At 37.4% G+C, this 47,296-nt stretch carries 41 protein-coding genes; 22 read left to right on the plus strand and 19 right to left on the minus strand.

The features are described from left to right. The 4 genes from DNK85_RS11740 to DNK85_RS01575 all read right to left on the minus strand — a co-directional run. Positions 1–387: hypothetical protein (locus tag DNK85_RS11740; RefSeq protein WP_208123120.1), on the minus strand; the 387-nt coding region annotated here is incomplete at its 3' end. Between the two features lie 148 nt (positions 388–535). After that, positions 536–1,237, minus strand: a complete 702-nt coding sequence (locus DNK85_RS01565) for a LysR substrate-binding domain-containing protein (protein ID WP_119327827.1) — start codon at positions 1,235–1,237, stop codon at positions 536–538. 73 nt (positions 1,238–1,310) lie between these two features. Beyond that, complete coding sequence (locus DNK85_RS01570) at positions 1,311–1,949, minus strand: phosphatase PAP2 family protein (protein WP_162896465.1); 639 nt, start codon at positions 1,947–1,949, stop codon at positions 1,311–1,313. A 115-nt stretch (positions 1,950–2,064) separates the two neighbouring features. Then, entirely contained in the window at positions 2,065–2,910 is an 846-nt protein-coding gene (locus tag DNK85_RS01575) for a 2OG-Fe(II) oxygenase family protein (protein WP_119327829.1), read from the minus strand. A gap of 271 nt (positions 2,911–3,181) precedes the next feature. Between DNK85_RS01575 and DNK85_RS01580 the strand changes: the two genes are divergently transcribed. Further along, positions 3,182–4,135: a DNA-directed RNA polymerase subunit alpha gene (locus tag DNK85_RS01580; protein ID WP_119327830.1), complete on the plus strand. Its 954-nt coding sequence runs from the start codon at positions 3,182–3,184 to the stop codon at positions 4,133–4,135. Positions 4,136–4,293: 158 nt separating this feature from the next. On the opposite strand, the gene DNK85_RS01585 is transcribed toward DNK85_RS01580, so the two are convergent. After that, positions 4,294–5,544 (minus strand): MFS transporter, encoded by a 1,251-nt coding sequence (locus DNK85_RS01585; RefSeq protein WP_119327831.1) that lies wholly within the window; start codon positions 5,542–5,544, stop codon positions 4,294–4,296. Positions 5,545–5,631: 87 nt separating this feature from the next. Further along, positions 5,632–6,744, minus strand: coding sequence for a hypothetical protein (locus DNK85_RS01590; protein WP_119327832.1), 1,113 nt, complete (start codon positions 6,742–6,744; stop codon positions 5,632–5,634). Between the two features lie 393 nt (positions 6,745–7,137). Between DNK85_RS01590 and DNK85_RS01595 the strand changes: the two genes are divergently transcribed. Beyond that, positions 7,138–8,196 (plus strand): hypothetical protein, encoded by a 1,059-nt coding sequence (locus tag DNK85_RS01595; RefSeq protein WP_119327833.1) that lies wholly within the window; start codon positions 7,138–7,140, stop codon positions 8,194–8,196. 19 nt (positions 8,197–8,215) lie between these two features. Continuing rightward, entirely contained in the window at positions 8,216–8,923 is a 708-nt protein-coding gene (purC, locus tag DNK85_RS01600; protein ID WP_119327834.1) for a phosphoribosylaminoimidazolesuccinocarboxamide synthase, read from the plus strand. Between the two features lie 17 nt (positions 8,924–8,940). Here purC and DNK85_RS01605 read toward each other — a convergent pair whose 3' ends face one another. Together DNK85_RS01605 and DNK85_RS01610 are read right to left on the minus strand one after the other, a co-directional pair. Further along, positions 8,941–9,276, minus strand: coding sequence for a DUF2845 domain-containing protein (locus DNK85_RS01605; protein WP_162896466.1), 336 nt, complete (start codon positions 9,274–9,276; stop codon positions 8,941–8,943). Positions 9,277–9,328: 52 nt separating this feature from the next. Next, entirely contained in the window at positions 9,329–10,474 is a 1,146-nt protein-coding gene (locus DNK85_RS01610) for a ribonuclease D (protein WP_119327836.1), read from the minus strand. Between the two features lie 245 nt (positions 10,475–10,719). Between DNK85_RS01610 and DNK85_RS12360 the strand changes: the two genes are divergently transcribed. The 3 genes from DNK85_RS12360 to uvrC are packed head-to-tail and all read left to right on the plus strand — an operon-like array spanning position 10,720 to position 13,240. Further along, positions 10,720–11,043, plus strand: a complete 324-nt coding sequence (locus DNK85_RS12360; RefSeq protein ID WP_268876819.1) for a response regulator — start codon at positions 10,720–10,722, stop codon at positions 11,041–11,043. Then, positions 11,027–11,374, plus strand: coding sequence for a LuxR C-terminal-related transcriptional regulator (locus tag DNK85_RS12365; protein WP_268876820.1), 348 nt, complete (start codon positions 11,027–11,029; stop codon positions 11,372–11,374). The genes DNK85_RS12360 and DNK85_RS12365 overlap by 17 nt, the downstream gene beginning before the upstream one ends. A 24-nt stretch (positions 11,375–11,398) precedes the next feature. Continuing rightward, the gene (uvrC, locus tag DNK85_RS01620) at positions 11,399–13,240 is read left to right on the plus strand and encodes an excinuclease ABC subunit UvrC (RefSeq protein WP_119327837.1); all 1,842 of its coding nucleotides are present in this window, start codon (positions 11,399–11,401) and stop codon (positions 13,238–13,240) included. Here uvrC and recG read toward each other — a convergent pair whose 3' ends face one another. Both recG and DNK85_RS01630 read right to left on the minus strand, forming a co-directional pair. Then, complete coding sequence (recG, locus tag DNK85_RS01625) at positions 13,241–15,295, minus strand: ATP-dependent DNA helicase RecG (RefSeq protein WP_119327838.1); 2,055 nt, start codon at positions 15,293–15,295, stop codon at positions 13,241–13,243. Positions 15,296–15,299: 4 nt separating this feature from the next. Continuing rightward, positions 15,300–16,592 (minus strand): AsmA family protein, encoded by a 1,293-nt coding sequence (locus DNK85_RS01630; protein WP_119327839.1) that lies wholly within the window; start codon positions 16,590–16,592, stop codon positions 15,300–15,302. Positions 16,593–16,751: 159 nt separating this feature from the next. Here DNK85_RS01630 and lptM point away from each other — a divergent pair, with 159 nt between their 5' ends. Next, positions 16,752–17,126: an LPS translocon maturation chaperone LptM gene (lptM, locus tag DNK85_RS01635; RefSeq protein ID WP_119327840.1), complete on the plus strand. Its 375-nt coding sequence runs from the start codon at positions 16,752–16,754 to the stop codon at positions 17,124–17,126. 16 nt (positions 17,127–17,142) lie between these two features. Further along, entirely contained in the window at positions 17,143–18,282 is a 1,140-nt protein-coding gene (locus tag DNK85_RS01640) for a DUF481 domain-containing protein (RefSeq protein ID WP_119327841.1), read from the plus strand. Between the two features lie 127 nt (positions 18,283–18,409). On the opposite strand, the gene DNK85_RS01645 is transcribed toward DNK85_RS01640, so the two are convergent. Continuing rightward, entirely contained in the window at positions 18,410–19,009 is a 600-nt protein-coding gene (locus DNK85_RS01645; protein ID WP_119327842.1) for an LPS-assembly lipoprotein LptE, read from the minus strand. A 6-nt stretch (positions 19,010–19,015) separates the two neighbouring features. Beyond that, complete coding sequence (gene leuS, locus DNK85_RS01650; RefSeq protein WP_119327843.1) at positions 19,016–21,445, minus strand: leucine--tRNA ligase; 2,430 nt, start codon at positions 21,443–21,445, stop codon at positions 19,016–19,018. Between the two features lie 275 nt (positions 21,446–21,720). On the opposite strand from leuS, the gene DNK85_RS01655 reads away from it, so the two are divergent. The 7 genes from DNK85_RS01655 to lpdA all read left to right on the plus strand — a co-directional run bounded on the left by DNK85_RS01655 (position 21,721) and on the right by lpdA (position 31,885). Further along, on the plus strand, positions 21,721–22,464 hold the full coding sequence (locus DNK85_RS01655) for a DUF2147 domain-containing protein (protein ID WP_119327844.1): 744 nt from the start codon (positions 21,721–21,723) through the stop codon (positions 22,462–22,464). Between the two features lie 51 nt (positions 22,465–22,515). Then, positions 22,516–23,136: a penicillin-binding protein activator LpoB gene (gene lpoB, locus DNK85_RS01660; RefSeq protein ID WP_328587283.1), complete on the plus strand. Its 621-nt coding sequence runs from the start codon at positions 22,516–22,518 to the stop codon at positions 23,134–23,136. 133 nt (positions 23,137–23,269) lie between these two features. Next, positions 23,270–24,658 (plus strand): COG3014 family protein, encoded by a 1,389-nt coding sequence (locus DNK85_RS01665; RefSeq protein ID WP_119327845.1) that lies wholly within the window; start codon positions 23,270–23,272, stop codon positions 24,656–24,658. A 19-nt stretch (positions 24,659–24,677) separates the two neighbouring features. After that, entirely contained in the window at positions 24,678–25,952 is a 1,275-nt protein-coding gene (locus DNK85_RS01670) for an MFS transporter (RefSeq protein WP_119327846.1), read from the plus strand. Between the two features lie 136 nt (positions 25,953–26,088). Beyond that, the gene (aceE, locus tag DNK85_RS01675; protein ID WP_119327847.1) at positions 26,089–28,770 is read left to right on the plus strand and encodes a pyruvate dehydrogenase (acetyl-transferring), homodimeric type; all 2,682 of its coding nucleotides are present in this window, start codon (positions 26,089–26,091) and stop codon (positions 28,768–28,770) included. A 99-nt stretch (positions 28,771–28,869) separates the two neighbouring features. Then, positions 28,870–30,450, plus strand: coding sequence for a dihydrolipoyllysine-residue acetyltransferase (gene aceF, locus DNK85_RS01680; protein ID WP_119327848.1), 1,581 nt, complete (start codon positions 28,870–28,872; stop codon positions 30,448–30,450). 16 nt (positions 30,451–30,466) lie between these two features. Then, positions 30,467–31,885 carry a dihydrolipoyl dehydrogenase gene (gene lpdA, locus DNK85_RS01685; protein ID WP_119327849.1) on the plus strand — a complete coding sequence of 473 codons (1,419 nt, stop codon included), beginning with the start codon at positions 30,467–30,469 and terminating at the stop codon, positions 31,883–31,885. Positions 31,886–32,035: 150 nt separating this feature from the next. Here the strand turns inward: lpdA and DNK85_RS01690 are convergent, their stop codons facing one another. Further along, positions 32,036–32,524: a hypothetical protein gene (locus DNK85_RS01690; RefSeq protein ID WP_119327850.1), complete on the minus strand. Its 489-nt coding sequence runs from the start codon at positions 32,522–32,524 to the stop codon at positions 32,036–32,038. Positions 32,525–32,838: 314 nt separating this feature from the next. Here DNK85_RS01690 and DNK85_RS01695 point away from each other — a divergent pair, with 314 nt between their 5' ends. Then, positions 32,839–33,804: a biotin--[acetyl-CoA-carboxylase] ligase gene (locus DNK85_RS01695; RefSeq protein ID WP_119327851.1), complete on the plus strand. Its 966-nt coding sequence runs from the start codon at positions 32,839–32,841 to the stop codon at positions 33,802–33,804. Between the two features lies 1 nt (position 33,805). Here DNK85_RS01695 and ylqF read toward each other — a convergent pair whose 3' ends face one another. Beyond that, positions 33,806–34,648 carry a ribosome biogenesis GTPase YlqF gene (gene ylqF / locus DNK85_RS01700; protein WP_119327852.1) on the minus strand — a complete coding sequence of 281 codons (843 nt, stop codon included), beginning with the start codon at positions 34,646–34,648 and terminating at the stop codon, positions 33,806–33,808. 325 nt (positions 34,649–34,973) lie between these two features. Between ylqF and gcvT the strand changes: the two genes are divergently transcribed. The 5 genes from gcvT (at position 34,974) to DNK85_RS01725 (ending at position 40,289) form a co-directional block, all read left to right on the plus strand. After that, positions 34,974–36,074, plus strand: coding sequence for a glycine cleavage system aminomethyltransferase GcvT (gcvT, locus tag DNK85_RS01705; RefSeq protein WP_119327853.1), 1,101 nt, complete (start codon positions 34,974–34,976; stop codon positions 36,072–36,074). 77 nt (positions 36,075–36,151) lie between these two features. Beyond that, a complete protein-coding gene (gcvH, locus tag DNK85_RS01710) occupies positions 36,152–36,535 on the plus strand; it encodes a glycine cleavage system protein GcvH (protein ID WP_119327864.1) in 384 nt (127 codons plus the stop codon). Positions 36,536–37,041: 506 nt separating this feature from the next. Continuing rightward, positions 37,042–38,424: an aminomethyl-transferring glycine dehydrogenase subunit GcvPA gene (gene gcvPA, locus DNK85_RS01715; protein ID WP_119327854.1), complete on the plus strand. Its 1,383-nt coding sequence runs from the start codon at positions 37,042–37,044 to the stop codon at positions 38,422–38,424. Positions 38,425–38,427: 3 nt separating this feature from the next. After that, positions 38,428–39,882, plus strand: coding sequence for an aminomethyl-transferring glycine dehydrogenase subunit GcvPB (gcvPB, locus tag DNK85_RS01720; RefSeq protein WP_119327855.1), 1,455 nt, complete (start codon positions 38,428–38,430; stop codon positions 39,880–39,882). A gap of 131 nt (positions 39,883–40,013) precedes the next feature. Continuing rightward, positions 40,014–40,289, plus strand: a complete 276-nt coding sequence (locus DNK85_RS01725) for a GIY-YIG nuclease family protein (RefSeq protein ID WP_119327856.1) — start codon at positions 40,014–40,016, stop codon at positions 40,287–40,289. 108 nt (positions 40,290–40,397) lie between these two features. On the opposite strand, the gene DNK85_RS01730 is transcribed toward DNK85_RS01725, so the two are convergent. From DNK85_RS01730 to ubiD, 4 genes are all read right to left on the minus strand, one after another. Beyond that, the gene (locus DNK85_RS01730) at positions 40,398–41,414 is read right to left on the minus strand and encodes a DUF475 domain-containing protein (protein ID WP_119327857.1); all 1,017 of its coding nucleotides are present in this window, start codon (positions 41,412–41,414) and stop codon (positions 40,398–40,400) included. 11 nt (positions 41,415–41,425) lie between these two features. After that, complete coding sequence (locus DNK85_RS01735) at positions 41,426–41,992, minus strand: UbiX family flavin prenyltransferase (RefSeq protein ID WP_119327858.1); 567 nt, start codon at positions 41,990–41,992, stop codon at positions 41,426–41,428. A gap of 171 nt (positions 41,993–42,163) precedes the next feature. Next, complete coding sequence (locus DNK85_RS01740) at positions 42,164–42,919, minus strand: CDP-alcohol phosphatidyltransferase family protein (RefSeq protein ID WP_119327859.1); 756 nt, start codon at positions 42,917–42,919, stop codon at positions 42,164–42,166. A gap of 80 nt (positions 42,920–42,999) precedes the next feature. Continuing rightward, a complete protein-coding gene (gene ubiD, locus DNK85_RS01745) occupies positions 43,000–44,472 on the minus strand; it encodes a 4-hydroxy-3-polyprenylbenzoate decarboxylase (RefSeq protein WP_119327860.1) in 1,473 nt (490 codons plus the stop codon). A gap of 448 nt (positions 44,473–44,920) precedes the next feature. Between ubiD and fur the strand changes: the two genes are divergently transcribed. Then, positions 44,921–45,352 (plus strand): ferric iron uptake transcriptional regulator, encoded by a 432-nt coding sequence (gene fur, locus DNK85_RS01750; RefSeq protein WP_119327861.1) that lies wholly within the window; start codon positions 44,921–44,923, stop codon positions 45,350–45,352. A gap of 16 nt (positions 45,353–45,368) precedes the next feature. Here fur and DNK85_RS01755 read toward each other — a convergent pair whose 3' ends face one another. After that, entirely contained in the window at positions 45,369–46,436 is a 1,068-nt protein-coding gene (locus DNK85_RS01755; protein ID WP_119327862.1) for a beta/alpha barrel domain-containing protein, read from the minus strand. Positions 46,437–47,296 lie beyond the last annotated feature (860 nt).

The following is a 47,296-nucleotide window of genomic DNA, read 5'->3' on the forward strand; positions in this document are numbered from 1 at the left end:
TTTTCTTCGTGTACAGAGAAGTGAGCTTATTAAGTTAAGAAATGAATACTTTCTATATGTTAGGTTAATAAAGGTAAAGGCTGCTAGAAAGTCAATTGTTATGCCAAAGCGAGCAGATGATTCTATAGTAGATGCATAACTAAAAATCCACATCAATGAAACATGTGCAGACATCATAAATAATTCTTTTCCTCTACTCATAAAAGCAATACGAAAGTTTTCAATAAGTTGACCTCTACACATTTCAAAGAAATTAAAAAATACAATTGCTATGGTACAATTAAAAAACAGTACAAAAAAGGCGTTATAATTTTGTCCTAGTTTATAAACTAATATTTGTGATACAACAAAGCTAGCAATATAAAGGTAAACATATAAAATTCCCATGCGATGACTCCCCCTCTCACCTTTGAATATCACAAAATATTTTTGATGTAGCGATCGTACATCATCATCTAAAAATTGTAAAACTGAATTTTAGAAATGCTCTTTTTTGCTTCTGATTATAGTAACTAAAATAATGAGACAGATGCTACTATGGGGTAGATATACCCTCTACCGAGCGGTTACAGTTCTTTTGCAAACCTTTTACTAAAAAATCACTTAATAACCTTATATTTGAGGCTCTACTTACAGGCTTATAATAAATATAAAAATTTAAAGGTGGGGTAACAATATCAAGTTCTATTTCAATCAGTTCACCTACATTCAATTCATTTTGAACTAGATCTTTACTAACCCAAATAATTCCTAAGCCATCTATAGCTGGCTTAACTAAATTGTCTGTAGAATCCGTTATGTAACGAGGATTAATTCGAATTTTCTCATTTTCACTAAACTCCCAGCTTAAATCTGTAGAGTCTTTTATATTGAGTAAGCATGCATGATTAATTAGATCACTGATTTTTTTTGGACATCCATATTTTGTTATATATGATGGTGATGCAAATAAACTTTTAGAAGAGGAGAAAACAGGGAGTTTAATAATATTTTTATGCACTAAATTAATATTGCTAATAGCAATATCTGCTTCTCCACTAAAAATTCTATAAGGCGAGTTACTGCCACAAAGAGTTAATTGAATTTTAGGATACTTTATTAAAAACTCAGTAGTTATTTGATTTACCCATTTTTTATTAATACTTGTAGGTGAAACTAAAGTTAATTTACCAGATGGTTCTATATTAAAGCTATCTATAGCTTCCCGAGCGAATTTAAGTTCCTCAATGATTTTAATAGCATGATTATTTAATAGTCATGTGTGTTAAAAGTACATTTTAAATGCAATTTCACTGAATGGGTAATGCAACTTATTTTTTCATTATTACATATTGTGCCACTAGTGCCTTTGCCCATAGGTAACTAAAGGTGCCAATATAAACACCTCCTAAAACATCACTTAGATAATGTTGTGTGCTTAAGACTCGACTAATAGTAATAACAAGTGCGATGATAATACATAACACAGTGAACTTTTTGTTTGCCACTAAATGGGCTAAACCTAATAAGCCTGCAAATCCAAGAGTGGCATGTCCTGATGGGAAACTGTTGAATAGGCGTTTGTGCGACAACCAGTGAAATCCATATAAACCATCTTGTAAGAACAGCTCAGGACGATAGCGTGCAAGAGTCACTTTGATCACTGTCGCTACAGCAATCGAGATAAATAAACTTACTGTCCATACGAGTAAGTGAGGATTCAATTTAGTGCGTATTTTTTGCCAAATACAGATAAGCACAAGAATAATAAAAAGAACAAACCAATGATCCGGATCAAAAATAAATGACAGAAGATTGGAAAGTTTAATAAGAATATTATGCTGAAGTTGCTCACTAATTAATATGACTAATAAACGATCAATGTAAATATAACTCAGTGCACAAATAATAAAAGTAATAATACCATAGAGCAATGTGTTTTTGATGAGTTTTTGGAAGTTGCCGGTCATAATGAGTCTGTTCCTTTTTAAGATGGCAAAAGCGTAGCTTTTTTTAGCAGATAAATAAAGCATTGTTTAGTAATCTAGCTAACAAGCAAAAAGTATTTTAAGTTTAGGTGGGATATTATTTAACCCCAAGCTCAATCAAGCGCTCATCCAAAAATGCGTCAGCAGTTGGGTATTTATCAGATAAATATACATCAGCTTTTGCATGCATAAAACACGGTATTGACATGCGATCAACACCCTGTGCTTCACCTTCAGGTTTCACCACACGATGTTTAGTGGCAATGTATTCAAAGTTGGTCATCTCTTGTAGCATATCGCCAATATTGATGATAATGGATTGAGGCTTGCAGGGTACTTCATACCATTTATCTTCTTTGTGTGCGTAAACCTCCAAGCCCGGTGAGGAAGCAACTGGTAAAAGTGTGATTAAATTAATATCCTCATGTGCTGCAGCACGAATTGCACCTGGTTCTTCATCACCTTTGATGGCAGGGTAATGTAACACACGAAATAATGTACGATCAAATGATAAAGCTTCTACTAGTGGCATGTGGAGTTTTTGGGAGGTCTTTGGATCCATATGATCATCAATCCATTGCAGTAAGGTCTTGCCAAGCTCAAACAGTTTCTCAAACAGTTCGCGTGCTTTGTTAGAGACTTCTTTAGGATAACGCCCATTAGGAAAATACAAATGAAAATAATGTTTAAGATCACGTGTAGTTTCACCCTTGGCAGTTTCTGAGATGTCCATTGGAAAGTAACCATCTTGAGTTGTTTTATCATAATAATAATTGTGGGCAGCTTTTGAATTAATAAATTCACGCCATTCACTATACACATCTTCAATGAGTTGCCAGTTGATAGGATGTGTTTCTAATACGCCAAATCCTGTTTGTTTCAAAGAGTCGGTAAAGCGCTTTGCCGCGTTTTTGGCATAGTAATCAACACTTAAAATTTTCATTAAAAACACCTACTTTATTGGTTTAATATGACGCTGGCATGCTAAATAGCAAAGGCATACCTGTCAAGAGGGGACGTGATTATACCTGATGTGCTTCGATAACTTTTCATCAAATGTCAATTTCTTTTAGGTTTTTTAGAAAAAATTTGATAGAATGCTGCAAAATTTCGACATCTGTATTTATCAAATCTTGCTATTTGACGCTTGGCCTTGTCAAGTAATTAAATAGCATTGAGATGTAAGATATATAAACAAAAGGGTATATAAAACGATGGCATTAGAACATTTGTTGCATCCGACAACAGTGAATAACCTTGAGAAAAATGATAAAGAAGCAAAGATTATTTTGGAACCTTTAGAGCGTGGTTTTGGCTATACGCTTGGATTTTCATTAAAACAAATTTTAGCCAATGCTTTATCAGGTGCTGCGTTAACGCGTGTTAAGTTTAACGATGGTGATGATTTGTCTGTTAAGTTGCCAACGACTGAAACAGTAGAAGAGATTTTGCTTAATTTACAAGCCATTGAGTTTAAACTGTCTCCTGAACACAAGACAGCTGAGATTGCAATTAAGCTTTCAGGTAAGGCAAAAGAAATCTATGCGGCAGATTTAACGGTTTCTGAAGGTCTAGAGATTTTAAATCCTGATGTTTATATCTGTCACTATGAAGGTAAAGAGAAGCTCTCAATCGATGGTCACATTGATCTAGGCGTCGGTTATATTGCTGCCGAGCAAAACTTTGCTGATGGCTGGTTTATGCTAGATGCGTCTTATTCGCCAATCGTGAGCTGCAGCTATAATGTTGAGAATGCGCGTGTTGCACAAAAAACTGACTTGGATAAATTAATCCTTGAAATCAAAACAGATGGTAGTTTAACACCATCTGAAGCGCTAAGCTTGGCAGCACAAAAAATTCAAACGCAAATGTCAAATATTGTTGATGAAGATGAGTTGGCAGAACGTTTGTATGTTGAAGAAGAGCCGCAAATTGATCCGTTCTTACTAAAAACAGTTGAAGAATTAGATTTAACGGTACGTTCAGCAAATTGTTTAAAGTCAGAGAATATTCGTTACATCGGCGAGTTAGTGCAGCGTACTGAATCTGAGCTTATGAAAACACCAAACTTTGGTCGCAAATCTCTGAATGAAATCAAAGAAAAATTATCTTCTTATGGTTACTCACTGGGGACAATCGTGGATGATTGGCCAAAGGAGTTAATCTAAAATACCTTGATAAAAAATTATGGCTACTTTGCCCACTTTTACCGTTTAAGTGTTGGCGCCTAAGCTGAAGACATTTGTTGTCTTTATACCTCTTCCCTTTGACTTTGCTAAGTACAGTATTTTTTTTGCTATGATTTTTATGATTATTGTATTAACGATCACATAGATGTATTGCAAACGTTTGCTGACTTTGCAGGAATAAAACTCAGGATTACTGCAATAATCAATCCAATTAAGATAGGCAATAAGGCAGTTTGAAATCCGCCTAAGGTGTTGGCATTACATTGATAAGCCGATTGATACCAACTTAAAATCCAACCGATTAATGGCTGCAATATTGGTCCGCCCAGACCAATAATAATCATATTGGTAAATCCCATTGCCATACCTTGGGCATCGGGATGAGATAGCTTTTCAATAGAGGGGAATGGCAGAATATACGCACCGGAGCCAAAACCAAGTAGGAAAAGTAAAATATTGCCAAGATAAAAAGGTATCGCGATATATAACAGGATGATAAAGCTAATCAGTGTAATAAGGCTAAATAGTTGCATCACATAACTACAGCGAATTTTGTTAGCAAGCCAACCACTGCCAGCAGCGCCAACAGCAGCACCTATAAAGATAAGTGCCGTGGCATGGGCAGCGTGATTGCCTTGATCTGGATAAAGCACTTGAATAAAACCAATACTCCAAAGAGAAGCAAAGGCGCTAATAATGGTGAAAATTAATCCGCCAAATAAGCTATAACGCCACACATCAGTATCCTTTAGTAATACTATAAAATGCTTTAGCGTATGTGTTTGACAATTTGTTTGTTTGTCAATCTCACAGCACTCATGCGCATTACCTTTAACAAAAATTAAAATCAAAGCAGCAAGTGCTAAGCCGATCACTGCACATATAATCATTGCTGCACGCCAACCATAGTCGTTGACTGCATGCTCAAGAAAATAATCTCCTGCAGCTCCTCCAAGCATGCCCATCATTTCAAGCAATCCAGCAACAATGGTGAATCTCTTGGGAAACCAGCGTGCTGCAAGATACATGGCACAAGCAACACCTGGTGCACTGGCAATACCCATGATAATACGAGAGGTATTTGCGGTAGCAAAATCTTCAGAAAAAGCAAAACCCAGTGTGCTTAAACTTAAGATAAGTGCACCAATAAATAAGGTCTTTTTAGGTCCAAATTTATCGATAATAAAGCCAGATGGGATTTGCAAAAGGATGTAAGGGTAGAAAAATGCAGAAGATAAAAAGCCAATTTCAGTCAAGTTAATGCATAAATCACGCATTAACGTTGGCACCATTAAGCTGGTTGATCCTTGTAGTAGAAATTGATAGAGCACAAAAAAGCCGCCAAGAAAGCAAATCCAAGCGGCAAGTATATTTCGTCGTCTGATCATGAGTTTATCACTAGCGCATTTTTAATGTGCCTTTTATACTGAAAAAACAGCGAAATGTCGAAGGGTGTTTGTGGTTTTTTTATGTTATTACATCAGTTGCTTATTGATCATTTCCGCTAGATGGTAGGTGATAACATAATATGCTTGTTCATCACTAATATGAAATTGAGGATCTTGCATGTTGTTATTAATGCTTTGTGCAAGCATTGTTGATAAGGTAAACATTACATTGGCAAACATATTATCCTTAGCGTTTTTAATGTTATTGTAATCTGCCGCGATCGGTTGACCTTCCATTGTTGTGGTTAAAAGAAACTTTAATGCATTTGTAGTGTCATTAAAGCCAGATTTCTGTAATGCACTATGTACCATATTTTTTATTTGATTAGGTATTAATGGAATTGAAATATCTTCGCCTAGAAATTTAAACGTATAAGTAAGGTTCAAAAAGCCATCAATTGCTGCCGATATATCGTTGGCTGCTTCAGACAACTGTTGAACCTTGGCATTGGTTTGTACGTTTTGCAAAGCAGAAACAACCATATCTTGATTGATAGCATAGATTGTTTCAATAGCCATGCCACGGGCTTGATAATAGCTATTAAATGCATTAGTTGGAATGCTGTAAGCTAACGCATTGAATTTAACATATGTATTTTGCGCTTTTACAAGGTCACTATTGTTCTGTGTCATATTTATTGCATGAACTGCCATATAGTTTAGTAAATAATTAAACTCATAAGCATTTTGTGATGTGGCGTCATATGCATTAAGAAATGCCACGCGAGCATTCCATAGTTGTTGCAAGTTAGTACTTGCATTGGTCAATGACTTATCCATTTGATCAATTTTTGGAAAACTACTTATAGTATCAGATAAATCATGTAAAAATGCATCATAGTACTTTATTGTTGCTTGGAACTCTGGCGCATGATAGAACGCATTGTATTGCTTTGAAGCTAATGAAACAAAGTTAGCAGCATGTACAGTAGCTGCAATATATTTATTATGTTTAGCGCTTTTGATAGTCAACTCTAATTGCTCAATATTAGTTGGTTGTGGTTTGCCATCTTTTGGAAAGCTAATATTATTTACTTTTTCAACAGCCTCTGTGACATCCCTTTTTTCGACACCAACTGAGGCAAAAGCTGTAGTTGATAACATAAGACTACTCGCAATTATTAAACTTAATTTTTTCATTTTCTTCTCCGTGTATGTTTGTGTTGCATGAGGGAATTTACTGTTTTTTGATCAATGATGGAAATTAACATTGCTGATAGGAATATTAGTTTTTTAAATAACTGAAACTTTTACACTAAAATTCTGTGCGTATTTCATCTTTGCATGTGTATCTTACTTGTGAATCATTTATTGAAAGTTCAATGTAGTTGTTGGATTGCAGATAATAGCTGTCCTTGATAGAGTCTTTGGGTGCCGATTTGCTAAAACAATGAAATGATTCATCGTTTCTTAAGCATCCGTTATTAGCAATATCAAAGAACTTAAAAGAACGAGAAATTCAATGGCAGAAACACTATAAAATGGTTTGCGAGCGGTATATAATGCCGTTACCTTTTTTCAAGTAAAGTAGTCATGAAATTTAATAAAATCACTGCATGTACACTTGCAATTTTAAGTATCAGTACGTTGGCGGGTTGTTCGTCAACGAGTCATTTTTTCCGTAATCGTGATTTTGATTACGCACGCCAACCTGTTGAGCAAAATAAACCACTAGAAGTGCCAAAATCTGTTTCAACAGACCCTAATATTCATCCGGCATTGGTTATTCCTAAAGGGCAAACAAGCTTTACTAAAGATGAGTTGTCTCAAGCGCAAAATGCGATGTTGCCACCTAACTTTGTGTCGAATTATGATGTTAGTGCCGTTGAGCAAAAACAGCTTTATATCGTCTCAACGAAACTAAATTATGACAAAGACAATCAAGCTAAACTTGTTGTTTATGAGCCTTATGCGGTAACGTGGCTGATTGTTGAATCTGCGTTAAAAGACAAGTTGCCTAACATAACGCTTGAAAAGACAGATCAAGATAATAGTCGTTTTGTCGTTAAAGACAAAGCTTCTGGTGAGTCTTATTACATCTTTGTTGCACATGTTAAAAATGAATTCAGACGTGCTGAGTTGTCTTTGTTTAACATGGATGAAAAGCCTGCTGTTACCAAAGCGGCAAGTAGCATTGTTGAGCAAATCCAAAAATCGATAGAAGGACAAAAAGTTACTGAAGAAACATTGGTTAATGCTCAATTTGGCTTTATTAATAGCGAAAATGGTTTGAAGTTCCAGCTTTATACTAAGGATAAAGTTGTATCTATTGTGTTTGTCGGTAATACAGGTGTAATTCGTAAAACCCTGGAACGTGCATTAAAAGACGCAGGCTATAAATATGTTGCATATGATGCAAAAGAGCAAACGATTCTGTTTGAGGATGGCAAGAATCGGAGTTATTTGTTGTACTTGTATCCATACACACAAAATGGTTCGATCTTTAGTGATATGAGTAATTGGCGTAATTTCTTTAGAGAAGAGCAAAAACAATTAAGGGTTTCACTTTTTGATATCAAACAGGTACTGATTCCAGTGGATAAAGCAAAGCCAATTTTGGCTGCAATTGCATCACATATTCCACTTAAATAACAGATAAAAGGCAATAAAAATGGTTAAAGAGTTGATATACCAGGGTAAGGCTAAGTCAGTCTATCATAGTGAAGATGCCGATAAAGTCATTATTGAGTATCGTGATGATGCCACAGCATTTAATGGTGTTAAAAAGGAGGCTCTGGCCGATAAAGGGCGTGTTAATAACTTATTTAATGCCTATATTATGCAAAAACTTGAACAAGAAGGTGTGAAAACGCATTTTGTTAAAGTTTTAAGTGATAATGAAAGCCTAATGAAACGACTTGAAATGATCCCTGTTGAATGTGTAGTGCGTAATTACGCTGCGGGTGGAATTTGTAAGCGCTTGGGTCTTGAAAAAGGCATGAAGTTCAATAAGCCCGTGTTTGAATTCTTTTTAAAAGATGACGCTCTTGGGGACCCAATGATTAATACATCACATATTTTAAGCTTTAATTGGGCAACGGCATCAGAAATTCACTTTATGCGTGAAGCGACTTTTAAGGTGAATGATATTTTATCTGGAGTTTTTGCTAAAGCAGGCTTGTTGCTAGTTGATTATAAGCTTGAATTTGGACGCTTTAAAGGTGAGATACTACTAGGGGACGAGTTTAGTCCTGATGGATGTAGATTATGGGATAAAGAAACAAAAGAGGTATTTGATAAGGATCGTTTTCGCCAAGATTTAGGCGATGTGATCGGACATTATAAAACCGTCGCTAGACGTATAGGATTGAGTTTATAATATTATCAGGATATTATTTAATCATCAAACTTCTCATTTTCAAATTCATAAGAAATTTCCTTTAACTGATCATTGATAAACTTGAATTTAGTTTTACTTACAATCAAGCTATCTTTCGGATCCACCTGTTTATACGTTAGCGTTGTGCTATTGGACTTTCTATAGTTGCGTGTATAACTAGGTTCGCCACAGCTTTTGGCTATTTCAGCTTGGCTTTGACCTAAGGTAAGAGCCGTGCCATTACAGGTTAGCTGAATATTGGACACAGATGCTTTATTACCTGCTGCATAGCTATTAGTGCTAAGTAATAACAAACTCGCTGGAATAAGTAATACAAATAATGATTTTTTCATTGGTATTCTCCTTAGTTGATAAACAATGCGAGGCATTCTTAAGCGTAGAATATCATTCTGATTCGTCAAGCTTTTTATAAGGAAGTTCTAAGATTAAACATTGGGCATGTGCATAATCAAGTATCATTTGACCGAAAATTTGTAAGCGCCAGCCAGTATTGAGCTTGTTGCTGCCCATATGTTTAGGGTTGATTAGTTTTTGATAGAGAAAATGTTTAAGTTCTTGCTTTGATGATACCAATGCTACTGGTAACCGCATTTTGTTAGCCATTTCGGATAGGTGTTCAAAACATAATCGTAATAGCTCTTGATTGATCTTAATACGTGTACATTCAATAAAGCTAGTATCATACTTAACATCTGTTGATTGTAATATTTGGATGACTTGAGATCCAAAGCGTTGTGTTTTTTTGTGTGAAAGGATGTTTTTATCACTGATAGACTGTACATCTACTGGATTTGATTTGACAAGGTTTAGAAGCTCTTGATCTGAAAGTATATAACGTGTCACCCAGTTTTTGCTTTGCGCATACTTTTCACGCCAGATTGCCAGTTGGATTAAATGTGTACGTGCAGAAGCGTTCAAGCGTGCCAAATGATATTTAAATTTTAAAGGCGCATCGACAGTGTGATTAAAATGAACCTTTTGGATAAAATGCATTTCTTCTTCAAAGGCTCTTAACCATGCTGTTTTCTTAAGTTGATCTGTTAGGAGTTTTTGGCATTGAATCAGTGAGATAACATCAGACTTTGCATAGGCTATTTGTGCATTTGACAATGGACGTTGACGCCAGTCAGACATTTTTTCATCTTTGTTTAAGTCATCAAATCCTAAATAATTTAACGTGTTACTAAGCGACAATTGATGATCGTGACCTAAAAATGCCATGGCAACTTGCGTATCAAATATGCTATTAAATGTGCAGTGTAAATAGTGTTTGAGAATCTTGATGTCATTTTCTGCAGCATGCATGATTTTGAGCGTGTATTTATTAGCAAAAAGTGGATTTAATAGCTGTAAGTTAATATCAGCAGATAAAGCATCAATCAGATAGATGTGATTAGATGTTGCTATTTGGATAAGACATAACTCAGGGTAATATGTGTTGCGCCAATAGAATTCAGTGTCTAGTGCAATCATTGATTCTGCCATGAGTAGCTGCACAATGGTCTGTAAATCATTATTATTTGTAATCATTGATAGTGACTGTCATCTCACAAATGCTTCATCTTACAAATAAAAGTGAGAAATACAAGTAAAATAGCTCATATCTTTACAGCAATATTGGGAATTTTACGCTATACTATGGTCAAAATCTCACAAGCAAGTATGCGTATTAATCAATTTTGGCTTTGAGTGTTTGACCTAAACAGTCTAAGCTAATCTGCAAATAGGGTGAGCATATTTCCTTATGAGGTAGCCTAAAACATGGGAGCAAGGTAATGATAAGAGTGCTTTTGGTTGATGATCATGATTTGGTAAGGCTTGGTATCAAGAGGCTATTAAGTGACGTGAACAATATTGAAATTGTTGGTGAAGCAGCAAGTGGTGAAGAGGCGATTACGCTAACCTCTAAACTGTTACCAGATCTAATTTTGATGGATGTTAAAATGCCTGGCATGGGTGGGTTGGAAGCGACAAAGCGTATTGCTAAAACTTACCCGCAGATCAAAATTTTGATTGTGACAGTTTACGGCGAGGAACCTTACTTATCCAACACGTGTGTTGCAAGCAGGTGCTTCTGGTTATATGACCAAAGGAGTTAGTATTGATGAGATGATTCAAGCGATTAAAACGGTTTATGCTGGAAGGCGCTATCTGTCACCTGAAGTTGCACAACAGCTTGCATTAAAACATTTAAGTCATGATGATGAGTCGCCATTTGATGTGCTGTCAGAGCGTGAAATGCAAGTATTAATCATGATTACCAGTGGTCAAAAAGTCAATGAAGTAGCGGATCAGTTGTGCTTAAGTCCAAAGACTGTCAATAGTTATCGCTATCGTTTGTTTGAAAAATTAGGCATTGACAGTGATGTTGAATTAACACATATGGCAATTAGACATAAACTGATTGATCTTGAAAGTAACAAAGAATAACGTTTTTAAATTCATTTTACCTATATGTTTGATGCAGATAATGCTGAAAATGCCAAGCGCGCGTTTGATCTGGATTCTTTTTTAAAGCATTTAACAACACATCCAGGCGTTTATCGTATGTATGATAAAGCACATACGATTTTATATATTGGCAAAGCTAAAAATCTCTATAAACGTGTCAATAGTTACTTTAAAAAGGGTGCTAAAGATATCAAAACACAGACTTTAGTTGAACAAGTAATGTTTATTGATGTCACGGTGACACCAAGTGATTATGATGCTTTTTTATTAGAAAGTGCGCTCATTAAAAAGCATAAACCTAAGTATAATATTTTATTTAAAGACGATAAGAGTTATCCTTATTTGTATTTAAGTGATCATGTCTTTCCAAGGCTATCAGGCTTTCGAGGTAAACCACGTAAGGCAGGGCAGTTTTTTGGACCTTTTGTATCTTTATCATCAATGAAGGAAACTTTGATCTTACTGCAAAAACTTTTTCCAATTAGACAATGTGAAGATAGTTATTTTAATCATCGTTCACGTCCTTGTCTGCAATATCAAATTAAGCGTTGTAGTGCGCCTTGTGTCAATAAAATAAGTGCCAAAAATTATAAAATACAAGTTGATCTTTTGGCCAAATTTATGCGTGGCAAGCTCACCTCTGTGTTGGAGGAAGTCTCACAAAAAATGCAAGATGCAGCCAATGAGGAAAATTTTGAACTTGCTGCACAGTTGCGCGATCAATTAGCATTACTAACTAAACTGCAACAGCAGCAATTCTTAGATAAGCTCAATAATAAGCGTTTGCATGTACTGGGTATTTTACAAGAGGCGGATAAGGTCTGTATTACCTTGGTCAGTATTGAAGAGGGTAAAGTTACAGATGATAAGCATTGGTTTGTGACGCAAGATGGTAGTACATTAACAGATATTTTAGAGGCTTTTTTATCACATTATTATTTAGCAGAGCCACGTACAATTTGGCCTGAAGAAGTCATTTTACCGAAGGAAGTTCATGTGTCAGCATCTTTACTGGTAAGTATTGCACAAAAGGCTGAACGACAGATTAAATGGATTACAGAAGCTATTGCTGATAATGCTAAGTGGCAAAAACTTGCCTTAATCAATGCGCGCCAAAAATTACAAATGAACTTGCAATCCAAACAGCAATTTGTTCAGCGTTTTGAGGCTTTGGCAAAGTGGCTTGGTATGTCAGCGATTAAACGTATCGAATGTTTTGATATCAGTCACCACCAAGGTGAGGCTACTGTTGCTTCATGTGTTGTATTTGATCAAAGTGGTGTGTTAAAGTCTGCACATCGCCGTTACAATATTGAAGGTATTACACCAGGCGATGATTATGCTGCAATTAAACAAGTGGTTACACGACGAGTTGAATCAGGGATTGAAGCTAACAATCTACCAGATGTTATGATTATTGATGGTGGTAAAGGACAGATTAAAAAAGCTGAAGAAGTATTATTACAATACGAGCAGCAAAACAATATTAAGCTATTGAGTCTTGGCAAAGGTATTGAGCGGATCAGTGGTAAAGAAGATATTTTTCAAGGGTTTGATGATAAGGTGTATCATTTACCAGAACATGATTTAGCCTTTTTATTATTAAGGCAGATTCGTGATGCTGCACATGACTTTGCCATCAAAGCGCAGCGAAAAAAGCTTGCAAAAAAACAAACAGAATCTGTACTTGAGTCAATTGAAGGGATAGGTAGCAAACGCCGGCAAGCACTATTGCGTCACTTTGGTGGCTGGCAAGAGTTATCACGTGCCTCAGTTGATGAAATTGCTAAGGTTAAAGGCGTCAGCCGAAAGCTTGCTGATCATATATGGCATGCGTTTCGTTAATTACGCTTTGATATACTCATCTGCTTTAACTAACCAGCGTTGTATGATTGAGTCAACTATTTGAGGGTAATGACTTATAAGGTCATCGGCGATAGAGGTAACTGCATCAAATAGATTTTGATGTTGGCTTAAGTCGGCTACTTTAAATTGAATATCACCGGTTTGATTTTTACCAAAGATATCTCCGGGACCTCTTAGTTTAAGATCTTCTTCAGCAATGATGAAACCATCTTGGGTTTGACGCATAAGCTCTAAACGCTTCTTAGCCGTAAGTGATAAAGGTGATTGGTAAAGTAAAATACAGTTGCTTTCTTTGTGTCCACGTCCGACTCGTCCACGCAATTGATGAAGTTGTGATAAACCCAAACGCTCTGCATTATCGATAATCATAATATTTGCATTAGGGACATCAACACCAACTTCAATTACGGTTGTTGCAACCAATACATCCAACTCATGTGCTTTAAACTGCTGCATAATAAATGTTTTTTCTTGAGCCTTCATCTTGCCGTGGATAAGACCGATGCGTGCGTTAGGTAGCATTTTTTTGATTGTTTCAAAGAGTGATTCAGCATCCTGCAATGTTACTAAAACTTCGGATGATTCAATTAGTGGACATACCCAATAGGCTTGACCATTAGCGCTTATATGCGCCTCAAGTTTGTTGATTAAGATTTGTTTTTTATGTTGATTTAACACGCTAGTGGTAATGGGTTTGCGATTAGGTGGCAACTGATCAATGATCGATAGATCAAGATCACCATAAACAGTCATTGCCAATGTTCGTGGGATTGGAGTGGCAGTCATCACAATTTGATGTGGTTGCCAGTTGTTGTTCGTTGATTTATCAATTAATGCCAGACGTTGTTCAACACCAAAACGATGTTGTTCATCAATAATCACCAGGCCAAGTTTGGGGTAATTAATGCTTTGTTGAAAAACCGCATGTGTGCCAACGATCACGCAGTTGTGTTGTTTATCTATTGTTTCAAGTGCTTTTTTGCGTTCTTTTGCAGTAAGTTTTTGGGCGATAAATACAACAGGGATATCAAATGCTTCAAGCAAATTGCTTAGATTATGGTAATGTTGTTCGGCCAAAATCTCCGTTGGTGCCATCATCACAGATTGTAAATTATTAGCAGCAGCTTGAATCAAGCAAGCGCTGGCGACAACGGTTTTACCTGAGCCTACATCACCTTGTACAAGGCGAGAGCATGGTTTTGGTTTTATAAGATCAGCAAAAATCTCAGCAATAACGCGCTCTTGAGCTTGAGTTGGTGCAAAAGGTAGCATATTAATAAATTTATCAAGCAATGATTGATTGATCTTGATCTTTGCAAACGATGTTGTCTGATTCGTTAAGCGCGCCTTTTTAGCATTAAGATTATGTGCTAGCATTTCTTCAACGGCTAAACGATAACGCGATTGATTCACACGCCTGATAGACTGTTCAAACACATTGTTTTGTGGGAAATGAATATCTATTAATGCCTTATTGATATTCATAAAACCATGATGTTGTAGGATTTGTTTAGGAAGTAGCTCTTTAAAAGCGATAGATGGCTTAATTTGGCTAATGAGTTTATGAATAACTGCAGAGCTGATGCCTTCAATCATTGGATAAATTGCAGTAATCTCACCGCTTAATGCTTTATTCTGATCATGGATAATTTGCCACTCAGGATGGATAATTTCAATGCCTTGGTGAGTATGATTAATTTCACCAAAGCAGCGAATAACTTTACCTTTTTGTAGCAGCTTTATTTGGTTAGGATAAAATTTAAATAAGTGCATTTTACACATGCCACTATCATCAGAGAAATAGCAGTTTAGATGCTTCTTGCCAAAGTTATTGATATTCACTTGGCGAATGACACCAGCGATTTGTTGTTTTGTTCCTGAGATGGTATGCCCAATTGGTGTGATAGTACGTCTATCTTGATAATCTTTAGGCAAATGAAGTAACAAATCCCATGGTGTGTAAATGTTTGCTTTATTAAGTTTTGCTAGCGTTGATTTACCAATGCCTTTTAAGCTTGCGAGATCTTCGATCATGTATTTACCTAAAGAATGAACCTAGTTTATTATTCAAGGCATTCGTTAGCGCTTTTTCAATAATAGGTTGTAAGTTTCTTTGTAATTGCGCTTGATTAATCGCCGCTGTAAATTGCTTATTCTGATATCTTAAATGATATGGAATAATCAAACTTGGTGTGCCTTTAATATGAAGCAAAAGTGGGTAGTCTAATGCATGTGTACTTAAGTTGATTTGTCCATATCCAGTGATCATAAACTCGGGTGCTTGCCAGCTGATAGCGGTTGTTTGCAATTGATTATTATTGATACTGCTTTGAATGCTAAGCTGTTTTAATTGGGTGCTTTTATTTGGGTTGGCAATAAGTTTGTCTTTGGCCATAAGGGGTAATAGTTGTGATTTTAATGTTTGAAAGGCGCTACCAATACCATTGCCGTTGTCAACAGCGCTTAATAAATTGTGTGTAGAGGAAGCAATAGCATTTAGATCAATGCCTATCAGATTAGCGCTTTGTGCATTAATATTAATTTCAACTTTGGGTGATGCAATATTTTGTGAAAAAGAAAAATTAAATACAAATGCATTTAGATCCAATTTAAAACCGTCAAGATTAATCACTTGTGCTAATGCAAGACTTGGTGCTGTGAATTTCCCGTTAAAGGAAAGGTTTGGCTTAAGTATGATTTGGCTAATATTGCCGATTAAGAGCTGATCATTGATTTTCAGGCGAATATTATCAACCTTATTGATCATGCTGTTATTATTTAGGTAAACAGTTGGTAGTTTAAGGCAAATTGGTAAGTTATTTAAAGTGGTTTGTACACTTAAGTCTGTAATTTCAGTACTATTAGGGTGTGGGGTTAAAGTAAGTTGAATACTTAATTGTTTGGCATCATTGGTTAGGTCAGTGTTAATATTATAGCGCTGATGCTTTTCAATGATGTCAAGCAGTGGTATTTTAAATTGTTGATGCGCGGCACGAATTTCACCGTTTCGTAATGATAAAGACTCAAATGGATTGCTAGGCTGAATAAAAAAGTCCAGAGGATTAATCTTAATCGTTGCATCTTGCCAATGGCTATTAAAAGTACCATTTTGCGCATTAATAGTTACCTCTTTAGCGTTAAACTGCATTGATTTTAACGAAAAGTCTACTGATCCATTAAGCATGATATGGATATTGGGGTCATTATTTATTTTACTGTTGATCCAAGACTTATAATCATTAGGATTAAAAATAAATACCAGCCAAATAAATATTAATACAGCCGCAAGTGCGATAATGCCAACAATACTGAGTAATAATTTTTTAATCACACATATTCCTTCGTAAAGATGCCAAATTTATACTCATCACAAAGTGATTTACGATGGGTATGACGCAGAAAAACCATAATACTATTTGGCTTCGTGCGCAATGTTTCTTATTATGTTGGGAATTATTTTAACGAATATTCACATAGCGCCAAGCAGATTATGACAAAAAGATCTATAAAATTATTTACATTGCTTACTCCTGTTGCCTTGTTATTAGGGTGTGGGCAAATGGGGCCTTTGTATTTACCAAAGGAAGATACTGCTACCGTCGTAAAGTCAGTTGAGCCTACTAACGAAGCAAAGACAAACTCTGAAACAGTTAAGACAGAGAGCAATAACAATAACGCTAAGACAGTCAATAAAGCAGTTGATGTAACGGGAAACACTGATAAAGATAGAGTAAGTGGTCAAAGCAAAGTGACAGTATCATCGGCTAATGATCAGACAACAGCTGATGATACTCAAGCTGAGCAAGATATGCAAAGTATACAAAATAAACAAAATCAAGATAGTCAAAAAAATCAAAGTGAATAAACAATTGGAGTGAACAATGACAAAAAAGCTGACTGCTATAGCTGTATTGATAGGAATGGTTAATGTAACAGCAGTTTATGCAATGAGCCCTGATGGCGCAAAAGCAATGGCGCAAAAATATCGTGCTTTAGCGCAAAGCTACGAAGATTTAGCCGAGCATTATCAAGCAATTGCTGATGCTGGTAGTGCTAAAGCGCATCCACAGGTTGTATCACAAAACGCAAAAGCAGCTATTGCTCCACAAAAAGTTGATAATATGGCAACAACTTCTAAAGCACCAGCCACTAGTGAAGCAGTGCTTAGCCCTTGGAGTGACTCAATCCAAGATCAGAAAAAGCAAGCAGAGCAGTCATCAGAAGTATCAAGTGCAAGTGAAAATACAAAGCCAACATTACAAGCACAGTCTACGGCAGCACTTAATAGTTTAAATTTGCCAGAGAGCATTGCTAATGATAATGCAGTATCGCAGAAGAAGCCTAATATAGCTGTAGCAAACCCATGGAAAGGTACAAGTTTTGGTTTGGGTGGCAGTATTGTAACGGGTAACTCAGCTGCAACTAATTATAATGGCAACGCTAATATTAGTTACAATCCGATTATTCCATGGAAAAACACATTGGTAATGAGCTATTTGTATAATCGTGATGATATGCCAGATGGTAAAGGTGTTAAAACCAATAAATTCCAGGCAACAGGGACAACTTCATGGAACTTTGATAAAAATAATGGTATTTATGGGCGGATTAATTACTTGAATGATCAGCTTGATACCTACACATATATTTTATCAGAGTCTATAGGTTATCAGCGTCAGCTGTATAGCAACGACACGATGAGCCTTACGTCATCGATCGGTCCGAGTTTAACACAACAAAAAGTCAAGGATACTGGTGAATTTTCTAATGCACTTGGTGCGCAAGGTGGGCTTGATTATGTTTGGAATTTCACTGACAGCTCTAGCTTTAAGCAAAGCATTCTAGTCAACTGGACAGCAGATGATGCGACCACTTATCAAACCAATAGCACCTTATCAACTGAAATTTACAAGAATCTTATTTTACAACTTGGTTTCCAAATTAATGGTAGCAGTTGGGCAAGCTCGAATAAAAAGCGTGTCAACACCGTAACATCAACAACGATTGCATATTCATTTTAGTCATATATCCATCACAAAGCATTTGACGTCGTGCTCTGGGTGAAGTTGAAGGAGAATATAGAAGATACAAATAGCTTTGTGACTAACACTCAGTCAAAGCATGTCCATCGTAGACTTTTTGAAGTGCTTACTTTTTAGCAACTTGTATTGTGTTATTGGTCGAAGATAAGTGTTCTTCAGGTTTTTCACTCGAAGAAGCATTATACTTCTCTAAAGTGATACTCTGCATTTGCACAATAATATTACTGGCAACCTGAGATTGCAGATTGTTGTATATTTGCTGTTGCTGTGTGTTGTTGCTTAACTGTTGTGTTGCATTCGTTGTATAAGTTTGTTGTGCAGAGTTGTTTTGATCTTTCAAGATAATTTTATTTTTGTTATTCAAAATATCATAAGTAACCGCGTAGCTCATAATATAGTCATTAGAGGATGCGCCACCAGTGATGCCAACTAAGCGGCTACTTTGAGCAGCAGACTTAATATGAATAATAATATTGGCATCTTTGGCAGATGGGACTACTTCAGCGCCAGTGGATGTAATCACAGAGTTTAAAGCATTGATAAAGCTAAAATCACTACCATTGTAGTTGATATACACTTTTTGCATAAACTTAGGCATACCTTCATTCCAACCACGTAAATGAAAGCCGCAGCCATAAAGAAGGCTTACAAAAAGTGCAATAAGTAGTAACTTGAAATTGAAATTTCTAAGACGTAAGTAATGCATAACTAATTAAGCTCCAATTACCAAATTCATAAGTTTTTTAGGCACATAAATTGCCTTTTTAATCTTTTTACCTTCAAGAAACTTACTAACCACCTCATCGGCCATGACCATTGATTCGATTTCTTTGGCATTGAGTTCGCTTGCAACATCTATCTTGGCACGTAATTTACCATTGACTTGTACTACCAAGGTAAAACGGTCACTGACTAATGCTTGTTTATCTATTTGTGGAAATCCTGCTGTTAAAATATCATCACCAAAGTCAAGATCTGACCACAAGGCTTGTGTAATATGTGGGGTGAAAGGTGCTAACAAACGCAACAAAATACTAACACCTTCGGTAATGACACCACTGTTTGAAGCATTTTGCAAGCTGTTGAAGATCTTCATGCAGGCTGAAACGACGGTATTAAACTGCATTTTATCAAAGTCAAACAGTGCTTGTTTTAACACGCTGTAGACTTCAAAGCGTATTTTTTTATCATCATTGCTTAGAGTTTCAATGCTTAATATAGCTTGCGGGTTAATATTGCCATGATTGCTGTGAATATAGTTCCATATTTTCTTTAAGAATCTATGTGCACCTTCAACGCCGGAGTCAGACCATTCTAGTGATTGCTCAGGAGGGGCGGCAAACATACTAAATAAACGTACGGTATCCGCACCATATTGTTCAATCAAAGCTTGAGGGTCAACCGTATTGCCTTTAGATTTTGACATTTTAGCACCATTTTTTAACACCATACCTTGAGTTAGCAGGTTGGTAAATGGTTCGCTACTGGTAATAAGTCCTGCGTCACGCAGGAGTTTATGAAAAAAGCGTGCATATAGCAAATGCATAATTGCGTGTTCAATGCCACCAATATACTGATCCACAGGTAGCCAGTAGTTTGCTTCATCATCAAGCATTTTATCAGTAGTGGGGCAGGTATAACGTGCGTAATACCATGAGGATTCCATAAAAGTGTCGAAGGTATCTGTCTCACGAGTTGCTTTACTACCACACTGTGGACAGGTCGTTTTATAAAAGGCAGGTATGGTTTTAAGTGGAGAAGTTGCCCCTGTTAAGGTAACATCTTTGGGTAATTTAACGGGAAGATTTTCTTTTTTTTCAGCAACGATACCACAATGATCACAATGAATCATAGGAATAGGGCATCCCCAGTAACGTTGACGTGAAACTCCCCAGTCGCGAATTCTAAAATTAGTGGTAATTTCACCTTTATTATTGGTGATTAAATACTCTGCAATTTTGGTGAAAGCTGCATCAAAATTAAGTCCATTAAATTGATCTGAATTAATTAAAATACCTTTTTCAGTAATTGCACCCTTGCTAAGATCAGTATTTCCTTGTGTCGTTTCAATGACTTGTTTTAAAGGAATATTATATTTATGTGCAAATTCCCAGTCACGTTCGTCATGTGCGGGCACTGACATAACAGCTCCTGTGCCATAACTCATTAATACAAAGTTGGCAATCCAGATTTCAACTTGGTCACCAGTGATAGGATGTGTCGCATAAAAAGGCGTTTTAATACCAAGCTTTTCTTGCGTGGCAAGGTCTGCTTCCATTGTTGAAGTTTGTTGACATCTCTTAATAAAGTTAGCAATTTCCGTGTGATCTTGAGCAGCTTGTAATGCCAATGGATGTTCTGCCGCGATTGCTAAATAAGTAACGCCCATCAAGGTATCAGGACGTGTGGTAAACACATCTAATTTTGTGTCGTTTACATCAAATGTTACGGTAATTCCTTCAGATTTACCTATCCAATTGGTTTGCATGATTTTAACTGCATCGGGCCAACCACTTAGTTTATGCAAATCCTGTAAGAGTTCATCTGCATAATCGGTAATTTTAATAAACCATTGTGGTATCTCTTTTTTTTCAACAAGGGCACCTGAGCGCCAACCTCGCCCATCAACAACCTGTTCATTGGCAAGGACGGTTTGATCTACCGGATCCCAGTTTACCAAAGCATTTTTGCGATAGACTAAACCTTTATTATAAAGTTCGATAAAAAACCACTGCTCCCATTTGTAATAACTATCATCACACGTTGCAAGCTCACGATCCCAGTCATAGCCAAAACCAAGAGATTGCAACTGCTTTTTCATATAAGCAATATTACTATAAGTCCAATCAGCCGGGGCTTTTTGGTGTTTGATTGCTGCATTTTCAGCAGGCAAGCCGAAGGCATCCCAACCCATGGGCTGCAAAACATTTTTACCAAGCATACGTTGATAACGACTCACAACATCACCTAATGTATAATTGCGTACATGCCCCATGTGTAATGTACCACTTGGGTATGGCAACATGGATAGGCTATAAAACTTTTCTTTATTGACATCTTTAACGGCTTTAAAAGATTGATTATCTTGCCAAAAAGATTGAACTTGTTTTTCTAATTGTGTGAAGTCATAAGTTTGTTGCATTGTAGTATCCGATTTCTAAGTTTTAAGCAGCAGATATATAGCCATCACAAACTATTAAGCATCGCAAAATGATTTATGATGGGTATAAGTATTTACTAAATTGCCAAGTATGTTAGCGAAATTTTGAAGAAACGACTAGTGGCAATAGTGTTTATCTTGCGTTGTTGTCGTTTATGCTTTAACTTTTATGGCGCAATATTAATAACAGCGGATGAAACAATACGTAGCTATGAGCACGTCAAAGTCCTCTTTTAATAAAAAATTAAGGAAATGAGATGAAAGGAAAATATATAGCATTATTAGCTTCTATGTTAACCATTGGGAGTGTGGCATTGTCACAGGCTGCTATGGATAATGTGTCAGTGAAGTCATATAATGATCAAACAATTGCCGCAGCACATCAAAAGGAAAATCTCTACTCTCCTGTAGGCTATTGGCTGCAATATACTGATGATGGTAAGCAAGTACAGTCAATTTTGCAGGTGTATAAAGGCAAAAATGGCAAACTTGAAGGTAGGATTATTGTGCCTTTTGTTAATGTTGTTGATGATAAAAAACAAGTGCCTGATGTGTCTTGTAAGAAATGTGGTAAAGGAGATGAAAACGGCTATCAGTTCGACTATTCAGGTTACCCAAATAATCAAGTGCAGGGCTTGAAAGTGATGTGGAGCTTTAGTAAAGATGGTAAAAAGGATGGCTCTGAAGGACCATTATATAAAGATGGATCAATCTTGGATCCAGCTAATGGCAAAATTTATAGCTGTAAGATGCAGACACAAGAAAATGGCAAGAAATTATATGTACGTGGTTATGTTGGATTTTCATTATTTGGTCGCACGCAATATTGGTATCGCATTAACGAAAAAGATGCGTTGCAATGTGCTAAAGTGTGTGGTGTAACCAAAGATGGGCACTATACTTATGCTGATAAAGCGGGGAAAGTTACCAATGAAAAATTGTGGCAGCAGTGCTCAACAATCACCTTAAAGGCGAATGGATTATGTGATTTTAGCGCTTGATATATAAGCTAAATAGTCAAAAAATAAAACTATGGAGTCAATACAATGAATATGAAAAAAACGATGAAGATAAAGCCAGTTTATCTGTTACCAGCCCTGTTATCAGTTGGGTTGCTTGCAGGTTGCGCTAGTTCAGGAAATGTGAGTTATGTTGACCCGCAAGGGGTAGATACAACATCCATCAATTTCAACTCAACAGACTTACAAACCACAACGCAAAAAATGGTTGGCGGCATGTTGGCTTCTCAGGATGTTGCAGATATTACAGCAGGTGGCAAGAAACCAGTTGTATTTTTTAGCACAATTAGAAATGAAACAGCAGAGCACATTAATACAGGTATGCTAGCAAACACGGTTTCGACAGAGATTATCAATAGTGGCAAGTTCAGATTTACCGATATGGCTCAAGTTAAGCAAATGAAAAAGCAGATGGAGTATCAGTCTCAGTCGGGCATGGTTGATCAGGCAACAGCAACAAAGATGGGGCAACAAATCGGTGCGCGCTATATGATTTATGGCAGCATTGCTGATATGCAATCGATAAATAGTAATCAGCAATCATTATTCTATTTGATTACGTTAAAGATGATTGATCTAAAAACAGGGATTATCATTTGGCAAGATCAAAAACAAATTCGTAAAGTACAAAAACGTAGTTCTTTTGGTTGGTAGCTCCAACAATAACAGTTAATTAAGGCTGTGGTTGCCACAGTAAAAGTAAATCACTCTAAGAATATCTCAAGACGATATTAACTGTTAAGGGCGGTGAGCTTTATCCTATAAAGTAGTGATTTGGATTAAAAGAATGGGTGAAATATTTAAAAAAAGCACACGAAGTTTATGGTGTGCTAGCACATTAATGCTTTCAGGGTGCGCGACTTTTTCTGCTTCATATCCCAATAAGATGAAGCAGGTTAAAGCGGATGTTGCAAGTGGGAGTATATCTCAAGCACAAAAAGCATTTGTCGATGCGTTTGGTGATAAGCCAACAAAAGATAATTTATATTTACTAGAGCGGGCGCGTTTAGCACAATTAAATGGTAATGTAGCCGAGTCCAAAAAAGATTATCAAGCAGTTATTCAAACCGTTGTAACCAGTAAGATGGCAGCGAAGGTCCAAGTATCTAAAGTGCTTGAAAATATGGGTGCGGTTCTAACCAATGATCGTGAGTTGCCATTTTCAACATCCGATTATGCCATGACATTTTTATATCCATATCAGGCGTTAAATTACTTATCTGAGAATAACTTAAGTGGTGCGTTAGTTGCTATTCGTCAATTAAGTAACGCCCAATACTGGACATATCAGCAAAAATTAATGGCAGGTGACTTGCAAAATAAGTATCAAAAAGAGATGAGTAAAGCAGGTGTCGATCAAGATAATTTAGGGCTTAATAAATCAACTGAAATTAATCAGATGTTTAGTGCGGTGAAAGATGCCAGTAACGCCTATGAAAATGGCTTTGGTTATTATTTGTCAAGTATTTTATATCAAGCGTTTGATGATAATTACAATAATGCTTTTGTTTCAATCAAAGATGCTAAAAGACTTTTGCCTGATAATCCTTATATTTTACGTACTTATGCAGAGATTGAACGTGGCTTTAATGGAGGTAATGCTTATGAGATTGGTAAAGGGCGTTTGGTTGTGTTCTACGAGCAAGGTTTTGTGACACCACGAGAAGCATTTAAGCTACCATTATTTTTAGGTAAGCTTGGTTTACAAGAGATTGCGGTGGCTTATTATCCATCAAAATACACTTTGTTGCCACCAAAGGATTTATATATTACTCAAGATAAGGAAATTATTGATAAAGGGCAGACTGCGCTGTTGGTAAACACCACACAAATGGCAATGAAATCATTAACTGAAGAATATCCTGCAATTATTACCCGTGAAGTGATTCGCTTGATCGTAAAGTCACTAGCGACTTATGAGGCAAGTAACCAAGCTGGTGGCTGGGGGTTGTTAGCAGGTTCAATTTATAGTTTTATAACTGCACAAGCAGATGAACGTAGTTGGCTGTTGTTACCTAATAATATCCAGCTATTTGAACAGCAATACCAACAAGGTAAATATGCTGTTGATATTGGGTTAAAAACCACAAACGTTGAGATTAAGCCAAATAAAACAACATTACTATGGATTGTAAATATGGGTAATTTCACGAAAGTATATCATTTTATTCTTTAAAAGTTCAGAAGGAGGAAAAGTGCATTCTGATCATTCTAATGCAGTAAATAACACGTTCAAAAAGCTAACCGCACTTGGACTTTTTATTTGGAGTATTTGTGCGTTTTTTTATGGTTTTGAATATTTTGTACGTTCATCAACAAATGCTTTGGCATTGTCGCTACGTGAAGATTATGGTTTTAATTCATCGACGATTGCCATTTTAGGCTCAGCCTTTTATTTGTCTTATGTAATCTCACAGATTCCAGCAGGTTTATTGGTAGATCGATTTGGCGTTAAACGCATTATGGTTTGTAGTACTTTTTTATTTACCGTGGCAATGCTTATGTTCTCATTAAGTCATAATTCCATTGTGATGATCTTAGCTCGTGTAATCGCTGGATTTGCCGGCGGGTTTGCTTTTATTTGTGCATTAAAAGCAATTTCATTGTGGTTGCCAGATCGATTGTTTTCAATGTTTGTTGGGCTGACTCAATTTTGCTGTTATGCCGGTGGGGCAATGTCAGCTTTACCACTTGTAATGTTGTTAGGGCATTATCGTATTTCAAGTATTTTTCTTATTGTAACAACAATTAGTTTAATTCTATTTTTAGCAAGCTTGTTATTTATGCGAAAACATCCAACAATGGATAAACAGCAGCACTTTGTGCATCAGGCAAGTTTATGGTTGCAATTAGTATCGATGTTAAAAATGCTTAAAAATAAGCAATTGTTATATAACGGACTGTATTGCTTTACGATTTACGGTACAACGGTTATTTTTGCTGATTTATGGGGAATTAGCTACTTAAGTAGTGTTCATCACATTACTGAAGCACAAGCTGCATTTGCATGCAGTTTGATTTTTATTTCGGTTGCTATTTCAAGTCCAGTTTGGGGGACGTTGGCGACAATTATCAATAAGGACAAGATTTTTTTGGTATGGGCGCCAATTATTGGTTTTGTTGTTGTACTATTACTGATTTATGTTGATTTAAATGTATACCTTATTTATCTACTATGCTTTTTATTTGGTACAGTGCAAAGTGGACATGTGCTTAATTTTTCGATGATTAAAGGGCATGTGAGTGATAAGCAATTGGGTGTTGGTATTGCTTTTATTAACTTATTCATACCATTAAGTGGTGCATTATTGCAGCCATTATCTGGTTTCTTGTTGCAGCTTTTGAGAGGGTCGCACGGGCTTCATCAAGCCTATCAATATATGATGATTTTAATCCCTGTTTTAATGTTACTATCTTTTGTGATTGCACTCTTTTTCAAAGAGGTTAGAGCAAAAGATATTACTTTATGATTGCGTTTTAAACAGATCACTTAAGCTTTTTTGCTAAAGTGCTAATTCGTCTATATTTTCAGAAGTCTTATGTTTATAATTGTGGCCATTTATTAGTACTTAACTTTTTAAGTTTTAACTTTCTATGGAGGCAAATATGTCGGAAAGGTTTCATGATATTGATACAACAGAAACGCAAGAGTGGTTGGAGGCTCTAGAAGATGTTGTAGCACGTGAGGGTATTGAGCGCGCTAGTTTTTTAATGAATCGTTTATTAGATCGCAGCAGTGAAATTGGCATTGATAGCGTGTATGCGCCTGCTAAAAGTATTTCGTTTATGAATACAATTAAGGTAGCTGATCAACCAGCTTATCCAGGTGATTTAGAAATTGAGAAAAAGATTGAAAATCTTAATCGCTGGAATGCTGCAGTTATGGTTGCTAAGGCCAACAAAAAAGATGGTACATTGGGTGGTCATATTGGCTCAGGTGCATCGATTATGACACTATATGAAGTTGGCTTTAATCATTTCTTTCACGCACCAAGTGAAACAAAAGCAGGGGACTTAGTATTTTACCAAGGGCATACAACACCTGTAATTTATGCGCGTTCTTATCTTGAAGGGCGCCTAACTGAAGAGCAGTTAAAGAATTTCCGCCAACAAGCATTTAATGGTGACAAAGGCTTATCTTCTTATCCACATCCGTATTTGCAACCAACATATTGGCAGTTTCCAACCGTTTCGATGGGGTTAGGTCCCTTGCAAGCTATTTATCAAGCACGCTTTATGAAGTATTTAGAAGCACGTAAACTAGCTGAAACCAGTAATCGTCGTGTATGGGCGTTTTGTGGTGATGGCGAAATGGATGAGCCTGAATCATTAGGTGCGATTAATCGCGCAGCACGTGAGGGTTTAGATAATCTGATTTTTGTCATTAACTGTAATCTTCAGCGCTTAGATGGTCTTGTCGATGGCAATGGCAAGATTGTTGAAGAGTTTGCACAAATCTTCACAGGGGCCGGTTGGAATGTCATTAAGGTGCTATGGGGCAGTAATTGGGAGTCTTTATTTGCCAAAGATAAAAATGGCAAATTACAACAACGGCTAGCGCAAATGAATGATGGTCAGATGCAGTTTGCACGTTCTCATGGTGGGCAAGATTTGCGCCAGACTATTTTTGGTGGTGATCCTGATCTAGAAGAAATGGGCAAAGGTTACACCGATGAAGATGTACAAAATCTAATGCGTGGTGGGCATGATCCGGTTAAGGTATATGCCGCCTATCAACGTGCGGTAAATAATAAAACAGGTAAGCCAACAGTTATTTTACCGATGACCATTAAAGGTTATGGTTTAGGTGAATGGGGTGAGTCTAAGAATATTGCGCATAATGTTAAGAAGCTAGATACCGAAGCATTAAAATATATTCGTGATCGCTTTGATGTGCCAGCGACGGATGAACAAGTTGAAAAGATGGAGTTTGTGAAATTTAAAGAAGGCTCTAAAGAGCATGCTTATCTGCATGGGCAACGCAAAGCATTAGATGGTTACGCCCCTGCGCGCTTTGAAAATAATACTGCCTTGCCAATTCCAAGTTATCAGGAATTTGGTCAGTTATTCTTAGAAGCCAGTGGAGACCGTGAATTTTCAACCACAACGGCATTTGTACGTATGTTTGTTAATTTAACGCGCCATAAAGAACTAAAAGATCATTTAGTACCGGTAACAGTGGATGAATCACGTACTTTTGGTATGGAAGGTTTATTCCGTCAATTGGGGATTTATAACCATCGTGGTCAGCAATATGTGCCAGAAGATAAGGCGCAAGTAATGTATTACAAAGAATCAATTAATGGCCAAATCATTCAAGATGGTATCAATGAAGCCGGTGGCTTTTGCTCATGGTTAGCTGTGGCAACTTCCTATAGTGTCCATCGTGTGCCAATGATTCCGTTTTATATTTATTATTCAATGTTTGGTTTCCAACGGATTGGAGATCTTGCGTGGTTGGCAGGTGATTCACATGCTAAAGGCTTTTTATTAGGTGGAACTTCAGGGCGTACAACGTTAAATGGTGAAGGGCTCCAACATGAGGATGGGCATAGTCATATACAAGCGGGTATTATTCCATCATGCATCTCTTATGACCCAACTTATGCTTATGAGCTTGCAGTTATTCTATGGGATGGTATGCGTCGCATGTATGTTGAGGGCGAGCAGGTTTTCTATTATATCACTGTGATGAATGAAAACTATGTGCATGGTGCTATGCCTGAAGGTTCTGAAGAGGGTATAATCAAAGGCTTATATTTATTGAAAGGTGCCCAAAAAGCCGATACTAAGAAGCATGTGCAATTAATGGGTTCTGGTACTATTTTGCGTGAAGTGGAAGCAGCAGCTGAATTATTAGAAAAAGATTTTGGTGTGACCAGTGATGTTTGGAGTATGACTTCAGCGAATGAACTTTATCGTGACAGTCGTAAAGTAGCGCGTTGGAATATGCTGCATCCTGATCAAAAAGCACAAGAAACGCATATCGAGAAATGCTTGAAAGATCGCACGGGTCCTGTGATTGCATCAACTGATTATATTAAGCTCTACACGGAACAGTTGCGTGAATTTATGCCTACGAATTACATTACGTTGGGTACCGATGGCTTTGGTCGCTCTGATTCGCGTGAGAACTTAAGGAGCTTCTTTGAAGTGGATCGTTATCATGTGGCTGTTGCAGCCTTAACAGGCTTATTGCGCGAAGGTGCTGTAACTGCCAAAGTAGTTAAAGAGGCGATTAAGAAATACAATATTGATCCTGAGCGTCTTGACCCAGTAAGCAACTAAGAGTAGTGGCGTATTGCATACGTCCAAAAGAGTATTGAATACACCCCAAAAAGCATAAAAAGTGTTTTAAAGTTAAATTAAAAACAAGAGGAAAATTGCATGGCAATACAAAAAGTCACAGTACCAGATATCGGTGACTATAAAGATGTTGATGTAATTGAGGTGAACGTCAAAGTAGGTGATGTAATTGAGGCAGAAGACTCATTAGTTACTCTAGAAACAGACAAAGCGTCAATGGAAGTTCCTGCTCCCTTTGCAGGTGTTGTTAAAGAGATTAATGTCAAAGTAGGTGATAAAGTCTCTGAAGGTTCATTGGTGTTATCTTTAGAGAGCGATGCAGCTGCTTCATCTGAAGTAGCTCAACCAGTTAAGTCAGCAGCGCCAGAAGTTGCATCACAGCAAACACAAAGCACACAAGTTATTGATGTGACAGTTCCTGATATTGGTGATTATAAAGGTGTTGATGTTATTGAAATAAATGTTAAGCCGGGTGATGATATCAGTGCCGAGGACTCACTAGCAACACTTGAAACTGATAAAGCATCAATGGAAATTCCAGCACCCGAAGGTGGTAAAGTTGTTGATGTTAAGATTAAAGTTGGTGATAAAGTCTCGCAAGGAGATTTAGTATTAACCCTTGAGGTTGCTGGTGTTGCAGCCTCAGCAGTAGCACCAAAACAACCAGAGGTCAAAGAAGCAGATATAGTGTCTTTTTCAGAACCAACGTCGCAACAAGTGACAGCTATTGAAGCAGATAAAGTGCATAATACCAATGCACATGCATCTCCTGCTGTACGCCGCTTAGCACGTATCTTAGGTGTTGATTTAACACGTGTTATTGCGACAGGGCGTAAAGGGCGTATTACCAAAGGAGATTGCGAAAATTATATCAAAAAAGCTGTGCAAGCCGTCCAGTCAGGTAATGTATCAAGTGGTAGTGGCTTAGATTTGTTACCTGATCCACAGGTTGATTTTGCTAAGTTTGGTGAGATTGAAGTCGAAAGTCTATCACGCATTAATAAGCTCAGCGCTAAGAATTTAGCGCGTAACTGGGTTAAGATCCCACATGTAACTTTTTATGATGATGCTGATATTACCGATCTTGAGGTATTTAGAAATGCGAAAAAGCCAGCTGCCGAAAAAGCAGGTGTTAAAGTAACCCCATTGTCATTTTTGATCAAAGCAGCTGCGGTGGCACTGAAAGAATACCCACGGTTTAATAGCTCATTATCAAATGATGGTGAGAGCTTGATTGTCAAGAAATACTTTAATATTGGCTTTGCGGCAGATACACCAAAGGGTCTTGTGGTGCCTGTGATTAAAGATGCGGATCAAAAAGGGATCTTTGAGATTTCACGTGAGATTATGGAGCTGGTTAAAAAAGGGCGTGATGGTAAGTTAAAGCCTGACGATATGCAAGGTGCGACATTTACAATTTCAAGTCTAGGTGTTTTGGGTACAACAGCATTTACCCCGATTATTAATATGCCTGAAGTGGCGATTATGGGTGTGTCAAAGGCAGCAATTAAACCGGTATGGAATGGGAAAGAATTTGCGCCTAGAACAATGTTGCCATTGTCATTATCAACAGATCATCGCGTGATTGATGGCGCATTAGCAGCACAGTTTCTAACACGCTATTGCGGCATTTTGGCAGATTTAAGAGAAATACTTTTATAAACTAAAGGGTAAAAAAATGAGTGATGTAAACAATATTAAAACAGAAGTCGTTGTCTTAGGTAGTGGGCCTGGTGGTTATAGTGCGGCATTTCGTGCAGCAGATTTAGGCAAAAAAGTTACTCTTATCGAGCGTTATGACTCGATTGGAGGTGTGTGTTTAAATGTTGGATGTATTCCATCAAAAGCCCTTTTGCATGTTGCTAAAGTCATCAATGAAGCGCGCCATTTAGAAAAAGATGGCTTGATTAGTTTTGATAACTTAACTTTCAATAAAGATAAAATTTTGAGTTATAAAGATAAAATTGTCAGTCAATTAACTGGCGGTTTAAAAGGCCTAGCAAAACAACGTAAAGTTGAGATCGTGCAAGGCTATGGTAAGTTTACTAAAGCCAATGAAATCGCCGTTGAAACAAAAGATGGTATCAAAACGATTACTTTTGAAAATGCGATTATTGCAGTTGGTTCTAGCTCAATCAAATTACCATTTATTCCAGAAGATCCACGTATTATTGACTCAACAGGCGCACTAGAAATGAAGGAAGTGCCTAAGAAAATGTTAGTCATTGGTGGTGGAATCATTGGTCTTGAGATGGCGCAAGTTTACAGTGAGTTAGGTACTGAAATTACCGTTGTTGAGTTTATGGATCAATTAATGGGTGTTGCTGACAAAGATATCGTTAAGCCTTATGAGAAAATGATGTCTAAGCGTTATGATATTCGTCTTGAGACTAAAGTGACTAAAGTTGAAGCTAAAAAAGATGGTCTTTATGTCTCAATGGAAGGCAAAAAAGCTGCTGAAAATGAGCGCTTTGATCGTATTCTGTTAGCAGTAGGACGTACACCAAATGGTAAATTAATCGATGCTGAGAAAGCAGGGGTCAACGTTGATGAGCGTGGCTTTATCGCTGTTAATAATCAGTTAAAAACAAATGTGCCACATATTTATGCGATTGGTGATGTTGTTGGTCAGCCGATGCTTGCACATAAAGCAGTCCCTGAAGGGCGTATTGCTGCTGAAGTGATCTCGGGCATGAAGCACTATTTTGAACCAAAATGCATCCCAGCGGTTGCTTATACCGACCCTGAAGTAGCATGGGTTGGTGTGACTGAAAAAGAAGCTAAAGAAAAAGGTATCAAGTATGATAAAGGTGTATTTCCATGGGCAGCAAGTGGCAGATCTCTTAGTATTGGTCGCAATGAAGGGATGACTAAAGTCCTTTATGATGAAAATCATGTGATTATTGGTGCGGGTATTGTTGGCCCAAATGCCGGTGAATTAATTGCTGAAGCATCATTAGCAATTGAAATGGGCTGTGATGCAGAAGATATCTCATTGACAATTCATCCGCATCCAACCTTATCTGAAACGTTGATGATGGCAACAGAAGTCTACGAAGGTACTGCAACTGATATTTATGCACCTAAGAAGAAGTAAAACGATTGTTGAAGATGAATATGTCTTATTATTCAAATGACTTGCTCTTGGGGCATACGGCGTTAGTTACTGGTGCTGGTAAGGGAATAGATTAGCTAGAGAAAAAGGTTGATGTAAGTAGTATTGATGTCGAATATTTCTTATACCTAGTTATTCCTGACAGGAATAGTTACCAAAATTATCTTTAATGCAATGACGGCCACATATTATTTTATTGTAGTTATCAACATGGCAAGAATCTTTTCTATAAGAAGCACATTTAACTTGAAAATCATTAGATACACAACCATAACCACATGCAGCACCAGCACCAAATTTTGCTATACATTGCATATTTTTTTTAGGAGCGCATGCGCCTGTTAAACCGCCATCTGTCACACAGTGATAACCACATTTTTGCTCAGTTCCGACATTAATACATTCCCATTCACCACTATGTTTATGGTGATGGTGATGGTGATGTCTATGCCTATGGTGGTAATCATCATCAACAACATAGGCAGTATTACCTGAGTAGGCTTCTGACTCTGCTAGTTGATATTTCGCCATTGAGTCACAGGCACACAACATAGTTATCATAGCAATAATAAATATCTTTTTGCGTAAATTTTTCATGACATAAATTGAGATATTAATCATTTGGTTTTCGTATCATAACACAAAAAGATCATTTGCAAGTATTGATATCAACTTAGGCTATACTCAACGTGATATCAGGCAATTTAGTTTGACTCGTTACACGTCGAATCTTCCTGTCATTTGAGCTTACTGAAAATACCTCCTTGTGACAAGATACATGGCATCACTTTCTGATGAGCCTGTCAGCAATTACTGTTCCTAGAAGATTATAAGTAACAAACATGCTATTTAGAAACATCTGGTTTTAAAGTTGAGTTATGATGAAAAGTTGTGTATGGTCTGATAAATAATCAGACGTAACCTAGGAGGTATAATTGAATACAACAACTTTAGAGATTTTAAAGCAACTAAGTCATGAGACCTATATTGATGGCACTACCATTGGTAATGCGCTTGGGATTACGCGTGCTGCCGTATGGAAAGCAATTCAAAAGCTGCAAAATGATCATGATGTGGCGATTGAGTCGCATCGCGTTCACGGTTATAAGTTGCAATCACCACTTATTATGCTTGATCAAGCAAAGATTTTATCAAGGATTAAAACTAAAAATGTAATAGTTGATTGTTATCCAAGTATTGATTCAACAAATACTTACCTACAAAATACGGCACTTAAAAGTGATTATCATATTTGTATGGCTGAAGAGCAGCGCCAAGGTAAAGGGAGGTTTGATCGCGTTTGGCGCTCACCTTTCGCTGAGAATCTATATTACTCATTAAAAGTAAGTTTGCAAAAAGAGTTAAGTGAATTATCAGGTTTGAGTTTGGCAGTGGCTGTTAGTGTTGCCAAAACCTTTGCACACGAATACCCAATGTTGGATATTAAAATCAAGTGGCCAAATGATATTTATATTAATGCCAAAAAACTTTCAGGTATATTGATCGAAGTGAAAGCTGAGTCAAATGCACAAAGCCAGATTGTAATTGGTATCGGCGTTAATGTTAATATGCAGCAAAGGGACGATATAACACAGGATTGGACGTCATTAGCAAATGAATTGAACCAATATATTGATCGCAATGAATTAGCCATTAACCTCAGTAATGAATTAATCTCAAGCTTACAACGATTTGAAAATAATGATTTTAGTGTTTTTATTGATGAATATACTAAGTATGATTATTTAAAAGGGAAAACCATTGGTTTAAATATTTTAAATAAAGAAGTGATTACTGGTATTGCCAATGGTGTCAATGCGCTAGGTCAGCTTAAACTTAAAACTGGGGATAGTGAACGTGTATTTTCCTCAGGTGAGGCTTCTGTCATTAAAAAAAATTAAACTAGATATCTTTTTCAATATCTTCAGCTACCTGAAATTTTAAATAATTTCCAGGTGTCTCCAGTGTTATTTTCCCCATCCTGCCTTGGCGGAAGTCTTGAATAAGCTTCTCGGCAATATGGTGTATATGTTGCTGTCCTAGTGTTTGCCCAATCTCTGTAAGCATTTGCTCTAAATCCTCAGAGTCTTCAGTGATTTTATAGCGCGAGTTTAATACACCTGGGTAATCCTCTTTTAACAATTGCAGCATAAAATAGGTGGTTGTTGGGTAATCCATTGCCGTATCACGAATTGAACCAATAGTAGCAAGTTTAAAGCCACATCCTTCATCTTTAGGGCTTGGGAACATAATCCCAGGAGTGTCATTAAGATAGAAATGTTTTTCAATCTCGATTTTTTGTTGTTTTTTGGTCACAGCGGGTTCATTCCCCGTTTGTGCAATTTTACGTTTAGCAAGGCTATTAATGAGGGTTGATTTACCGACATTAGGAATACCAAAAACAACAGCACGTATTGGCTTTAGCACCGTACCTCGATTTGGCAGTTGTTTTTTGCATAGCTGAATAATTTTTTGTGCACTTTTTTTATCGCGTGCAATATCTAAAGCAATCGCTTTACCATTATAAAATTGAAGCCATTGTTTGGTGATTTTAGGGTCAGCGAGATCAGATTTAGAGAGAATCTTGATAATAGGTTTGGTTTTTGCTGCTTTATGTAATACTGGATTAGCACTTGCTTCAGGTGCGCGTGCGTCAACCACTTCAATGGCAATATCAATTTGTGGCATAAGCTTCATAAGCTCTTTAGTTGCTTTATGCATGTGTCCTGGAAACCAATGAATCATCGTCAAAGTAAAATATACTTATAATAAAATTGGCAGCTACCTTAGCGTATTTGCCCAGTGAAGTAAACAATATGGTCATAGCTGATAAAACAGCTACGATTAAATATCCTTCTTGAAGTGCTCATTGCATCTTAAGTAATAAACTGCATTAGCTAACACCTCTCCCCTTGCGGGAGAGGTCGTGCAGCTTAAGCTGCACGGGTGAGGGGGAGTTTGAATTCTGTAAATTTCTGCCAATTAGCGATTTATTCACTATTTTCTTTTGGCTATAATGAGCCCTCGATATAAGAGGATAAAGCGACAAAAAGCTATAATGAGGTCAATAATGGGATTAAGAACACCTTTATATGAAAAGCATTTACAACATAATGCAAAAATGGTTGACTTTGCTGGCTGGGATATGCCTATTCAATATCAAGGTGTGATTGAAGAGCACCATGCAGTACGTAAAAATGCAGGTATGTTTGATGTCAGTCACATGTTAACGGTTGATATCATAGGCAAAGATGCGAAAGCTTTTATTCGATTTTTATTAGCAAATGATATTAATAAAATACTGCAAGGTAAGGCGTTGTATTCTTGTATGCTCAATGAAGAAGCGGGCATTGTTGATGATCTTATTGCGTATCATTTTAGTGATGATTTTATTCGTTTAGTGATTAATGCAGGTAATCGCACAACGGACGTTGAATGGATGAATAAGCAAAAAGGCAATTTTGATGTGAAGATTCACGTGCGTGATGATTTGGCGATTATTGCTGTGCAAGGCCCTGCCGCACGTCAAAAAGCAGATGTTGCACTGGCTGGTTTAGCTACAGAAAAAGTTAAAAATTTAAAACCATTTACCATGTATAAACAGGGTGAATGGATGGTTGCACGCACTGGCTACACAGGCGAAGATGGTTATGAAATCTCTTTGCCAGAACAAGAGGTATGTGCATTTTGGGATAAGCTTGCTGAGCAGGGAGTTGTACCTTGTGGTTTAGCTGCACGCGATACATTGCGTCTAGAGGCGGGTATGAATCTTTATGCACAAGATATGGATCAAACAACAACACCGATTGAGTCAGCTTTGATGTGGACGGTATCATTAACGAATGATCGTGACTTTGTTGGCAAAAAAGCATTACTTTTTAAAAAGTCTGAGATTGATAGCAAACTTGTCGGCTTGGTGCTTTTGGATCGAGGGGTGCTGCGTCATGGTCAAAAAGTAGTGGTTGAAGGAGGTAATAAGACAGGTGTTATCACAAGTGGTACCTTCTCACCTACTTTATCTGAGAGTATTGCATTAGCGCGTATCCCTAAAGAGGCTGAAAATGTGTTTGTTGAAATTCGTAACAGACAAGTCCCAGCTAAAATAGTGCAATTTCCTTTTGTGCGTAAGGGTGAGAAAGTGTATAAAGAATGCCAAAAGGCAGTACCTTAAGAGTTAATAATTTTAAAGATGAGATGGTTTTAAATACTAAATATAATGATGACATAATAAATGGTAAGGAGAAAAAAATGGCAGAAATAAGAGAAGAGTGTCGCTACAGTAAGTCACATGAATGGGTGCGTGTTGAGGGTGATATTGCCGTTTGTGGGATTGATGATTTTGCGCAATCAAGTGCAGGTGAGCTTGTATTTGTTGAATTACCTGAGTTAGATGATGAAGTTAAAGCAGGTGATGACGTTTGTGTTGTTGAGTCGGTTAAAGCGGCATCTGATGTTTATGCACCAGTATCAGGAATAATTGTTGAGGTCAATGAAGCATTAGTTGATTCACCCTCAATGGTTAATGAAGCATGTTATGATGAAGGCTGGTTGTTCAAAATCAAAATGGATGATCCAACGGAGCTAGATGATTTATTATCTGCCGAAGAATATGCAGATGAGATTGATGCTTGACATTGGCATCTAAAAAGACGCCCGGTGAGCTGCAATGACATCGGGCGTTTTTGTTTGTAATGATAAAATACGATTATAACTTTGTAAGCGTAAGTAGGGGCGTATTGAATACGCCCTTGTAAGTAAGATGATAGAAACATATACCGCTCGTAAATCATTTTGTGGTGTTCGGTGCCGAAGAAGTTTTTGATGCTTTTGGGTGATTGGATTGCAGGTAATAGCTACCCTTGACAGAGTCTTTGGGTGCTCATTTGCTAAAACAATGAAACTATTCATTGTTTCTTAACGCATTCGCTATTGCCAAAATTAAATCACCCAAAAGGGCGTAAAATTCAATGGTAGAAATGCTGTAAAATGGTTTATGGGCGGTATGGTAACTAATGAAAAAATAAGTTGAACTTTGACTACCCCTCACCCGCGCAGCTTAACGCTGCACGACCTCTCCCACAAGGGGCGAGGTGATAAGTAGCACAACTTATTTTTTCATCATTATATAAGGAGCCTATATGCCTTTTGTGCCGCATACCGAGCGTGACATTAATGTGATGCTTTATACGATTGGAGCAAAAACAGTTGAAGACTTGTTTGATGAAATTCCTCAATCGATTAAGAGTAAAAGTCATTTAAACTTGGCAGATGGTTTAAATGAATGCCAAATGCATCGTTTGTTTAATGATAAGTGCGCTAAAAATATTCCACAAACCAACTTTATTGGTGCGGGCGCTTATCAGCATTACACGCCGGCGATTGTCACCGATGTGATTAGTCGTGGTGAGTTTTATACTTCATATACCCCATATCAGGCAGAAGCCTCACAAGGTACACTGCAAGTGATTTACGAATATCAAACGATGATCGCATCATTAACTGGCATGGATATTTCAAATGCGTCGATGTATGATGGCGCCACAGCTTTAGCTGAAAGCGTATTAATGGCAGTGCGTGCGAATAAGAAAATCAAGAGCAAGAAAGTGCTGATTACTGATGCAATTTTTCCGCAGTATGTTGATGTCATTAAGTCAATGACACATGCCCAAGGGGTTGAGCTTGAGTTTTTAACGCCAAATCCAAGTATTGGTAAAACTGAAATTGATGATTTACCCGAGATTGAAGTAGGTGATTATGCCGCTGTTATCATGCCGCAAGTTAACTTTTATGGTCAGATTACCGAGTTTGATGCAATAACCGATTGGGCACATGAAGCCTCTGTCATGGTTATAGGCCTTGTCAATCCGATGATATTAGGATTATTAAAAGCACCTGGGTATTGGGGGGAAGAGGAAGATGGTGCTGATATTGCTTGTGGAGATGGTCAAAGTTTAGGCTTACCACTAAGCGGAGGTGGTCCTTATTTTGGTTTTATTACCACTAAAGAAGAGTTATCTCGTCAAATGCCAGGACGTATTGTTGGGCGCACGGTGGATGTCGATGGTAAAGAAGCCTTTTGCTTAACACTTCAAGCGCGTGAACAGCATATCAGACGTGCGAAAGCGACATCAAATATATGCTCAAATCAAGGCTTACTTGTAACAGCAGCAACGGTTTATATGACATTAATGGGTGCGATTGGTTTAAAAGAAGTAGCATTACAATCACATCAAAACATACATCGATTGATAGAAAAATTATCAAAAATTGCCGGCGTCAAGGTGCGCTTTACACATAACTATATGTATGAAATGGTATTGGACTTACCAATTTCAGCCAAAGAAGCTAAGACACTCGCAACTAAAGAGCATGTACAATTAGGTTATGATCTTGGTCAGTTTGATGATCAACAGGCAAATAGCTTATTGGTGTGTGTCACTGAAGTGCATAATGAAGCCGACTTAGATCGTTATGTTGAGGTATTAACAAAAGTTCTTGCAATGTGTGCAGCAGAGGTATAATCGATGACAGTTAGTTTTGAAAAATCAGCAGAAAATCGTAGAGCAAATTCACAAAAATGGGCGGTTTCTGAAGCGACTTATTTTGATCAAAAACATTTGCGTGATGACAAGCCTTTATTACCAGAATTAGGTGAGCTTGAAGTATTGCGTCATTTCACCAAGCTATCACAAAAGAATTTCTCGATTGATACGCAGTTTTATCCATTGGGTTCATGTACGATGAAATACAATCCGCGTATTGCGTTAAAATGTGCGTTTAACCCGTCAGTGTTAAATATTCACCCATATCAAGATGAGCTAACACAACAAGGTCTTTTAGAGATGTTGTATGAGTTGCAGGAAATCTTAAGTGAAGTAACTGGCATGGATGGTGTATCACTAGTGCCTTGTGCGGGCGCTCAAGGCGAGTTTGCTGGTGTTAAGATGATCAGAGCCTATCATATTGCCAATAATCAAGCGCATCGCAATGAAATTATTGTGCCGGATGCCGCACATGGCACCAATCCAGCAACAGCGGTGATGGCAGGGTGCAAAGTTATTGAAATTCCAACATCACTGAAAACGGGGGATATTGATATTGAGGCTTTAAAGAAGGTTCTAGGACCTAATACGGCAGGGATTATGCTAACCAACCCATCAACGATGGGCGTATTTGAACGTGATATCGAACAGGTGGCTAAGCTTGTGCATGAGGCGGGTGGGCTTTTGTATTATGATGGTGCAAATTTAAATGCGATTATGGGTAAAGCTAAGCCGGGTAAGATGGGCTTTGATGTGATGCATATGAATGTCCACAAAACCTTTGCAACACCTCATGGTGGTGGTGGACCAGGAGGTGGGCCAATTGCTGTGAATAAACGCTTGTTACCATATTTGCCAGTGCCAACCATTGTTAAAGAAGGTGATATCTATCGCATCAAAGGTAAAGAGGTGATTCCGCAAACCATTGGTGCGATGCATGCCTTTATGGGGAATGTTGGCGTGTTGATTCGTGCTTATGTTTACCTTAAAACATTAGGTGGCAATGGTTTAACCAAAGCCTCAGAGATTGCTACGTTAAATGCTAACTATATGATGGCACGTTTGAAGTTGGCAGGCTTTACCATTGCATTACCTAATCGTCGTGCGTCACATGAGTTTATTGTCTCATTAGCACCTGAGAAAAAAGCTTATGGTGTCAACGCCAATGATTTTGCTAAGCAGCTTTTAGATCACGACATGCATGCACCGACGATGTATTTTCCTTTATTGGTGTCGGAATGTTTATTGATTGAGCCGACTGAGACAGAAACACGTGAACAAATGGATGCGTTTGTCGATGCAATGATTAAAATTCGAGAGTTAGCGAGAACGAATCCTGAGAGGATGAAACAAGCACCACTAACGCAACCGGTAAGACGCGTGGATGATGTCAAAGCCGTACGCGAGCTTGATGTTGTTTTTGGACAGTGCTGTTAGCAAATTAGTGTATTTGGCTTCGACTTACGCTCAGCCAACGGGGTGAAGTCTTAGTTGAGTTTTATGGCTGCACTGTTAATGGAGTAGTGTATTTGGCTTCGACTTACGCTCAGCCAACGAGGATTAAGCTTATGCAAGCATTTGTTTATATACTTGAATGTAGTGATGGAAGTTATTACACAGGGAGCACTAAGAATGTTGAGCTTAGACTGTGGGAGCATCAAAATGGTCAAGGAGCAAATCATACACGTAAGCGTTTGCCAGTAAAGTTAGTATTTGTTGAACAATTTGATCGAATTGATGAGGCTTATGCTCGAGAAAAGCAAATTCAAGGCTGGAGTCGAAAGAAAAAAGAAGCCTTAATTCAAGGTGATTATAATCAGTTACATATATTATCGATTTGTTGAAATTCTAAATAAGAGCAAAAATTTACCAGAAGACCATTGATAGGGGTGTTCCACCTTCCTTGCCATATGGGCACGTTGCCTGAGCGTAAGTCGAAGGCAAGCAGTAGATTATGTTGGGCGTTTATTAGCGATGTTTGAGTGGATAAATGCCACAATTATCAAACCAATTCCAACGGTTCCAGTTAACCATTCTGGCACATGTGTGTAGACTTTAATAAACATCACAATTGCCAAAAATCCAATTGCGTAATGTGCGCCATGCTCTAGATAGCGAAACTTGGTCAAAGTTTGATGCTCAACAAAGAAAATTGTCAAAGAGCGCACATACATTGCACCAATACCTAAACCAATCATAATAATAAAAATATTCGTTGAGATGGCAAATGCACCAATGACACCATCAAAGCTAAAAGAGGCATCTAACACCTCAAGATATAAAAAGCCCATAAAACCATTTTGCATGACTTTGCCAGCCATATTACTGCCAAAGGCGTGGTTTAATATGCCTAAAGCTTCATGCACCATTAAGCCCATTAAAAAGGCAAGTGCCAGTGTACCAGCTTGATTGCTATCTGCATTATAAATAATGATAAAGCCGATAATTAATGCAAAAATAATATAACCACCTGGATAGTGGCGAATCAGACTAATAAATTTATTTTTCTCAATTGCTGGGATCCAATGTAATTGATGTTTTTCAGCGACAAAAAATTTCAAAAACACCATAATAAGAAAGCCGCCACCAAATGCACAAATCGTTGGAAAACCAAGCTCTAAGGCGTGTTGGTAAGCTATTGGATCCTTGGTGGCCAACTTAAAGACATCGATAAACGATAAGCTGGTTGTCACACTAACTAAAAGAATAGGAAAGATTAAACGCATACCAAATACGGCGATTGGTAAGCCGATCCAGATAAATATTTTTTGCCATTTTTTAGGCATTCTAGTAAGTACCTTGGCATTGACAACAGCGTTATCAAAACTTAATGAAATCTCTAAAAGAGCCAAAACCAAAATCAGGTAAAGCGCATAGACTTTATGTGTTGGTTCAAGCATGACGGCAGCGATAATGCCAACAATCGTGATGAAAAAAGCACTATAAAAGTACTTAAGGTTTTGATGCATTTTTTATCCCTTTATCCTTGCCATTGTTTCATTTGTGGCAAATTTAGTCCAAAGACATCGAGTGTACGATAAACAAAGTCATCGATGATGTCATCAAGTGTTTGTGGTTTGTGATAAAAAGCAGGCACAGGAGGCATAATAATAGCACCTGCTATTGTTGCTTTTTGCATGTTTTTAATGTGTATCAAACTAAAGGGTGTTTCTCTTAAGCAGATAATTAATTTACGTCGTTCTTTGAGTACAACATCAGCGGCACGTGCAATTAGCGAGTCTCCTATGCCGTTGGCAACTTCTGCAAGTGTTTTGGTTGAAGATGGGATGATGATCATGCCATCGGTTGGATAAGAACCACTGGCAATCTTAGCACCAATATCAGCATTAGCATAACAAGTGTGTGCTAGAGTTTTGATCTCTTGTGAGCGATAGTTTGTCTCGTATTCACGTGTCATCTCAGCGGGTTTTGATATGATTAAATGGGTTTCAATGGCTTGTGCTTTTAGCACTTTAAGCATCCTTACTGCATATTCAATGCCGGTAGCGCCTGATAACGCAATAATGATTCGATTATGTTTCAGCATGTGCTTTGAGGGTAAGAAGATATTTTAGATTGGCTGGGAGTATATATTACATGCGCGATATTTTATAGATTTTTTTGTAGGGCGAGCTTTTTGGTGACTTTTTTGCGGGAAAAAGTCACTGCTATCACTCACGCAGCGTAATCTGCACGGTTGATGGGTAATGATATACAGCTAGTGCAAAGGTTTTAAAGTACGATATAGGCTAAATAGAAAATACACCAAAATATAACTAACAATTGCCCAGGTTAAAAGGGCATTTGATACTGGCCAAATAAGTGCTGATGCGATGGTTGCTGCTCCCCATATGAGCGTGTAGATAAACATCAATGAAATAATTGATTTACGCTTACTCAAATAATTCATGCGCGATGGGTAGATATATTTAATTGGTATAAAGGTTAAAATAGTCAAAGCTACAATAATAAGGAAGTTAGTGATTCCTGAAAACTGAAAATATATCAGGTAATAAATCGCGAGATTCCAATAACTAGGGAACCCTCTAAAGAAATGGTCTTTGGTTTTGGCATCAATTTGACAAAACTGATAGCATGATGCCAGCATAATTAATATAAGCGAGAGTGTTTTAAAGCCATCAGGCACGACATCGGTGATATAAACCCACATCGCAGGGATAACCGCGTAATTGGTAAAATCAATAATATTATCTAATAGACCACCGTCTAAGGGGGCGAGTTTTTTAATATCGACACGACGCGCTAGGGTACCATCAGCTGCATCAATTAAAATGGCAATGACAACATACAAAAATGAGAGTTTAAGATAGTGAATATAATCCATATGATTGCCAAGAAATTTAGCAGCATAGGCTTGTGCTGAACTGGTTAATGCAAGAACCGAAAAAACAGCACCACTAGCGGTAAATAAGTGTACTAACCACGCGTAAATGCGCTGAAAAAAAATAGGCATAGGTTTTTAAAGTAAACTCAAAGTTTGCATAGGGTAGCAAAAAAAACTTAAGATAGAAAGTCGTAAAAAATGACAAATGATCAAAGTGCTAAATCTGCCCAGATTGCATCAACTTTATCAATAACATCTTGGCGCATGGTAATAACCTCACCCCATTCTCGTGTCGTTTCACCGGGAAGTTTATTGGTGGCATCCAAGCCCATTTTTGAGCCTAAACTGGCAACTGGTGAGGCAAAATCCAAATAATCAATTGGTGTATTATCAATCAAGGTGGTATCTCTTGTCGGATCCATGCGTGTGGTAATTGCCCAGATCACATCTTCCCACGAGCGTGTATTGATATCATCATCAACAACAATCACGAATTTGGTATACATGAATTGACGTAAAAAAGACCAAACACCCATCATTACGCGTTTAGCGTGTCCTGGGTATTGTTTCTTAATACTAACTACTGCTAAGCGGTATGAACAACCTTCAGGAGGTAGATAGAAATCAACAATCTCAGGAAATTGCTTTTGAATGATGGGAACAAAAATTTCATTAAAGGCAACACCTAAAATAGCGGGTTCATCCGGTGGGCGTCCGGTGTAGGTGCTGTGATAAATAGGGTTTTTACGATGCGTGATTTTCTCAACGGTGAATACGGGGAACTTTTCAACTTCATTATAATAACCCGTATGATCACCAAAAGGGCCTTCTTCAGCAATATCATTGGGATAGATAAAGCCTTCAAGAATAATCTCAGCATGTGCTGGCACCATAATGTCTTCACCATGGAGTATTGATGGTGTCAGCTCCGTTTTTCTGCCACGCAATAATCCGGAAAAAGCATATTCAGAGAGCGTATCAGGAACAGGTGTCACCGCACCCAAAGTGGTCGCGGGATCTGCTCCTAATGCCACACATACCGGAAAAGGTCTTTGTGGATGCGCTTTGCACCATGCTTGATAATCAAGAGCACCACCGCGGTGATGGAGCCAGCGCATAATAAGGTGATTTTTACCAATGACTTGTTGGCGATAAATGCCTAAATTTAAACGTTCTTTACGAATGCTATTAGTAATTGTTAGACCCCAAGTAATAAGAGGGGATACATCTTTTGGCCAACAAGTTTGAATGGGCATTTGATGAAAATCAATATCCTCCTTATCAATAGTCACCTCGCGACAGGGTGCATGTTTGATTACTTTAGGTGACATTTTTAAGATCTGTTTTAAAATGGGCATTTTATCCCAGGCATCTTTAAGACCCTTTGGTGGCTCAGGTTCTTTTAAGTAAGCTAGAAGCTTGCCAATTTCGCGTAGTTGACTGACATCATTAGCACCAAGTGCTAATGCAATGCGTTTCTCAGTGCCAAATAAGTTGGTTAATACTGGCATATCATGACTTTTGGGGTTTTCAAATAAAAGAGCTGGCCCTTTTTGATGAAGTACACGTGATGAGATCTCAGTCATTTCTAGAAAGGGAGACACTTCTTGTTTGATACGTTTAAGCTCACCAATTTCTTCCAAATAATCTAAAAATTCGCGTAAGTCTTTATAATTAAGCATAAATGTCTTGTCGATTTATCTAAAGATGGCACTTATGGTAATGATTCAAGATGTAAAAAAGCAAGCTTAAGTCTTTGGTTTTTAAAACAGAGGAAGTCTTTTTGTTGGTTGGATAAAAACTGGATGTGTTTGCCCATAAAGAATATTGTCGGTCAGCCATACTAAGTAAGACTGAGAAATTGGTGTTGTTTGGTTGTTTTGATGATCCATTACTTTTTTATTCTGTGGTTAATACTTAGGTTTTTAAGAGTAAACCACAAGTAAATATGAATCTAAAATCAGAATTTATAATAACCTTATTAGCAATTTGATAACTCAGCATCAAAAATAGAAAAATTAAAAAGATAAAAGTAAGAAATCAACGTTTTGTATTAGTGACTGCTTCATTTATCGAAATGATCAGGTTAGAATGTATCTTATTCAAAGTGTTGAATGAGTACTTTAAGCAATGTCATTAGGGAAAGAGGATTTAAAACAGGCGGGATTAAAGATCACGCAACAAAGACTGAAAATATTGCGTATTTTTGAGGAGTCAGAGCAGCGTCATTTATCTGCTGACGATGTTTATAAAATTGTACAGCAAAATGAGGAAGATATTGGCATCGCAACAGTTTATCGTGTATTGGCACAGTTTGAATCCGCAGGTCTTTTACAGCGCTTGAATCTTGGTCGTGAGCAGGCAGTATATGAGCTTGATTCGGATGATCATCACGATCATATGATTTGTGTTAAATGTCACAAGGTTGAGGAGTTTGTTGATCATGTTATTGAAGCCAGACAAATCAAGGCAGTAGAGGAGTTGGGTGGCAAGCTCGTTGAGCATAGCTCCGTGCTATATATCGAATGTAAGGATTGTTTAAATAAGCAAAAGAAAAAATGAGGTAGTGGATAAAAGATTATTGTATTGCTTGCATATTCTGCCACTGATATGCCAATAGTGGATTCCACATGGCTCCTGTTGCACTCATGGCGATATCAGCGCCTGCATTTAGGTAATCATCAATATCTTCAGGGCAAACAATGCCACCTACGCCACAAAGCGCAAAATCAAAGTGATTCTCTTTACGTATTTTATGAATACGCTTAGTCATTTCAAGTGACAAGTCTTTAATAATACTGCCGCAAATACCACTATTTAAACGTCCTTCACCTGGGAGTGCTTGGCTATTATCTTTATTTCTTGCTTGCATTGAGATTGTATTAATTGCAGCAATACCATCAATAAATGGTGCATTAGCTTTGATAATATCGTGTGCCTTAGCTTCTTCTTTGATATAACCCATTTTTATCATTAATGGCACATCTTTGATTGCTTTTTTTACCGCTTTTGAGATAGTACTTGAAAGCTCAGCATCCTGATAAATACTGCCTTCTTTAGAGACGACATTAGGACACGAGTAATTAAGCTCAATTGCTTTAGCACCTGCTTCAACGGCTTTTTGTGCACAAAGAATAAAGTCATCAATAAAGTTGCGATGTGGTATAGGAGTGCCGACACATGAGACGATCATCAGCTGATCAGATGCCATAAATGCATTGGCTTTAGCAATATCTTCTTGCCAGATTTCAATCGATTTACTCGGAATACCAAAAGAGTTAGTAATAGCAATTTCACGTGGCGTATGGGGGGCTTGATCGAAAGGATAAATGCTTTTACCAATATCATTGACAGTTAATTGCTTATGGCTATTAACCATTAAGCAGTTAGGTGTGGGATGGGCTTTACGTTCGATTGTACGCACGGTTTTATACACGGGTAGATCAAAACCTAATTTGGCATATAGCTTAATATATTCAGCATTAATCAAGGGGCCGGCCGGTACGCCAATCGGTGAGTTTATTTGATAACCCCATAAGTTGATTGGTTTTAATTGAATACGTTGTGGGATGATAAAATCACACATCGGTCCATTGTTGTAATTATCATCGTAAGACTTATGAATATCGTAAGTTGGATGTAACATAGGTGCTTCAAACTAAGTTGATTTGCCACATGGTAGAGAAAAAAACAGTAAATGCAAAGTGATTTATCATTCTTAAGTTTTAGTTAATGCAAGTATGGTCCAAAATAGGGGAGTATTATACACCCATCATAAACCATCCTACAGAGTTTCTTGCTTTGCATTCCCCGTGCTTTTTCCAAGTTAAATTTTGGCAATAGCGAATGCGTTAAGAAACAATGAATAGTTTCATTGTTTTAGCAAATGAGCACCCAAAGACTCTGTCAAGGGTAGCTATTACCTGCAACCCAACTTGTCAAAACCTCAGTAGTTCCCGCTGAAAAACTCTCTGAAAGCCTATGGTTGAGAGGTTTATTAGAAAAAAGATTACGAAAATAATTTTCTGGAAGCCTTGATTTATCTAGCCTGGCGAGGTTAATGGAAATTGCTGTCAAAACCTTCATAAACTGCTTTGCAACTAAACACCGCAAAATAATTTACGATGGGTATTATAGTCTGCGACAGAACCATAAAAGGTGCTGCAAAATGGGAATTATCTTTTTGTGAAATCTAGTCAACCATTGGTGAAAATAAGTTGACAGATGATTATGTAAATATGGTCTACGTTACATAGTAAAGCAGGATAAATCTTGTTACCCCGCAACAGTAACACATGCAGTGTTAAATAAAAACATAGTAATGCGCTGTAGCTCTGTACACGAAGAAAAATTTGCAAACTGCTGCTTGAAGCGTTATTTTTTCTTGATTTGCACACCATGAAAAAGCACCTCAAACAGCTGACAAATAGTTTAAAGGAAATTTTTAACTGGCACAAATCAAGATTAGATTGTTTTGCTAATCTTCTGGTTAGCCTAATCTCACCC

It is taken from the genome of Cysteiniphilum halobium, from assembly GCF_003574425.1.
Lineage (GTDB): Bacteria > Pseudomonadota > Gammaproteobacteria > Francisellales > Francisellaceae > Caedibacter > Caedibacter halobius.

What these genes read in the sequence shown, in the direction of transcription:
- DNK85_RS01570 (WP_162896465.1), bottom strand. Translation starts at nt 1,949, where the DNA reads ATGACCGGCAACTTCCAAAAACTCATCAAAAACACATTGCTCTATGGT.
- DNK85_RS01575 (WP_119327829.1), bottom strand. Translation starts at nt 2,910, where the DNA reads ATGAAAATTTTAAGTGTTGATTACTATGCCAAAAACGCGGCAAAGCGC.
- DNK85_RS01580 (WP_119327830.1), top strand. Translation starts at nt 3,182, where the DNA reads ATGGCATTAGAACATTTGTTGCATCCGACAACAGTGAATAACCTTGAG.
- DNK85_RS01585 (WP_119327831.1), bottom strand. Translation starts at nt 5,544, where the DNA reads ATGATCAGACGACGAAATATACTTGCCGCTTGGATTTGCTTTCTTGGC.
- DNK85_RS01590 (WP_119327832.1), bottom strand. Translation starts at nt 6,744, where the DNA reads ATGAAAAAATTAAGTTTAATAATTGCGAGTAGTCTTATGTTATCAACT.
- DNK85_RS01595 (WP_119327833.1), top strand. Translation starts at nt 7,138, where the DNA reads ATGAAATTTAATAAAATCACTGCATGTACACTTGCAATTTTAAGTATC.
- purC (WP_119327834.1), top strand. Translation starts at nt 8,216, where the DNA reads ATGGTTAAAGAGTTGATATACCAGGGTAAGGCTAAGTCAGTCTATCAT.
- DNK85_RS01605 (WP_162896466.1), bottom strand. Translation starts at nt 9,276, where the DNA reads ATGAAAAAATCATTATTTGTATTACTTATTCCAGCGAGTTTGTTATTA.
- DNK85_RS01610 (WP_119327836.1), bottom strand. Translation starts at nt 10,474, where the DNA reads ATGATTACAAATAATAATGATTTACAGACCATTGTGCAGCTACTCATG.
- DNK85_RS12360 (WP_268876819.1), top strand. Translation starts at nt 10,720, where the DNA reads ATGATAAGAGTGCTTTTGGTTGATGATCATGATTTGGTAAGGCTTGGT.
- DNK85_RS12365 (WP_268876820.1), top strand. Translation starts at nt 11,027, where the DNA reads ATGACCAAAGGAGTTAGTATTGATGAGATGATTCAAGCGATTAAAACG.
- uvrC (WP_119327837.1), top strand. Translation starts at nt 11,399, where the DNA reads ATGTTTGATGCAGATAATGCTGAAAATGCCAAGCGCGCGTTTGATCTG.
- recG (WP_119327838.1), bottom strand. Translation starts at nt 15,295, where the DNA reads ATGATCGAAGATCTCGCAAGCTTAAAAGGCATTGGTAAATCAACGCTA.
- lptM (WP_119327840.1), top strand. Translation starts at nt 16,752, where the DNA reads ATGACAAAAAGATCTATAAAATTATTTACATTGCTTACTCCTGTTGCC.
- DNK85_RS01640 (WP_119327841.1), top strand. Translation starts at nt 17,143, where the DNA reads ATGACAAAAAAGCTGACTGCTATAGCTGTATTGATAGGAATGGTTAAT.
- DNK85_RS01645 (WP_119327842.1), bottom strand. Translation starts at nt 19,009, where the DNA reads ATGCATTACTTACGTCTTAGAAATTTCAATTTCAAGTTACTACTTATT.
- leuS (WP_119327843.1), bottom strand. Translation starts at nt 21,445, where the DNA reads ATGCAACAAACTTATGACTTCACACAATTAGAAAAACAAGTTCAATCT.
- DNK85_RS01655 (WP_119327844.1), top strand. Translation starts at nt 21,721, where the DNA reads ATGAAAGGAAAATATATAGCATTATTAGCTTCTATGTTAACCATTGGG.
- lpoB (WP_328587283.1), top strand. Translation starts at nt 22,516, where the DNA reads ATGAAAAAAACGATGAAGATAAAGCCAGTTTATCTGTTACCAGCCCTG.
- DNK85_RS01665 (WP_119327845.1), top strand. Translation starts at nt 23,270, where the DNA reads ATGGGTGAAATATTTAAAAAAAGCACACGAAGTTTATGGTGTGCTAGC.
- aceE (WP_119327847.1), top strand. Translation starts at nt 26,089, where the DNA reads ATGTCGGAAAGGTTTCATGATATTGATACAACAGAAACGCAAGAGTGG.
- aceF (WP_119327848.1), top strand. Translation starts at nt 28,870, where the DNA reads ATGGCAATACAAAAAGTCACAGTACCAGATATCGGTGACTATAAAGAT.
- lpdA (WP_119327849.1), top strand. Translation starts at nt 30,467, where the DNA reads ATGAGTGATGTAAACAATATTAAAACAGAAGTCGTTGTCTTAGGTAGT.
- DNK85_RS01690 (WP_119327850.1), bottom strand. Translation starts at nt 32,524, where the DNA reads ATGATTAATATCTCAATTTATGTCATGAAAAATTTACGCAAAAAGATA.
- ylqF (WP_119327852.1), bottom strand. Translation starts at nt 34,648, where the DNA reads ATGATTCATTGGTTTCCAGGACACATGCATAAAGCAACTAAAGAGCTT.
- gcvT (WP_119327853.1), top strand. Translation starts at nt 34,974, where the DNA reads ATGGGATTAAGAACACCTTTATATGAAAAGCATTTACAACATAATGCA.
- gcvH (WP_119327864.1), top strand. Translation starts at nt 36,152, where the DNA reads ATGGCAGAAATAAGAGAAGAGTGTCGCTACAGTAAGTCACATGAATGG.
- gcvPA (WP_119327854.1), top strand. Translation starts at nt 37,042, where the DNA reads ATGCCTTTTGTGCCGCATACCGAGCGTGACATTAATGTGATGCTTTAT.
- gcvPB (WP_119327855.1), top strand. Translation starts at nt 38,428, where the DNA reads ATGACAGTTAGTTTTGAAAAATCAGCAGAAAATCGTAGAGCAAATTCA.
- DNK85_RS01725 (WP_119327856.1), top strand. Translation starts at nt 40,014, where the DNA reads ATGCAAGCATTTGTTTATATACTTGAATGTAGTGATGGAAGTTATTAC.
- DNK85_RS01730 (WP_119327857.1), bottom strand. Translation starts at nt 41,414, where the DNA reads ATGCATCAAAACCTTAAGTACTTTTATAGTGCTTTTTTCATCACGATT.
- DNK85_RS01735 (WP_119327858.1), bottom strand. Translation starts at nt 41,992, where the DNA reads ATGCTGAAACATAATCGAATCATTATTGCGTTATCAGGCGCTACCGGC.
- DNK85_RS01740 (WP_119327859.1), bottom strand. Translation starts at nt 42,919, where the DNA reads ATGCCTATTTTTTTTCAGCGCATTTACGCGTGGTTAGTACACTTATTT.
- ubiD (WP_119327860.1), bottom strand. Translation starts at nt 44,472, where the DNA reads ATGCTTAATTATAAAGACTTACGCGAATTTTTAGATTATTTGGAAGAA.
- fur (WP_119327861.1), top strand. Translation starts at nt 44,921, where the DNA reads ATGTCATTAGGGAAAGAGGATTTAAAACAGGCGGGATTAAAGATCACG.
- DNK85_RS01755 (WP_119327862.1), bottom strand. Translation starts at nt 46,436, where the DNA reads ATGTTACATCCAACTTACGATATTCATAAGTCTTACGATGATAATTAC.